This window comes from Aquimarina sp. I32.4, assembly GCF_002924285.1.
Lineage (GTDB): Bacteria > Bacteroidota > Bacteroidia > Flavobacteriales > Flavobacteriaceae > Aquimarina.
This window is the reverse complement of record NZ_PGUB01000038.1, coordinates 1-43,321: the sequence shown is the minus strand read 5'-3', so window position 1 is coordinate 43,321 and position 43,321 is coordinate 1. Positions and strand designations below refer to the sequence as shown.

Annotated in this window: 43 protein-coding genes, 1 tRNA gene and 2 pseudogenes; 16 read left to right on the top strand and 30 right to left on the bottom strand. The window is 32.3% G+C overall.

What is annotated here, in order from left to right; genetic code table 11:
• Positions 1-177: 177 nt before the first annotated feature.
• On the top strand, positions 178-378 hold the full coding sequence (locus CVD18_RS10580) for a hypothetical protein (RefSeq protein WP_103865414.1): 201 nt from the start codon (positions 178-180) through the stop codon (positions 376-378).
• 89 nt (positions 379-467) lie between these two features.
• On the opposite strand, the gene CVD18_RS10575 is transcribed toward CVD18_RS10580, so the two are convergent.
• The 11 genes from CVD18_RS10575 to CVD18_RS10525 all read right to left on the bottom strand — a co-directional run bounded on the left by CVD18_RS10575 (position 468) and on the right by CVD18_RS10525 (position 9,021).
• Entirely contained in the window at positions 468-806 is a 339-nt protein-coding gene (locus CVD18_RS10575; RefSeq protein ID WP_103865413.1) for a hypothetical protein, read from the bottom strand.
• Positions 807-1,236: 430 nt separating this feature from the next.
• Positions 1,237-3,006 carry a DNA mismatch repair protein MutS gene (locus tag CVD18_RS10570; RefSeq protein WP_103865412.1) on the bottom strand — a complete coding sequence of 590 codons (1,770 nt, stop codon included), beginning with the start codon at positions 3,004-3,006 and terminating at the stop codon, positions 1,237-1,239.
• A 140-nt stretch (positions 3,007-3,146) separates the two neighbouring features.
• A complete protein-coding gene (locus tag CVD18_RS10565; protein WP_103865411.1) occupies positions 3,147-3,503 on the bottom strand; it encodes an MmcQ/YjbR family DNA-binding protein in 357 nt (118 codons plus the stop codon).
• 40 nt (positions 3,504-3,543) lie between these two features.
• The gene (locus tag CVD18_RS10560) at positions 3,544-4,161 is read right to left on the bottom strand and encodes a DUF4230 domain-containing protein (RefSeq protein WP_103865410.1); all 618 of its coding nucleotides are present in this window, start codon (positions 4,159-4,161) and stop codon (positions 3,544-3,546) included.
• A 90-nt stretch (positions 4,162-4,251) separates the two neighbouring features.
• Positions 4,252-4,623: a hypothetical protein gene (locus tag CVD18_RS10555; protein ID WP_103865409.1), complete on the bottom strand. Its 372-nt coding sequence runs from the start codon at positions 4,621-4,623 to the stop codon at positions 4,252-4,254.
• 136 nt (positions 4,624-4,759) lie between these two features.
• Positions 4,760-5,506 carry a cyclase family protein gene (locus tag CVD18_RS10550; RefSeq protein ID WP_103865408.1) on the bottom strand — a complete coding sequence of 249 codons (747 nt, stop codon included), beginning with the start codon at positions 5,504-5,506 and terminating at the stop codon, positions 4,760-4,762.
• Positions 5,507-5,536: 30 nt separating this feature from the next.
• A complete protein-coding gene (gene hemW, locus CVD18_RS10545) occupies positions 5,537-6,673 on the bottom strand; it encodes a radical SAM family heme chaperone HemW (protein WP_103865407.1) in 1,137 nt (378 codons plus the stop codon).
• A 58-nt stretch (positions 6,674-6,731) separates the two neighbouring features.
• Positions 6,732-7,289, bottom strand: coding sequence for a crossover junction endodeoxyribonuclease RuvC (gene ruvC / locus CVD18_RS10540; protein WP_103865406.1), 558 nt, complete (start codon positions 7,287-7,289; stop codon positions 6,732-6,734).
• A 56-nt stretch (positions 7,290-7,345) separates the two neighbouring features.
• On the bottom strand, positions 7,346-7,825 hold the full coding sequence (locus tag CVD18_RS10535) for a hypothetical protein (protein WP_103865405.1): 480 nt from the start codon (positions 7,823-7,825) through the stop codon (positions 7,346-7,348).
• A gap of 159 nt (positions 7,826-7,984) precedes the next feature.
• Positions 7,985-8,488, bottom strand: coding sequence for a hypothetical protein (locus CVD18_RS10530; protein WP_103865404.1), 504 nt, complete (start codon positions 8,486-8,488; stop codon positions 7,985-7,987).
• Positions 8,489-8,544: 56 nt separating this feature from the next.
• Positions 8,545-9,021, bottom strand: a complete 477-nt coding sequence (locus CVD18_RS10525; RefSeq protein WP_103865403.1) for a hypothetical protein — start codon at positions 9,019-9,021, stop codon at positions 8,545-8,547.
• Positions 9,022-9,171: 150 nt separating this feature from the next.
• Between CVD18_RS10525 and CVD18_RS10520 the strand changes: the two genes are divergently transcribed.
• Positions 9,172-9,672, top strand: coding sequence for a DUF456 domain-containing protein (locus CVD18_RS10520; protein ID WP_103865402.1), 501 nt, complete (start codon positions 9,172-9,174; stop codon positions 9,670-9,672).
• A gap of 4 nt (positions 9,673-9,676) precedes the next feature.
• Here CVD18_RS10520 and CVD18_RS10515 read toward each other — a convergent pair whose 3' ends face one another.
• The 6 genes from CVD18_RS10515 to CVD18_RS10490 all read right to left on the bottom strand — a co-directional run bounded on the left by CVD18_RS10515 (position 9,677) and on the right by CVD18_RS10490 (position 17,982).
• Complete coding sequence (locus CVD18_RS10515; protein WP_103865401.1) at positions 9,677-10,408, bottom strand: SIMPL domain-containing protein; 732 nt, start codon at positions 10,406-10,408, stop codon at positions 9,677-9,679.
• A 333-nt stretch (positions 10,409-10,741) separates the two neighbouring features.
• Positions 10,742-10,815, bottom strand: a tRNA-Asp gene (locus CVD18_RS10510).
• A gap of 85 nt (positions 10,816-10,900) precedes the next feature.
• Positions 10,901-11,830 carry a DUF58 domain-containing protein gene (locus CVD18_RS10505; RefSeq protein ID WP_103865400.1) on the bottom strand — a complete coding sequence of 310 codons (930 nt, stop codon included), beginning with the start codon at positions 11,828-11,830 and terminating at the stop codon, positions 10,901-10,903.
• 134 nt (positions 11,831-11,964) lie between these two features.
• Complete coding sequence (gene trxA, locus CVD18_RS10500; protein WP_103865399.1) at positions 11,965-12,282, bottom strand: thioredoxin; 318 nt, start codon at positions 12,280-12,282, stop codon at positions 11,965-11,967.
• A gap of 221 nt (positions 12,283-12,503) precedes the next feature.
• Entirely contained in the window at positions 12,504-16,886 is a 4,383-nt protein-coding gene (gene dnaE, locus CVD18_RS10495) for a DNA polymerase III subunit alpha (RefSeq protein WP_103865398.1), read from the bottom strand.
• Positions 16,887-17,142: 256 nt separating this feature from the next.
• Positions 17,143-17,982 (bottom strand): DUF6252 family protein, encoded by an 840-nt coding sequence (locus CVD18_RS10490; RefSeq protein ID WP_103865397.1) that lies wholly within the window; start codon positions 17,980-17,982, stop codon positions 17,143-17,145.
• Between the two features lie 344 nt (positions 17,983-18,326).
• Here CVD18_RS10490 and CVD18_RS10485 point away from each other — a divergent pair, with 344 nt between their 5' ends.
• The 3 genes from CVD18_RS10485 (at position 18,327) to CVD18_RS10475 (ending at position 20,197) form a co-directional block, all read left to right on the top strand.
• On the top strand, positions 18,327-18,839 hold the full coding sequence (locus tag CVD18_RS10485) for a 30S ribosomal protein S16 (protein WP_103865396.1): 513 nt from the start codon (positions 18,327-18,329) through the stop codon (positions 18,837-18,839).
• Positions 18,840-18,853: 14 nt separating this feature from the next.
• The gene (rimM, locus tag CVD18_RS10480; RefSeq protein WP_103865395.1) at positions 18,854-19,378 is read left to right on the top strand and encodes a ribosome maturation factor RimM; all 525 of its coding nucleotides are present in this window, start codon (positions 18,854-18,856) and stop codon (positions 19,376-19,378) included.
• A 105-nt stretch (positions 19,379-19,483) separates the two neighbouring features.
• Positions 19,484-20,197 (top strand): tRNA1(Val) (adenine(37)-N6)-methyltransferase, encoded by a 714-nt coding sequence (locus CVD18_RS10475; RefSeq protein WP_103865394.1) that lies wholly within the window; start codon positions 19,484-19,486, stop codon positions 20,195-20,197.
• Between the two features lie 112 nt (positions 20,198-20,309).
• Here CVD18_RS10475 and CVD18_RS10470 read toward each other — a convergent pair whose 3' ends face one another.
• Complete coding sequence (locus CVD18_RS10470) at positions 20,310-20,624, bottom strand: hypothetical protein (RefSeq protein WP_103865393.1); 315 nt, start codon at positions 20,622-20,624, stop codon at positions 20,310-20,312.
• A 390-nt stretch (positions 20,625-21,014) separates the two neighbouring features.
• On the opposite strand from CVD18_RS10470, the gene CVD18_RS10465 reads away from it, so the two are divergent.
• Positions 21,015-22,193: an acyl-CoA dehydrogenase family protein gene (locus tag CVD18_RS10465; RefSeq protein ID WP_103865392.1), complete on the top strand. Its 1,179-nt coding sequence runs from the start codon at positions 21,015-21,017 to the stop codon at positions 22,191-22,193.
• Positions 22,194-22,299: 106 nt separating this feature from the next.
• Here the strand turns inward: CVD18_RS10465 and CVD18_RS10460 are convergent, their stop codons facing one another.
• From CVD18_RS10460 to CVD18_RS10450, 3 genes are all read right to left on the bottom strand, one after another.
• On the bottom strand, positions 22,300-22,545 hold the full coding sequence (locus CVD18_RS10460) for a hypothetical protein (protein WP_158250428.1): 246 nt from the start codon (positions 22,543-22,545) through the stop codon (positions 22,300-22,302).
• A 496-nt stretch (positions 22,546-23,041) separates the two neighbouring features.
• Positions 23,042-23,782 carry a tol-pal system YbgF family protein gene (locus CVD18_RS10455; protein ID WP_103865390.1) on the bottom strand — a complete coding sequence of 247 codons (741 nt, stop codon included), beginning with the start codon at positions 23,780-23,782 and terminating at the stop codon, positions 23,042-23,044.
• Positions 23,783-23,788: 6 nt separating this feature from the next.
• Positions 23,789-24,370 (bottom strand): RNA polymerase sigma factor, encoded by a 582-nt coding sequence (locus tag CVD18_RS10450; protein WP_103865389.1) that lies wholly within the window; start codon positions 24,368-24,370, stop codon positions 23,789-23,791.
• Positions 24,371-24,770: 400 nt separating this feature from the next.
• Between CVD18_RS10450 and CVD18_RS10445 the strand changes: the two genes are divergently transcribed.
• The 4 genes from CVD18_RS10445 (at position 24,771) to CVD18_RS10430 (ending at position 28,555) form a co-directional block, all read left to right on the top strand.
• Positions 24,771-25,466 carry a glycerophosphodiester phosphodiesterase family protein gene (locus tag CVD18_RS10445; RefSeq protein ID WP_103865388.1) on the top strand — a complete coding sequence of 232 codons (696 nt, stop codon included), beginning with the start codon at positions 24,771-24,773 and terminating at the stop codon, positions 25,464-25,466.
• 270 nt (positions 25,467-25,736) lie between these two features.
• Entirely contained in the window at positions 25,737-26,951 is a 1,215-nt protein-coding gene (locus tag CVD18_RS10440) for an NAD(P)/FAD-dependent oxidoreductase (RefSeq protein WP_103865387.1), read from the top strand.
• Positions 26,952-27,137: 186 nt separating this feature from the next.
• Positions 27,138-27,689 (top strand): DUF1697 domain-containing protein, encoded by a 552-nt coding sequence (locus tag CVD18_RS10435; RefSeq protein WP_103865386.1) that lies wholly within the window; start codon positions 27,138-27,140, stop codon positions 27,687-27,689.
• A 77-nt stretch (positions 27,690-27,766) separates the two neighbouring features.
• Positions 27,767-28,555: a hypothetical protein gene (locus CVD18_RS10430; protein ID WP_103865385.1), complete on the top strand. Its 789-nt coding sequence runs from the start codon at positions 27,767-27,769 to the stop codon at positions 28,553-28,555.
• Positions 28,556-28,661: 106 nt separating this feature from the next.
• Here the strand turns inward: CVD18_RS10430 and CVD18_RS10425 are convergent, their stop codons facing one another.
• Positions 28,662-29,231 (bottom strand): TetR/AcrR family transcriptional regulator, encoded by a 570-nt coding sequence (locus CVD18_RS10425; RefSeq protein ID WP_103865384.1) that lies wholly within the window; start codon positions 29,229-29,231, stop codon positions 28,662-28,664.
• A 28-nt stretch (positions 29,232-29,259) separates the two neighbouring features.
• A complete protein-coding gene (locus tag CVD18_RS10420; RefSeq protein WP_103865383.1) occupies positions 29,260-29,733 on the bottom strand; it encodes a TspO/MBR family protein in 474 nt (157 codons plus the stop codon).
• 100 nt (positions 29,734-29,833) lie between these two features.
• Here CVD18_RS10420 and CVD18_RS10415 point away from each other — a divergent pair, with 100 nt between their 5' ends.
• From CVD18_RS10415 to CVD18_RS10405, 3 genes are read left to right on the top strand one after another with little or no spacing between them, the layout of a single operon-like run.
• Complete coding sequence (locus CVD18_RS10415) at positions 29,834-30,919, top strand: diphosphomevalonate/mevalonate 3,5-bisphosphate decarboxylase family protein (RefSeq protein WP_233194523.1); 1,086 nt, start codon at positions 29,834-29,836, stop codon at positions 30,917-30,919.
• A gap of 50 nt (positions 30,920-30,969) precedes the next feature.
• Complete coding sequence (locus CVD18_RS10410; RefSeq protein ID WP_103865382.1) at positions 30,970-31,905, top strand: mevalonate kinase; 936 nt, start codon at positions 30,970-30,972, stop codon at positions 31,903-31,905.
• A gap of 12 nt (positions 31,906-31,917) precedes the next feature.
• Entirely contained in the window at positions 31,918-32,823 is a 906-nt protein-coding gene (locus CVD18_RS10405; protein WP_103865381.1) for a geranylgeranylglycerol-phosphate geranylgeranyltransferase, read from the top strand.
• Positions 32,824-32,887: 64 nt separating this feature from the next.
• On the opposite strand, the gene CVD18_RS10400 is transcribed toward CVD18_RS10405, so the two are convergent.
• Positions 32,888-33,244 carry a hypothetical protein gene (locus tag CVD18_RS10400; RefSeq protein ID WP_103865380.1) on the bottom strand — a complete coding sequence of 119 codons (357 nt, stop codon included), beginning with the start codon at positions 33,242-33,244 and terminating at the stop codon, positions 32,888-32,890.
• Positions 33,245-33,701: 457 nt separating this feature from the next.
• Between CVD18_RS10400 and CVD18_RS10395 the strand changes: the two are divergent.
• Both CVD18_RS10395 and CVD18_RS10390 read left to right on the top strand, forming a co-directional pair.
• Positions 33,702-34,645: pseudogene (locus tag CVD18_RS10395) on the top strand (carbon-nitrogen hydrolase family protein).
• A 48-nt stretch (positions 34,646-34,693) separates the two neighbouring features.
• Positions 34,694-35,533 carry a pseudouridine synthase gene (locus CVD18_RS10390; protein WP_103865379.1) on the top strand — a complete coding sequence of 280 codons (840 nt, stop codon included), beginning with the start codon at positions 34,694-34,696 and terminating at the stop codon, positions 35,531-35,533.
• A gap of 73 nt (positions 35,534-35,606) precedes the next feature.
• Here CVD18_RS10390 and CVD18_RS10385 read toward each other — a convergent pair whose 3' ends face one another.
• From CVD18_RS10385 to CVD18_RS10360, 6 genes are all read right to left on the bottom strand, one after another.
• Positions 35,607-36,869 (bottom strand): S8 family serine peptidase, encoded by a 1,263-nt coding sequence (locus CVD18_RS10385; protein ID WP_158250427.1) that lies wholly within the window; start codon positions 36,867-36,869, stop codon positions 35,607-35,609.
• A 558-nt stretch (positions 36,870-37,427) separates the two neighbouring features.
• Entirely contained in the window at positions 37,428-38,255 is an 828-nt protein-coding gene (locus tag CVD18_RS10380) for an alpha/beta hydrolase (RefSeq protein ID WP_103865377.1), read from the bottom strand.
• On the bottom strand, positions 38,245-39,666 hold the full coding sequence (locus CVD18_RS10375; protein WP_233194522.1) for a mannosyltransferase: 1,422 nt from the start codon (positions 39,664-39,666) through the stop codon (positions 38,245-38,247). The genes CVD18_RS10380 and CVD18_RS10375 overlap by 11 nt, the downstream gene beginning before the upstream one ends.
• Entirely contained in the window at positions 39,666-41,138 is a 1,473-nt protein-coding gene (locus tag CVD18_RS10370; RefSeq protein WP_103865376.1) for a cellulose synthase family protein, read from the bottom strand. Before CVD18_RS10370 ends, CVD18_RS10375 begins: the two co-directional genes overlap by 1 nt.
• Positions 41,138-41,830 carry a glycosyltransferase family 2 protein gene (locus CVD18_RS10365; RefSeq protein ID WP_103865375.1) on the bottom strand — a complete coding sequence of 231 codons (693 nt, stop codon included), beginning with the start codon at positions 41,828-41,830 and terminating at the stop codon, positions 41,138-41,140. Before CVD18_RS10365 ends, CVD18_RS10370 begins: the two co-directional genes overlap by 1 nt.
• Entirely contained in the window at positions 41,831-42,313 is a 483-nt protein-coding gene (locus CVD18_RS10360; RefSeq protein ID WP_103865374.1) for a toxin-antitoxin system YwqK family antitoxin, read from the bottom strand.
• 510 nt (positions 42,314-42,823) lie between these two features.
• On the opposite strand from CVD18_RS10360, the pseudogene CVD18_RS10355 reads away from it, so the two are divergent.
• Positions 42,824-43,321, top strand: a pseudogene (locus CVD18_RS10355) (hypothetical protein); the annotation flags it as partial.

Here is a 43,321-nt window from a genome sequence, read left to right as displayed (position 1 = left end):
TGGTTTTTAGTGTTAGAAAAAGTAAAAAATGTAACCACGAAAATGGCAATGGTCACAGCAATTGCGTTCACTTCGAACCAAACTTGGATGAATTTTAAAAATATAGCACTAGATCATATGTATTTTAGAACTTAGCCAAAAAGAATAAAAGGAGAAGAGTTTGTAGAAAATTCGATTATGCATATTTGTTTTGGAGTAAAAGATGCACAAAAAGCTTTTGACTTTGCTATAAGTAGAGGTGGCAAAGCATTATCTCCAAAAACTACTTTAGCATTAAATAGTGGCAAAAAATCGATCACGGCAACCAATAGCTTGGTGTATAGTCCTAATGGAGAAGTGATCGAATTTTTAGAGGTAATGGATTTATGTTTTTTATAACTTTCTCTTTTGTACTATAACATTTTATTTAATTCTAATTGCATCTTTTGAAATACAATAGAAGTGTGATTGATGGATACCTATTAATACTATAATCCTTTGTAAAAATTAAACACTGTGGGGTTTAAAGCTTTTAATGCATTCATTAATTTAGATGTAGGTGAACCATAAATTTCTAGATTAAAAGTTGCTATTTTTGTAAGGTTAAGAGGAAGTTTACCAAGATTTTGCATATGAGAAAGCATTGCTTCTGAATCAGAAAACTCCTCATCTACAATACATAGATTATCACTAAAATACCAATCGTATTTTAATGTGCTTTTATCTTTTTGTTTAACACAGTTGATACATTGAGTGGCAATATCTTTAAAATTTTCTAATTTTCCTTTTTGAATAGTAAATATTGCTTTTGATTTTAAGGCGCTCATTTTTTATTGTTTTAAGAATGCAAGTTTATGATAAAATTTGGTTATGCCAATTGAGAATTGATAGTAATCTCAGTAGTATTACAATAAAATTATTCAGTGCAAATATTTTGAGTGATAATGCTGACTAACATTGATAAAAAGGATATAGTTTTTTGTAGAAAAAGAAACCCAAAAGATTAAATTTATAATCTTTTGGGTTCAAAAAGAATTCCCTGTCTTTTTTTGATGCTATCTTTTATAAAATTTGGATGTTTTAAATGTTGATAGCGATGATTTTTTTGTGTATTCTAATTGTATGTTTTTTGTTATACCAAATGTATGATATTTTAGGATTGGTTGTTCAGGGGATTAAACCCCTTTTTAGGCAGGGGAGTTTTATTAAATTCTCCTTAAAATATAGTTTTTTAGTTATTTAAGTGTTAAAATTTGATTATACGATTCCCATCTTTTGTAGCAAGAAAGAAGCGTTCATATTTTGGCAAATACCTTCTTTGAATTTATAATCAAAATAAAGTTCGTCGTTGATAATTTGAGCATCAAAAAATCGATTTTTCACTTGGGATAGTTCTGTTGCAATTTCACAAAGGCTCAAATCATGAGTTGCAATAATACCAGTAGCTCTAGCATCAACAAGTTTTTCTACAAATTTACGAGACCCTGCAGCTTTATCTTTACTATTAGTTCCTTTTAGAATTTCATCCAGGATAATAAAATAGGTATCTTTTTTGAGAGCATTTACTATTTTTTTAAGCTGAGTGAGTTCTGAAAAGAAATAAGAAGCATCATCACTAAGAGAGTCTGATGTTCTCATACTACTAATAAGTTTGATGGGGCGATATTCGCAGCTTTTTGCACATATAGGCAATCCTATATTTGACATAACAATTTGTAAGGCTATGGTGCGTAAAAATGTACTTTTTCCTGCCATATTAGCTCCTGTAATAATCAAAAATTGTTCTTTATCAATTGTGATATCATTGTCTATCCTTTTGTTTGGATTGAGCATAGGGTGTCCTATATTTTGAGCATTGATAATGATGTTGTTATTAGTTATTTTTGGATATATGTACTCAGGATGATTAAAGGAGAAATTACCTAAAGAGTTGTATGCATCAAAAAAGGCGATTACTTCAAACCATTGCGCTACTTTGTCGTGGTTTTTGGTAATCCACTGCTCTATGCGATAACTTTGTTTAATGTCCCATAACATTAGTCCATTGGCAATAACGCCAAACATCATATTGTTACGTTGATCAAAAGCATTAAGTATACTAGCAAATTGTTTTAGGGTATGAGAGGCTTTTTCTCGTTCATGAATTACTAATTGTTGTTTTTCTTGTAGTAAAGAAGACTCAAAAACGGTATTTTCAATTTTATAAACAAGTTTATAGTATTGTTCAAATGTGCTTTTTACTTTATTGGCATCACTATAGAGTTTGTTTATCTTTTTCAATTGTGTTCCTGTGATGGCAAGTCCTATAAAAAACCATATCAGAAATAGATTAAAAGTAATAATTTCTGTAAATAATAAGAATAACATTATAGCAGATATTACTGATATTATAATAGGTAGTACACGCATAATACGAGGTACAAAAGAGGTGTAATGTTGTAACCACTTTTGGATTGTGGGAATTGATACAGTAACATGAACCATTGAGGCGATAGCACTGAATTCCTGCCGCCATTGAGGGAGTTTGGCAATGTTTTGAATGGCATCTTGTTTTTTCTCGATATCATCAATAGTGTTAGCAGTAAGTATAGAGGCTAATTTGTTTTTTCCAGCAAGAGTAGTGGTACGATTAGCGAATTGAAAAAAAGATTGTTCTCCAAACAAGTCAATATCATGACTATAAAAATGACTAGCGTTTATAAATTCTTTTCCAGATGTAAGTTTGCTTGTGTCACCCTCAAACACATCGAGCTCTAGTTGGTTAGAATCAATTAGCTTTTGTAACTTGTTTTTGGTGTAGGTAAGGTCTGTATGTCTGTTTACTAAAAAAATAAAGGCGACGACTCCTACAACAATACTACCAATAATAATCTGGGTGTTGGGGTATCCAAAATAGATTCCGAGAACTATACTGATAAAAAGAAATAAACGAATAGTGCTAGAAAGCGCTAGCTGTTTTTTTGCTTTTTTTAATGATTGTGTGTATAGAGAGATTTGTTCTGTATAAAATTGCTGAGGTGTATTCATATTGTGTATAAAAAACAGAAATAGGATGTATCTTTTTTGATTATACATACCAAATTAACTTGTCTATGTATAAGATGATTATTTGCTACATACTTTTATGTATATCAAAAGAAGATATTAATAGTTTTGTTTTTTTGATGCTAAAGGTTATCTAATTCTTTTTTCACTTTTTTTGTCAATCCGCTTACAACAAGGTTATAAGAGTGATCAATAAGTTCGATTATTATATTAGTAGACAAACTACCAGAAAAGTTAACAGTATTCCAATGTTTTTTACTCATATGATATCCTGGAGTTATTTCTGGGTGATATTCTCGAAGTTCTATAGAGCGGTCTGGGTCACATTTTAGGTTCACACTAAAAGGGATGCGTTCTAGGCCAGTAAGGGCAAACATTTTGCCCATCACCTTAAAAACAAGTGTTTTTTCATCAAAAGGAAACTCTTCTGTCACTCCTTTTTTTGATAAGCAATAATCCCTAAAAGTTTCTATATTCATTTTTTGCCTTATTTTTCTTTATAATTCAGAAGAAGGTTTATTATTCTAACTGTTTTGTATCTTGATTATTGTTATTTAGTTTTAGAGCAGAATAGTCTAGTGTCCAGCCAATTGACTCAGCAAGGGTTTCCATAAGAGAAATAGCTGTTATTGCTTCCTTTTTTGCAGACTCCATAAGTCCACTTTGAGGAATTTTATCTTTTATAAATTGTTTGGCTTCTTTATTAAGATCTGTAAGGTCAGAAGAGGTAAATGGATTGAGCCAACCTTCTTTTTTATCATAGTACTTAAAATCGGTTTCTATAGTAAGTAGTTTAGGTTGCGGAAAATGGGTAAGAATGATTTTCTTTTTTTTAGTATCACTTTCTAGGGTTATTTGTGATAAATCAAAGCCTACGTGGGCTTTGGCTTCTATGATAATCAATGCTTTTTTTGTACCTGATAATAGTTTAAAAAACTTTTCTTTTACACTTTCATAATGATATATCTCTGCAAAATCCCCTTCTACTGTCACGAGTTTACAGACGCTTTTTATTTTTTCTTTAAGCACAACAGATTGTGTTTGTACCGATGATTTATTTTTTGCAGCACTGAATCTTGCAAAAATAAAATATGCCATAACCGAGCCTCCCAAAAGCCCTATAAACAATAACTCCATGGCGTAAAGATAGGAAGAATATCGTTTAAGAAACTACGTGTACTATATTTTTATAGATAGCATATTATATCGTTTTTAAGAAAGTAAAAATTATTTTTTGGATTCATCAGTGACTAATGAAAATCCTTTGTCTTGTAAAGATTTAATATGGTTTTTGTTTACTGTTATAATTATGGTAGGGCCTAAGCATACTTCACAAGCTTCACACATCATCATATCTTTAGGGGTAGCATCTTCAAAACTTATAAGATTGATATTTATGTGTTTTAGGTATTTAGAAACCTTGTTTTCGAGACTTCCACCTTCTATTCCAATCCATGGTTCTTTGCATTGTTTTGGAGTGATCGTAAGTTTTGCGATACTATCAGTTTCAGTTTTTGCAAATTTATCATTGCTTGCTGTGCAGGAAAAGAAAGCAATTGATATAAACAACAAGGATAATATTTTGAGTGAATGAGACATAATTGTTGATTTTAGAATATAACTTATACGTTAGATGTTAGGATGCTAAAAAGGTTGGTTTATACTTTGTTATTGTTTAGTTAAAAATATGATAGTGCTAAGAGCTAGGGTTTTATCGATAGTATAGGTTTTGTTATTATAAGATTGTGTAGAGGATAGGCTTACTGGGTGATGCATCATTTTCAAAAGGTGCAATCATAAGATTAAGGAGGTATTGACCATCAGGAATCTTATTTTTTACGTAGACCATTTCTGTAATTGTAGCGTGGTAGCGAGTGGCAGTTGGATAGTTCCAAAAAGCTTTATGAGCTACTAATTTACCATCATCTTTTTCTTTGTCAACAGAAGGTAGATCAATAAGTAAGTGATCAATAGATTGTTCTCTAATATAAATGGCTGCTTCTTCTGTGAGATATGGCCAATTGGTATTAGAATATTGCTTACTACATTTTTCTTTTGTATTTGGTAGGGTTCTTATTATCAGAGCTTCGGCGGCAGGTGAGGTAAGTGCTTGAGCAATTTGATCTTTGTCAATTATATAGTCTTCATTTTTCTTTTTAGGCTGTATAGTGATGACTTCGGTAATACAGAAAAAATGTTTTAATATTTGGTTAATGCTGTGTGATTCTGGTGTGATATGCCCTACACATTCAGTATGTGTACCATGACCATGAGGGTTGAAAAGAATGTTATTAAAGTTGGTAGATGCCCCTTCTGATACTTTTCCTACCCAACCCCCATTTGTTACAGGTTCTATCTTGGGAGACTTGATATACCATGCATTCACATTGTTTGTAGAGGCTCTTAGAGGAATTGATATATCTAGTGGCTTAGATAGGTCGACATGGTAAGATTTGCCTTGATGTGTTATTGTTGTAATCATAAATTATATCAACCGTTTTGAAACAGAAAGTCACTCTAAATTTAGGAAGAAAAGATCACTTGAGATACCATCACTCAAAAACTTTCCTTTTTTGGTTACCAAGAGATTCCCTTTTTCTAGAGACAACAGCCCTTTATCGATGAATTTTTGTATTTGTTTAAGTAGGTATTGTTTGTATTGATCTCCAAATTCTTTTTCTATTTTTTGTAGTGATACACCCCAGATAGTGCGTAGGCCTGTCATAATATATTCATTATAACGATCTGTGATGGTCAAATTTTCAATTTCTCTAGGTAGTTTATTTTGTTGTAGTGTATTGCTGTACTTTATGTTATTGCTTATGTTCCAACTTCGTTGTTGTCCATTAAAAGAATGGGCAGATGGGCCAATGCCTAAATACTGTTTTCCTTGCCAATATGCAGTATTATTTTTGCTAAAATACCCAGGTTTTCCAAAATTAGAAAGTTCGTAATGTACAAAACCTTCGTTTTCTAATGTATCAATCAGGGTTATAAAATGTTTTTGAGCAAGATGATCATCTATAGATGGGATTTTTCCTTTTTCAATTAATTTAGGTAAAGCTGTTTTGGGTTCTACAGTAAGGGCATAGCAAGAGATATGAGGGATTTTGAAATCTAGTGCAAGTTGAATATTTTGTTTCCAACGATCTATAGACATATTGGGGATACCATAGATCAGATCTATAGATATGTTGTTAAAGTATTGAGTTGCTATCGATAGTGATTTTTTGGCTTCCTTAGCATTGTGAGCTCTATTCATCATTTTGAGATCTTCTTCAAAAAAGGATTGAATACCAATACTCAAACGGTTTACATTGCTTTTTGCCAGAGATTTTATTTTTTCTTCGGTTAGATCATCTGGGTTAGCTTCAATGGTAATTTCTGCATCTTTTGCAATCTTATAATATGTGTAGATTGTATTGATAATGAGTTGTAACTCGTCTATTGATAATACTGTAGGGGTGCCTCCACCAAAATAAATGGTCTTTATAATAGTATCAGAAGGTATCTCTGATTTCCTTAATACAATTTCATTACATATAGCGGTGATTACGTCGTCTTTTCTTTTCATAGAAGTAGAAAAGTGAAAGTCACAATAATGGCAAGCTTGTTTGCAAAAAGGAATATGGATATAGATACCGCTGATAATGTTGTGTTTTTGGAATTATAATTTACAGATTTGATAGTATCAAAAAAAGACTGTTTTATTTTTTGACTCGTTTTTCGTTTTGTTTTACAAACGATGCCCATCCGCTATAGCTTTTACCTACAATATCTGCACGACCCATATTATAAAAATGACATACTGCTGCTGCTAGTCCATCTGTAGAATCTAGATTTTTAGGTAATGTTTTGATTTTTAATAAACTCTGTAACATTTTTGCTACTTGTTCCTTACTAGCATTACCGTTACCTGTAATGGCCATTTTTATTTTTTTTGGCGAGTATTCGGTAATAGGTACTTCTCTGCTTAATCCTGCAGCCATAGCTACTCCTTGAGCACGACCCAATTTGAGCATAGATTGTACATTCTTGCCAAAAAAAGGAGCCTCAATAGCTATCTCATCAGGATGATAGGTATCAATAAGTTCTACTGTGCGTTCAAAAATAAGTTTCAATTTTAGATAGTGATCATCATATTTACCAAGCTGTAATTCATTTAATTGTAAAAATGACATCTTTTTATTTACAATTTTAATAAGTCCAAACCCCATTATTATGGTTCCAGGATCAATACCTAATATGATTTTTTCGTTTTCCAAGAGATACAACTTTTTTACAAAACTACGCAATTAAGAATAAGGATGGATATAGTATATTAATTGATATGTATTACCAAAGGGAGTTTGTATCTACTCGTAACAGGTGTGCTGCGAGTATGTGCTGGTTTAACTTCTGGCAAAGAATTGATGCTTTTTTCTAAATTGATTTTTAGAGTAGGAATTTGTATTGCTATCTCATAAGGTGGAGCAAAATCTTCTAATATAATTTCTCCTTCTTTGGTAATAAGGAGCGGTACCCAAATAGTATCATTTATAGTTTTTTTGACTTTGAAGGTTTGTTTTGTGAGATAACTATTGATGTGTTGCGTAATAGTATTTTGAAAACATTGTTTTAGTAATTCTTCAGATTTTGATTTACAAGCATCAAAAAGAGGGGGTTGATCTACTTCATTCCAATTAAGTTTTTCTAACCCCTCTTTTACCATATCTTCTTTGTTTTCTTTTTTGAGCACAAAACTATCACAAGAAAATAAAGTAAAAATCAATAGACCAATATGCCAATTTCTTACACTCATTATCCATAAACTATTTGGATTGCCAAACTACATAAAATTTTTAAGAGAAAGAGACGTGTTGTGCTCTTTTGTTTTTTTTGGCTTTAGAGATATGATTTTTTGATTATTAGTTACCTTATTTTCTTATGTTATGGTGATAAAAGAAAATGTTATAATTTACTATCTCTCTTTTGTTATATCTAGATTGTAACTAGGTACATTTATACCTTTATCTGTTTTTATTGGGGGTAAATCAAGTATATTTTTGTTTGTTTCTGAAGCTTTTTCGTTTTTAAAATATACTGTACAAATACCATTATTAGTTTTTTCTGCATAGTGACTTCCATAGGTGAGATGAACTTTATATTTACCTTTAGGTATATTCTTGATAGAACCTGTACTATTCTTTTTAAGATATGCTGTTCTTATATTTTTTGAAGTTTCGGTAGAAATTATATGTATGATTATTTCAGAACCTTCTTTATTAGTAAGTCTTAGGTAGTTGTCCAGATGAAGGTCGTATGCTGCATTTTTATTAGGGCATTTTGGTTCTAAAATTTTGTTTTCAAGAGGTGTTGTAGGTTTGTTTCCTGAATTACCTATTATATCATCCAATAATTTTTTTGATGAATCTGTATCCTTAGAATCAAGTGATAAATTATAAGAAGGAACCTTTAATTTCAAAGTAAGCCTTGGAGTGTTAAAATCTCACTTAGTGAGTAAAAACTGTTGAGGGAGTATTAATCGTTGTCGGTTATTTTTCCTTGAGGAGAAAGGTTTATTTCTGTCATTTTTACATCAAAGGTTATGAGTAGAGTGAATACATTATCAAACACTTCTTTTTTGTTTGTAGAAGCTGTTTTTGAAGTAGGAATAAGGTAAGGGAAGGATTGCAGTGTCTTTATGGCTTCTAGTTCTAGTGCTGTAGATGATGATTTGGCTTTAATACTAATGATTTTTCCAGTTTGATCAATTTTAAACCTAGTATATATTTTATTATTTCCTGGTTTGGCATAGGGAGTGATAGCAGTAATGTCATAATTTGAGTCTACAAATTCTTGAATGGTATTGATTATACAATTTTTTCTTACCCGTTCATTCGTTACGTTTTTACATTTTATTGAAGGGTTCTCCTGAGCATTAGAGGTTGAGTATATTGTAAATAGTATGAATGATATAAAGAGAGATCGTATGGCTAAAGGGTAGTTTGTAGTCAAAATAATGGTTTGTCAATATTTATATAGACAAAAAAAGTAAATAAAAGTATACCGATGAGAGAATAACTTTTTTAATAATCCAGAGGGAAAGTTAATTGATCTTGACGTAACGAATCAGAAACATTACCGTCATATAAGTAAAAATAGAGTATGGATATAGCTTTGCTCATCATAGGTTTCTTATTTTGTGTTTTGGGAGTTGTAGGAAGTTTTCTTCCCGTATTACCAGGACCGTTTACTTCTTGGATTGGATTATTGATTCTTCATTTTACAGATGCAATTACAGAAAATTGGACTTTTCTAGGTGTTACTCTGGGGATATCAATAATAGTTTGGGCGCTTGATTATATTGTTCCAGTAATGGGAACAAAACAATTTGGTGGAACCAAATATGGAATGATTGGTAGTTCTCTAGGGCTTATTGTTGGAATTATGTACATGGGGCCTTTTGGGATTATAATAGGACCTTTTGCTGGAGCTTTTATTGGAGAGTTAATAAAAGATAGCAGTGAGTCTTCAAAAGCATTAAAAGCAGCCTTTGGCTCTTTTGTTGGTTTTTTGGCAGGGACTTTTCTGAAATTTATTGTGTCTATAGGTTTTTTGATATTCTACTTTATTAAAATATCAGAAAATTGGGAAGGGTTGTTTTAAATTTTTATTCTAACGTATACGTTAATTTTGTAGTGATAGCAGCTGTTTTTTCTCTCGAAGAAGTATTTAGAGCACCGCCCCAAGAGTGATCTTCTCCAGAGTGTCTTCCTGTGATTTGAAAAATCCCCATTTTAGCAAGAGTTAACTCATCCAAGGTTGATCCAGAATTTTTAGCTATTTTCTCTGCTCTCAATTGTGCATTTTCTGTAGCTTTTGAAATCATCTCAATCTTTAATTCTGCAAGTTTAGTGTAGTAATACCTAGGTTGCTTAGAATAAAATTGAACACCCTTATTTAATAACTCTGTAATTTCACGAGATATTTTTTCTACTTTATCGACCTCATTAGAGTTTATTTTTATGATTTGCGATAATTGATACCCTGTAAAGCTTTCGCCAAGATAATTTCCCTTTTCAGAATAATTTGGCTTAGTTGTTCGATTAGTAGTTACTGCATTAAAAACTACAGATTTTATATTGATTCCTTGAGTTGTTAAGTAATCAATAACGATTTTTTTATCTTCTTTAAGATCTGTATATGCTTGTTGTAGATCAATACTTGATTTTGTAAACTCTCCCTCCCAGACAATCAAATCAGAGCTGAAATTTGTTGTGCCATGACCAGTAACTGTAATTGTTCTTTCTGGCTTATTTCTGTTCATGTATGCGTTTCCTAAAACGATGGATGCAATGATAATTGCTAATGAAAAAATAGCAGAACTAATATTAGATTTCATTACTTGATGATTTTGATAGGTCTAAAGTATTGATAAAAAAAGAAGTTTACCTCACGGGATTCAGGGATTTTTGTGAAATATGTACTTGATCTGTAACTTTTGATAATAAGCTGTCAGAAAAAAACAGAAATCATCTTGTTTAGATTAACCAGAATATTTGCATAAACACAACTTTTGGTCTTGATCCCTTAATCCATTAAAAAAAGCCTCTCCAAATTTATGGAAAAGCTTCTCATCGGTTTACTACTAAACCACTCACGCTAGGCGTGAGACAACACAACATTTTTGCGCTAAAAAAAGCTTCAATAAACATTGAAGCTTTTAGCAATTTTGCGGTCTGGACGGGACTCGAACCCGCGACCCCCTGCGTGACAGGCAGGTATTCTAACCAACTGAACTACCAGACCAGGCCGTATTGCGGATGCAAATATACACCTCATTTTCATACTCACAAATGTTTTTTTCGTTTTTTTTCATTTTTTTTAGTGGGGGTTAGGCAAATTTCTGTCTTTCAGTAAAGTATGTGGTCATAATTTTATTGAAATCTTTTGTGGTATCTGATGCTACATACTTTATACCGTATTGACCACACTTCATTTTTAGATCATAAAAGTAAGAAGAGACCTCTTTTTGATAATTTTCTCTAATGGTATCTGCATATAAGTTGATGAAATCTCCAGTTTCTACATCAACAAATCGAGTAGGTTGATTGTTAAAATCAAACTGTAGTTCCTTACTACTGTCAAAAGTATGAAAAAGAATTACTTCGTGTTTGTTGTGTTTGAGGTGTCTAAGGGCTTCAAATAATTTTTCGGGATTAGATGTTGCTTGTAGCATATCGGTAAACAAAAAGATCAATGAACGGCGATGAATTTTTTCAGCAATAAGATGTAAAAACTTAAATGTATCAGTGTTTTTACTTTCAGAACGGGTCGTTATTGTTTTGTTGAGTTGATTAAGGAGCATTTGATGATGTCTTTCACTACCTTTTTCTGGAGCATAATAATCATATTGATCACTATAGATGCTTAAACCTATGGCATCACGTTGCTTTTTTAGGATATTCATTAAACAAGCAGTAGCTAGCACAGAAAAGCTAATTTTGTTTAATGACCCAATGTGATGCTCTTTTACTTCAGGATAGTGCATAGAAGAAGAATTGTCTATAATAATATGACATCTTAAATTGGTCTCTTCTTCATAACGTTTGGTAAAAAGTTTATCGGTTTTAGCAAACAGTTTCCAATCTATATGTTTGGTACTCTCTCCGTTGTTGTATACCTTATGTTCAGCAAATTCTGCAGAGAAACCGTGAAAAGGACTTTTATGCATACCAGATATGAAGCCCTCTACAACTTGTTTTGCTAGTAATTCTAGGTTGGTAAAACCACCTGTTTTATTTATCTCTTTTTGAATATCCATGGATTATTCTTTGGTAAAAAGTGAAGACATGTATTATTAGTTTGACACCAATATACGTATTGCAAAATAGTATTCATAAAAAAAGGTTTGACTTTTAGGTCAAACCTTTTTTTATTTTTATGATACTTTTTCTGTTACAAAAGAGAATCTAATGCTTCAGCGTACACATTTTTTGGCGATACACCTACTTGACGACCTACAACTTCACCATTTTGAAAAACTAATACTGTAGGGATATTTCTTACACCGTATTTTGCTGCAAACTCTTGGTTGGCGTCAACATCTACTTTACCAACAACGGCTTTTCCATCATATTCATCACTAATTTGTTCGATGATAGGACCTACCATTCTACATGGACCACACCACGCTGCCCAAAAATCTACTAATACGGGTTTGTCGCTTTTAAGTACTACCTCGTCAAAAGTAGCGTCTGTTATTTCTAGTGCCATAGTTATTTATTATTTAAAAAATTCTTGTTTGTTTTTATTATTCACAAAATTAGTCAATAATTCTGCCAAAGCTTACAGCTGTAATATTTGTTTTGACTATAGAGGTATTGAAAAACTTGATATCAAATATACTATTAAATTATTCTGATACAGAATAATTTAATATTCTTTGTGTACTCTACGTTTATACAGAGGTCTAATATAGGTACTGAAAGAGGGTGTTAATTTAGTTTATAATAAATAGATTCTTCTTCTAATGCAATGAGTAACTCTTGAGAAATATTTACTTTTTGTTTTCGACTAGGCATATGTAATTTTAATTTTTCTGCCATTTCATAAATCACAAAATTCAAAGTGTGATTTCCAGAATGACTGTCTAGTAGCTCTTTTAAATGATCAATTCCTGAGTTTGAGAGTTTATTTATATCTAATTGTATCGTCAGCTTTCGTGCATAGGTTTCCATAACATCATGTAAAAGTTGAAAACTGTTAAACTGGATTCTTGGATCTCCTTTTTTTCCAGTATCACGATTTACCCATCCTTCTTTGATATAAGCTTTGGTGTATACAAATGTGCTCTTCACCAAAAAGGGTCGATGTTTAAGGTATTCTTCACCAAAAACTCTAAATTCATATGCCGTATTGTAGTCTTCTATTGTAAATGTAGCCCATCCTTTACCATTTTTTGAGGTCCTATGTTCAACATTGGAGATTACTCCACCAAAAGAAATTTCTCTATTGACATTCTTTTCGAGATCTATAAAATTAAGTAAGGAGCCGTTGCAGAAATATTTCATTTCATATTTAAAATCATCTAGAGGATGACCAGAAATATAAATTCCTACCACTTCTTTTTCTCGTGCTAATTTTTCCATAGTTCCCCACTCTTCGCAAGGAGGTACTATAGGTTCTGGGATTTGTACATCACTAGCTTCTCCAAATAAGCTTACTTGAGAAGAATTTTCGCTCTCCTGAAATTTAGAACCATAACGTACTGCTTTTTCTAAAAAAGTTATCCCATCTCCTTCTTCATGAAAATATTGACCTCTATGAGTGTCAGAAAAAGAGTCAAGCCCTCCTGCTAGTACTAAGCTTTCAAAAGCCTTCTTATTGGCGGCACGAAGATCAATGCGTTTGGCAAGGTCAAAAATAGACCTGTATGGTGCTTCCTCTCTGTTTTCAACAATTGTGGCTACAGCGCCTGTTCCTACTCCCTTTATGGCTCCCATCCCGAAACGTACTGCACCGTCTTTATTTACTGAAAATTTGCGATATGATTCGTTAACATCAGGTCCAAGTACATCTAGTTTCATTCGTTTGCACTCTTCCATAAAGAAAGTAACCTGTTTGATGTCATTCATGTTATTAGATAGTACAGCGGCCATGTATTCAGCGGGATAGTGTGCTTTGAGGTATGCTGTTTGGTATGCAATCCAAGCGTAACAGGTAGAGTGGGATTTATTAAAAGCATAGGCTGCAAAAGCTTCCCAGTCTTTCCATATTTTTTCTAAACTCTCCTCAGCATGCCCTTTTTCTGAAGCTTGTTTAATAAACTTAGGCTTCATTTTGTCAAGAACTGCTTTTTGTTTTTTACCCATAGCCTTACGTAATACATCGGCTTCACCTTTGGTAAAGTTTGCTAGCTTTTGAGATAATAACATTACTTGCTCTTGGTAGACAGTAATACCATAAGTTTCTTTTAAGTATTCTTCGCAAGCCTCGAGATCATAGATAATTTCTTCTGTACCATGTTTCCTGTTGATAAAACTAGGAATGTATTCTAGTGGCCCAGGGCGATATAGAGCATTCATTGCAATAAGATCGGCAAAAACAGTAGGTTTAAGTTCCTTCATATATTTTTGCATTCCAGGAGATTCGTATTGAAACACACCTACAGTTTCTCCTCTCTGGAAAAGCGCATAGGTTTCTTCGTCATCTAATGGGAAATTTTCGGGGTCTAATTCTACACCATGTTTCGCTTTTACAATTTTTACGGTATCCTTGATTAAAGTTAATGTTTTTAACCCCAGGAAATCCATTTTTAGTAGCCCAGCATCTTCAACTACAGAGTTGTCAAACTGTGTGCAGTACATGTCGGAGTCTTTGGCTAATGCTACAGGGACGAATTTGGTAATATCATCTGGTGTGATAATAACTCCACAGGCATGAATCCCTGTATTTCTTACAGAACCTTCTAATATCCTTGCCTGATTAAGTGTTTCTGCTTCGAGATCACTACCTTCAGCAATATTAAGTAGTTCGTTGACCTTCTCTAGTTCATCACTTCTAAATTTTTTCTTAAGTGTGGCTTCATCAACGCCAAATATCTTTCCAAGCTTTGACATGTTGGGAATGAGCTTAGAAATACGATCAGCATCACCTAATGGAAGATCTAGTACACGTGCGGTATCTCGTATAGATGATTTTGCAGCCATTGTACCATATGTAATAATTTGTGCTACTTGATTAGAACCATATTTTTCAATTACATAATCCATAACACGACCTCTTCCTTCGTCATCAAAATCAATATCAATATCGGGCATACTTACACGATCAGGATTTAAGAAACGCTCAAAAAGAAGATCGTATTTAATAGGATCTAGGTTGGTGATCCAGAGGCAATATGCAACGGCTGATCCTGCGGCCGATCCACGACCTGGACCTACAGAAACATTCATGTCTCGTGCAGCTCGGATAAAATCTTCTACAATAAGGAAATATCCAGGGTATCCTGTTTTTTCAATTACCTGTAATTCAAAATCAAGACGCTCATCGATAGAAGGAGTTATTTCTTTGTATCGCTTCTTTGCTCCTTCATAAGTAATGTGTCTTAAATATTTATTCTCACCTCGTTTGCCTCCATCAATTTCATCTTCTTTAGATTGAAACTCTTCGGGGATATCAAAAGCTGGCAATAAAACATCACGAGCAAGTACAAAAGGCTCGATTTTATCTACAATTTCTTGGATGTTGATAATTGCTTCTGGTAAGTCTTTGAAGAGGTTTTTCATCTCTTCTTGAGGCTTGAAATAATATTCTTGGTTTGGTAGACCATATCGATATCCTCTACCTCTACCAATAGGAGTAGCTTGTTTTTCACCGTCTTTTACGCATAACAAAATATCATGGGCATTGGCATCTTCCTTTTCACAATAATAGGTGTTATTGGTGGCTATAGTTTTTATATTGTGTTTCTCAGCAAACTGTATTAGTACTTGATTTACTCTGTTTTCATCCTCTTGATTATGACGCATAATCTCAATGTAGAGGTCATCTCCAAATTCTTGATGCCACCAAAGAAGTGCTTCTTCAGCTTGTTTTTCTCCGATATTGAGAACCTTGCTAGGGACTTCACCATATAAATTTCCAGTGAGAACAATGATGTCATCTTTATATTGCTTGATAATTTCTTTATCAATTCTGGGTACATAGTAAAAGCCGTTGACAAATGCTGTAGAAGACATTTTTGCCAAATTGTGATATCCGTTTTTGTTTTTGGCGAGTAATACAATTTGATATCCGTTATCTTTTCTGGATTTGTCTGTATGGTTTTCACAGACAAAAAACTCACAACCAACTATGGGCTTTATTTCTACACCTTCGGGTTCTTGTCCGTTTTCTATTGCTTCTGCATTTGCGGCTTTTACACTTTTATTGTGATTAGCAACTCCTTCAACAAAATGAAAAGCCCCCATCATATTAGCGTGATCTGTCATGGCAACAGCATTCATTTTATGCTGTGAGGCAACTTTTATTAGATCAGGAATACTTGTGGTAGATTGTAAGACCGAAAATTGAGTGTGATTGTGTAAGTGCGCAAAATCAACTTTATCAAGTGTGGCTATATTTTTATCGATCTCTTGTTGAGATAGATCAGATCCTCCTTTTTTAGAAAGAGCTTCTTGTATTTTTTGAGAAGCTTTTTTGAGGTTAATGTGCTTTAACCCTATTAATTGAATTGTTTCTGGGTTCGCGGTTGTGAAATTCTGAAAAAAACCTGGTTCTACATCTAGCTCTTCTAGAGTAAAGATTTGTTTACGAATCAATTCAAGAAAACAACGAGTAGTAGCCTCTACATCTGCAGTAGCATTATGAGCTTCGCCAAAAGCTACCCCAAATAGGTGCTGATGTAGTTCGGTAAGGGTAGGTAGTTTGAATTTACCACCACGTCCTCCTGGGATTTGACATAGTTCAGCCGTAGTTTCTGTACAGGTATCTAGAACTGGAAGTTCTTGTAAATTGTTTTCTACTCCCAGACGATGAAACTCGGCTCCCATGATATTGACATCAAAGCCAACATTTTGCCCTACAACAAATTTGGTTTTGGATAGCGCAATGTTAAATTTCTCTAATACTTCTTCTAGGGTGATTCCATCTTGTTCAGCCAGTTCTGTAGAAATTCCGTGAATTTTTTCGGCATCATAAGGGATGTTAAACCCTTCTGGTTTTACTAAATAGTCCTGGTGTTCTATGCAATTACCCATATCATCGTGTAATTGCCATGCAATTTGGATACATCTAGGCCAGTTGTCTGTATCGCTAATTGGAGCATCCCATCGTTTGGGTAATCCCGTGGTTTCAGTATCAAAAACTAAGTACATAAAAAAAGAGGTGTTTCTAGAAAATCATACCAAGTAAATACCTGTATATTTATTTGGTAGAATCCTTATATAAGGACCTTCAAAAATAAACAAAATGAGATGTTTGTTTTTTAAAAAGTTATTCAGAATTATTAACTATGTTTTAGAAGGAGGAATATAAGTGCGATGTATTCATAAAAAAAAGCGATCATTTGGTTGACAAATGATCGCTTTTAGTAAGTAAAGTTGAGTGGGGTAATTTTTAGGGGTAATTTAATTAATAACCAAAATCAAAAGATCCGTTTGATATTTGAGCGCCAGATCTGGTTTCAAATTCAAAATTTCCACTAATACATTTGGTTTCGATATCATGTTCTGTAATGATAAGTGTTCCTGATAATGCAGAAGATTTATCATTGTTTAGCGCATATGATGCACTATAGCCTCCTGATCCAGTAAAAGAATATTCACCAGGAATTGTGTTTGCTAGAAAAACAATTTCTATTTTTTGTGTTTCATTGGTTGCTGTGATAAGTATAGAAGCATCGTCTGCACCAAATAACATTGCGTCATGGTTATCTGTGATCATCTCTGATCCATCTGCCATAGCTGTCAATGATGCGTTTAATAAGCAAGGATTTATTTCTTCAGGAATCACTTCTTCTATGATCCCAGCTTCTATTGGTAAGCGATAAAACCATCCGTTTCTAAAGTTTGTAGCATTACCGTCGTTATCTTTAAGGTTTTTGAAATGAAAGTTACCAGAGATTTCATTATTGTAGATTTCTGTTATGGTTACTTCTCCCTCAGTCTCTCCATCTTTAGAAATGAATTTTGCGTTGTTTTTCTGAAAACTTGCTTTGCTAACAGTTTTTTGAGCTGTTTTGTATGTGCCAAGGTCTGTAGATATAGTTGTGAAGCTGATTGATTTATCCCCTGAACTTCCAGAGATTACTAGGGTGCCATCATCATAAATAACTGCTTTTTTGATAGATGATCTGAAAACTTCGTTTTCTATTTTTGCTTGAAGTGCAGGTGTGTTAATTTCAATATCTGTAGAACAAGAAGTTAAAAATAAACAGATAACTGCAAATGTAGGGGTAATTTTTTCAATCATAGGCTTGGGGCTTTAGAGTGATTTTTTTACGGAAAAACCGTAATTTTTGTTTTGTGAGAACAAACATATAATGAAAATTCTAGGAATACAATTTTTTTATCGAAAAAAAGCATATTTTATCGATGAAATACACAAATCTGTAGTCCGTTGGTGTAAAAAGTAAGTTAAAAGGTAGTTTTTGGGTTTAAAAAAAGTGTTTTTTAAAGATTTTTTATGTTTTAAAAAGTAAAGGAGAATATAGTATTGGTAATAAACTTTTATTTGTTGATTTTTAATTAATTAAAAATAGTTACCTTTGCGCCCTTAATTATAAATAGGGTCGCGTACCCAAAAATTAATTTTTTATGCCTGTTAAAATCAGATTACAGAGACACGGTAAAAAAGGAAAACCTTTTTACTGGATCGTAGCAGCAGATGCTAGAGCAAAAAGAGATGGTAAATTTCTTGAAAAGTTAGGTACTTATAACCCTAATGTAAACCCAGCAAGTATTGACTTAGATGTTGATGGAGCAGTAAAGTGGTTACAGAATGGAGCACAACCTACTGATACAGCAAGAGCTATTTTATCTTATAAAGGAGCAATGCTAAAAAATCACCTAGCTGGTGGTGTGCAAAAAGGAGCATTGACTGAAGAGCAAGCTGAAGAGAAATTTAAAGCTTGGGTATCAGAAAAAGATGGAACTGTTGATGCTAAGAAAGAAGAATTAGCAAAAGCTGAAGAAGCAGAAAAAGCAAAGGCTCTTGAAGCTGAAAAAGAAGTAAATGCTAAGCGTGAAGCTGCAGCAAAAGCTGAAGCTGCTACAGAAGAAACAGCAGAAGCTGAAGGAACCCAAGAAGCTAGCAACGAGGAAGAATAGTTGCATTATAAACGATGAAGAAAGAAGAATGCTTCTATCTAGGTAAAATCGTAAGTAAATTTAGTTTTAAAGGCGAGGTGTTGATAAAATTAGACACTGATGAGCCTGAAAGTTATGCAAAGATGGAATCAGTATTTGTTGATTATAACAACAATCTGGTTCCGTTTTTTATTGAAAAAAGTTCTTTGCATAAAAGTGATTTACTACGTGTTAAATTTGAAGATGTTGACTCTGAAGAGGGTGCAGATGATCTTATGAAGGCAGAATTATACCTTCCGCTTTCATTGCTACCTCAATTAGAGGGCGATCAGTTTTACTATCATGAAATTATCGGATTTAAGATAGTTGATGTAGCTTTTGGAGAAGTTGGAGTTATCAAAGCTATTAATGACTCAACTGCTCAGGCTCTATTTGAAGTAGATCGTGAAGGGGTAGAGATTCTTATCCCAATGAATGACGAATTTGTTGAGAAAATTGACAGAAAATCAAAAGAGGTAATTGTACATACTCCAGAAGGATTGATCGATCTATATTTATAAGGAATTGGTGGTTTTTTGATTATGAAAAATAGTTTTTGAATTTCTTTGCCAGAGGATACCAAATGTGTTATCTCTATGATCTTAAGTAACAAAAATAAAAGCTAGTTGAGCAAACCTTTTACATTCAAAGATTTTACAGTTCATCAAGATAAATGTGCTATGAAAATTGGCACAGATGGGGTGTTGTTGGGGGCTTGGGTTCCTATTGATGATTCAGTTACTTCAATTTTGGATATTGGAGCTGGTACAGGTTTGATAGCTTTGATGATGGCACAACGTTCTCAGGCAGAAGTTATAGATGCTTTAGAGATTGATGGAGATGCCTATGAGCAAGCAGTAGATAATTTTGAAGCTTCTCTGTGGGGGGATCGTTTATTTTGTTATCACGCTTCTTTTCAAGAGTTTTTTGAAGAGATAGATGATAAATATGATCTATTGATCAGTAATCCTCCTTTCTACGTGGAGAATTATAAAACACCAGATGCAAAGAGAGATGTTGCTAGGTTTGAAGATGCCTTACCTTTTGAGCATTTATTAGTGGGAGCTTCTCGATTGTTGTCAAAACATGGTCGTTTTGCTGTAATCATACCATATAAAGAAGAAGATCGTTTTTTTGATATTGCAGGTCAGGTAGGGTTATTTCCGCAAAAAATTACTAGAGTAAAAGGAACGCCTTTTTCTGAAATAAAAAGAAGTCTATTGTTCTTGAGTTTTAAGCAAATGAAATCTGAGATCAATGAGTTAATTATAGAAACTTCAAGACATCAATATACAAAAGAGTATATTAATCTTACAAAAGATTTCTACTTAAAGATGTAAGTTTAATGTCAAAAAAAGGAAGATGTTTGCACACCTCCCTTTTAGAAATTCAATCACTCTACGAATTTTAATCTATATCACCATAAATTAAAACTTTTTTTCATCAAAGAAATTATCCTTTGGTGATCCATTTTCCGTTTGCATCACAGAAAACTTCTTTTTCTTTTTCTCCTTGCTTTATTAGTAGTTTGAATTCTGATGCATCTTCTTTGGCAGCAGCTTTTTCTATAGTTGCTCCTGCGTAGTCTTTTGCTACAGCATCAAGAACTGGTTGAGGTAAGTTTTCTACAGCAAGATCGATGTATTTCTCTTGAATAGGAGTAGCTACTTCTGTGTTATCGGTAGAGGCTACCTCCTGAGCGTTTATGTTTTGAGTTCCAATTAATAATCCAAAAGCAAATACTGGTAATACAAATAAATTTTTCATCGTTTAATACATTTTTAATATTATTATGTTTTAATACATAGAATAATTATGCCATAAGAAATTAAAAATCAGGTATTGTTGTTAAATACTTGCATGTCAGTTAATTATAATTAAGCGTGTGATTATTGCTATCTTGTTAATTGTGGTTATAGTGTGGAAAAATTATGTGATCTGCGGAATTTATACACGAATTTTTGATTCTTATTATTGTTTTTATGATAGATTTGATATGATTTATTGTCATATTTTTATTTTAATCAAAAACTTAATAAATATACTGTTGTAATGGTCAATTGTTTTAAAAATGTCAAAATAATTGCTTCCCTTTTTATCATTACCTACATTTGTTTAGTAGGCTATATACAGTAATTTAGAAAATATAATAAAACAATGAAACCAGACTTATTTCAGGCACCAGATTATTATCAGATCGATGAATTGTTGAATGATGAGCATAAAATGGTTCGCGATGCAGCTCGTAGTTGGGTAAAACGTGAAGTATCTCCTATTATAGAGGAATTTGCGCAGAAAGCTGAGTTTCCAACACAGATTATTAATGGGTTGGCAGAGATTGGTGCATTTGGACCGTATATACCAGAAGAGTATGGTGGTGCAGGACTAGATCAGATTAGTTATGGTTTGATTATGCAAGAGATTGAACGTGGAGATTCTGGAGTGAGGTCTACTTCTTCTGTACAATCTTCACTTGTAATGTATCCTATCTGGAAATATGGTTCTGAAGAGCAGCGAAAAAAATATTTACCCAAATTAGCGTCTGGTGAGTTTATGGGGTGTTTTGGATTGACTGAACCTGATCATGGATCAAACCCTAGTGGAATGACAACCCATTTCAAAGATGCAGGAGATCATTATATTCTTAATGGGGCTAAACTTTGGATTTCTAATGCTCCTTTTGCTGATATTGCTGTAGTGTGGGCTAAAAATGAAGAAGGAAGAATCCATGGGCTTATTGTTGAAAGGGGAATGGAAGGGTTTACTACGCCAGAAACTCATAATAAATGGTCACTTCGTGCATCTGCTACAGGAGAATTGATCTTTGATAATGTAAAAATACCTAAAGAAAATTTATTACCTGAAAAAAGTGGATTAGGAGCGCCATTAGGATGTTTAGATTCTGCTAGATATGGGATTGCTTGGGGAGCAATTGGTGCAGCGATGGATTGTTATGATACTGCTTTGCGATATGCAAAAGAACGTATACAGTTTGATAAACCTATAGGAGCAACGCAATTACAGCAAAAGAAATTAGCAGAAATGATTACAGAAATCACCAAAGCTCAATTGCTAGCGTGGAGATTGGGAGTGTTGCGTAATGATGGTAAAGCTACAAGTGCTCAAATATCTATGGCAAAACGTAATAATGTGGATATGGCTATTAAAATAGCTAGAGAAGCAAGACAAATTCTTGGCGGAATGGGAATAACTGGAGAATATAGTATTATGCGGCATATGATGAATCTAGAAAGTGTGATTACTTATGAAGGAACACACGATATTCATTTACTTATTACAGGAATGGATATTACTGGCATGTCTGCATTTAAGTAATTTTAAACATAATAAGCATTAAGCCTATCATAAATGAACGACTGTTGATTTGTGTGATAGGTTGACTTTAATACAATAGTTGTTTTATTTTCTGCCAGTATTGGTGTTATCTTGCAAACGGTTGTAACTCGTTTGTAATTGTATCTCTAGAATGAAAACCAAATTTAAAACCTACAGCTTTTACATACACATAACTCTGTAATGTTACATCGTATTCCATAGGAGCGTTTAGTGCTTTCATAGTGCGTATTACTCTATATAGCTTTGTTTTTGAAACCCCTAGCTTTGAAGCTAATTCTAAAGGAGTTCCAGTAGCTTTAAGGCGAATAAGCTGATCTATTCGATCCATCATCTCAATGTGTTTGATAATTGCATTCATAATATTAACTGAATTATTAGACTAATCAATATGTATTAATGGGTGAGTATGTTTATGTCTTTATTTATTACTTTGTTACCCTCTATTTTCTTTTTTTATAAGAAATATTATAATATTGATTTTGAAAAAGGTGAATGCCTTATGTGTAGAAGGGAGAGTGTTACCTTATTTTGTGAAGAAAAAAAGAAGATGATGATATTTGTGTAAGATTTCTAGTGGAGTTCATAATAAATAAAACTCTCAAGAAAAATAACTAGGCAAATGGGAGTAAGGAAAATAGAATAAAAATTACGTTCGTATATCCATTGGATAGATGATAAATGTATTTTATTTTTTGCATGAATCAAAAATCATTGAATTCTGGACATGATCATTCTAGATAAAAAAACATTATAAATAAGGATACAATACTAGTTTGGTAGAGGTAAAAAGAAGAGGGAGATTCGTCTATTCAATAAAAAATCACTAATTATTTTTCTATGGCTGTAAGTAAATGTTTCGCCTTGTTTTTATAAGCACCATTGTATCTAATAATTTCATTGAGTAATGGAATTGCTTTTTTAGGTTTGTTTACTTTTAAATATGAGAGTGATAAGTACCATTTAGCAACTTCGTAGTATTTACTTTTATTTTTTATTTTTATAAATAAGGGAATTGCTTTTTCTTCACAATTTGTATTAAGATAGCTATTACCTAAATATAATTGTAATTGATGTTGATTTTCGATATCTGGGTATTTTTCTAAAGCAACTATTACACTATCATAAGAATGGCTGGTATAATTTTTAATAATATGTTGAATCTCTTTATTTGTATTTCCTCGAACAATATCTTCAACGGGAAAAGGCTCATAATACGCTTTGTATAAATCTTGTATTTGATTTTTTGCATTTGTCAAATACCAAAATGTCCCTATGCCTATTAGAATAGCGATCGAGGCTGCAATTTTTAGGTAATAAGAATATGTTTTAGTAGAAGGGACTTTTTGTTTCTCCTCATGTATGTTAGCACTGATACGCATTAATTTTTCTTTAAAATCCAGAGTATCCTGATCCCCTAAGATTTTATGCATTTCTCGATGCTTTTGAGTCTCTTGTTGTAGCTCGCTATTAATAGCCAATTCTTTTTCAAAGGCAGTTAATTCATCCTGAGTCAAAGTATTGTTGATATACCCTTCTATTCGGTCAAATATTTCCGGAGTTCTCTTCATAGGGTATTAGTCGTTTTCAGGGTGAAGCTGTAATTCTTGATATGTAGGGTCTTTTTCTATCATTTCCATAAGATGTCTCTTGCATTCAAATTTTTTCTTTCGTGAATATCCCTCAGAATACCCTGTGACATGTGCAATTTCTTTCATACTTTTTCCTTCAAAAAGTAAACTTAGTACCTTACGACAGCTACAGCTTAATTTTAGAAAGTGTTTACGATATACATGTTCACGATCTTTAAATTCAATATCTTCTATAATTGTAGTGTCTATAATTTCTAAATCTTCAGATAAATTGTCCGTAATAATTAATCTTTTATTTTTCCGTAATCTATTTCTCCATATATTTTTGCAAACTCCATAAAAATAGGTCCGTAATGAGGACTGTAATTCTAAAGAATCTGTTTTTAACTTTTCATATATTAAAACCAAAGCATCCTGAAATACATCTTCTACATCTTCTTTATTTCCAGAATTACTTAGAATATATTGTTGTATATACGGCAGGTTTTTTTTATAAAACTCTGTGAGAATAATCTCATTCCCCGTAACGATACCTTCCAAAATTTTTTGATCTTCGGTAGTATTCATAGGTTTATGTACTAAAATGACAAATCGTTACCTTTTATGGGGTTAAAATAAATCTAGATTTACTTTTAAAGGTTAAGTTAAATTATAAAGTAAAAATAACGATTTTAGTTTTTTTGTCATTACTATTGTACTAAAACTAGTAGTAATACTGTGAATTAATGATTGTTGAGATGTGTTTTTCTTTAGTCTTTAAATAGTTACCTGTTCATAATAGTTTTTAAAATTAGAAAAAAAGAAATAAATTCAAAGTATAATATAGATAGAATTAGTTTGCTGGAAGAGCAAAAAAAGTGAGTTATATTATAAGAATTAGCTGTTATAGTGTATGAAATACGCTGAAGGAAGTGTTATGTCGGTTAAATATTGATCTTTTTTTTAAATTTAGATTAAATAAAAATTCATGAAAATATTTGGACATCGGGGTGCAGCAGGTTTGATAGCAGAGAATACCTTAGAGTCTGTAAAAATAGCATTATTACATAATGTAGATGGCATAGAGATCGATATACATTGTTGTAAAACAGGCGAGTTGGTGGTTATTCATGATGAAACTTTGGATAGAACGACTAATGGAAAGGGAAACGTGAGAGAATATTCATTAGAAGAACTTAAGCAATACAGTACACAAGAAGGGTATGCAATTCCTACTTTGGATCAAGTGTTAGATATTATAGATGCACAATGTTTGCTTAATATAGAATTGAAAGGTAAGGATACGGTGATACCTACTATCAAAGTACTAGAAAAATATATTAATAATTCTAGATGGGAGTATAAGGATTTTATTATATCTAGTTTTGATCATGACCAATTATTTGATTTAAAAGAACATACTTCTCGTTTTAAGATAGGAGTATTGACAGAAGAAAGTGTGGTAGAAGCTTTGCCAATAGCAAAGAAGTTAAGTGCTTTTTCTATACACCCACCAATAGAGACATTAACTAGAGATCATGTAAATCATGCAAAAGAAGTAGGGTTTCACGTGTATGTATGGACAGTAAATGAAAAAGAGTTAATAAAAAAATCAAAGTTTTGGAAAGTTGAGGGAATCATCACGGATTTTCCGAATTTTGTAACAGAAAAACGCAATATTTGATTGGAGCAGAATAAAGAATATGCAAGAATGAAAAAAAAGAGTTTATTAGGCTATTATTAAATCTTGTGTTTTTGTTTTGCGGTGGTAATGAATACTATTGTAGTTTTTTTAAGTTTTAATATGAACTAGTGCCTACATTTTTTTAGCCTACGTAAAAAATAAAAGCTTTGTACTCATATATTTTTGAGTTAACTAGCAAACCCATGTAATAAAAGGGCGATTAAGCGATAGGTATAGTAATAGTTAAACTAGTTCTATAATTATATTAGTGTGCAATACGATTTAATTATTGTTGGTGGTGGTGCTGCTGGCTTTTTTACGGCTATTAATGTAGCAGAGAACAATCCAGAGTTAAAAATAGCTATTCTTGAGCGTGGTAAAGAAGTTTTGTCTAAAGTGCGTATATCTGGAGGGGGAAGATGTAATGTTACTCATGCAGAATTTATTCCAAATGAGTTAAGTAAAAACTATCCCCGAGGAGAAAAAGAACTCAAAGGGCCTTTTCACACCTTTATGACTGGTGATGTTATGGAGTGGTTTGACCGTAGAGGAGTAGCGCTTAAAATAGAAGAAGATGGTAGAGTATTTCCTGTTTCTGATTCTTCTGAAACGATTATCAACTGCTTTTTGTCGACCGTAAAACAATTAGGAGTAGAAATTTTGAAAAATCATATTGTTAAAGATTTCTATCAAAAAGATAGAGGGTGGATTATACAGACTAATCAGGCAAATTTTGTTACCAAAAAGTTGATGATCGCAACAGGTAGTAATCCAAAAATATGGAAGCAATTACAAAAACTAGAGCATCAAACGATAGAAGCAGTACCTTCTTTATTTACTTTTAACATCAAAGATTCCAGAATTACGAACTTATCAGGAGTGGTAACTAATGCTACCGTAAGGGTAAAACAATCCAAATTATCCAGTGAAGGAGCTTTATTAATTACACATTGGGGAATGAGTGGTCCCGCAATTCTTAAATTATCTGCATGGGGAGCAGTAGAACTGAATGCGAAACAGTATGATTTTGAGATTGTAATCAATTGGCTTTATGAATATTCACAACATGAAGTTTTTGAAGAACTAAAAGCGCTCAAAGAACAATATGCAAAGCAACAAATGTATAAGTATGCTCAATTTGGGTTACCAAAAAGATTGTGGCAAAGTTTGGTTTTGGCCTCAGGAATAAAAAATGATATGCGTTGGGCAGACACAAATAAAACACAGTTAAAACTCTTATCTGATCAGCTTACTCAAGGAGTGTTTGCAGTAAAAGGAAAAAGTACATTTAAAGAAGAATTTGTAACAGCAGGAGGGGTTGATCTTAAAGAAATTGACTTTAAAACTTTTCAAAGTAAAAAACACAAAAACCTATATTTTGCTGGAGAAGTATTGAATATTGATGCTATAACAGGAGGATTTAATTTTCAGAATGCTTGGACAGGAGCATATATTGCTGCACAAGCAATAGTTTCTGATTTTTAACCCACTTTATGCAATAGAACTTTGTTACAAGGTGGTGTTGAAGTGAAATAAATACGAGAGCTTTATTCATTTTTCATATAGCACCGATATGGAGAAATCAAAAAAACACAGTAAAGTGATTGTATTTGCAGTAGTTTTAATGTGTAATAGACTTAATTTGCAAAGTATATCTAAAATTATTGACCTATGACAACCTATATCGCTCTGCTTAGAGGAGTTAATGTAAGTGGCCAGAAAACGATAAAAATGGCAGACCTTAGAGTAAAGCTAGAAAAATTAGGGTTTACATCGGTTAAAACATATATCCAAAGTGGAAATATCATTTTCCAATATAAAATCAATGATATAATTGCCTTGCAAGATTTGATTAAAAAAGAAATCATAGACCAATTTGGGTATGATGTGCCAGTATTAGTACTTACTGCTGAAATGTTATTGTCTATTTATAAAAACAACCCCTTTATAGAACGGCTTAAGAGCGGAGAAATAGAAGAAAAAAAGATGTTTTTCACAGTATTACAAGAGACCCCAGATATTGTAGTTGTAAAAGAATTGATGTCAAATTCTTATGAAGAAGAGTACGTGATTATTGATAGAACAGTGTATTTATTTGCAGTGAATGGATATGGAAAAAGTAAGCTAAATAATAACTTTTTTGAAAGAAAACTACAATCTATTGCTACTACTAGGAATTTAAGAACAGTAAATAAACTTCTGAAATTAAGTAATTTAGTGTAGAGAATGAAACGGTTTTAATAGTGATTGTGCGTGATTTTTTGTATCTTAATAAGGTATAACCAATACCCCCCGTTACTATGAAGAAAATTACATGTATTATTACTTTGATGTTTTTATTGAGTAATGTCTTCTTGGCAAAGGCATTTAATGAAAGCGATCCTGTAAAAAAATTACTGGTGGATTATATTAATAAAATGAACGCATTAACTCAAGGAACTCAAAAGGAAGATGTTATGAGTTTGTTTGATGATAAATATAGTGGAAACACTGTTTATGTTAATCTATCAGGTGCTTTAGTAAGGAAAACTTATGTGAAAAAAGATATTTCTTCTCAATTAGATGATATTATCGATGACAATAATTATAGGTTTAAATTAACCTTAGATAAAATTGTTTTTCAAAGTCAAAAGGAAAGAGCAGGAACTATTTCTGCCGTAATTAATTTTGAATCTTTTGTGGATAAGAAATTGGCTGAAAAAGGAACCATGCTTATGGATCTTGTTGCTATTAGAGTTAATGGAGGATGGAAAATTGTGCAAAATAATATGGTTCGGGTTTCTGAGGCTAAAGATATAGGTGAGTGTGTCTGTTATGTTTATGAGAAAGGAATTACAAAATTTGTTGCCGAAGTATATTTTCCTTCAGGATTGGAATATAGTCAGGAACTAAATGCTTTTCAGGTTATAACCAAAGATAAAAAACGTATTATTAAATCTGATAATAAAGAATATTATTGGAATGATGATACTGGAAAAATTAGTTTTAAAGGAGGAGTTATTGGGCAAACGAGTAGTTCGCGAAAAGCTATAGAATATGTGTTAAAGCATTTATATAAAGATTCTTGTGTGAATATTGTATTTAATTAGATATATGCAAGTTGAATAAATCTTGTTTCATATAATTTTTATTCAACTTGCTATTTCTTAATTAAGATAGAAATAAGGTATACGTTTAAGGAGTTTTTTTATGAGATCAGATGATGGTTTGATCTTTTAAGAAACCTCTCCATGAAATTTCAATTGCTTGATTAATATGTTTTTCTTGTAGTTTAACCTGTTCATTTTCATGAATCTTTACCAAGGATACCACATTTCCAAAAAATAATTCCTCCATAACAAGGGTGTTGTATGATTTGAACACCTTTTGTTTTATACCTGTTTTAAAATAGTTTTCTATTTCTTGATAATAAAGGCGTGCTCTATCTTTTAGATTTTGTGGGATCTCTGGAGAACGAGCAATTTGTTCAGAAAATATAAATGCAAGAGGGTTGTTGACGAAGTAATAAAAAAGATTAAGCCACATTACAGTAAATTGTTTCTTGATATCGTTCTCAGGGATATTACGCATAACTACAGTTCCAAAATCCTGAGTAAGCATCAAATAAAGTTCTGTGATAATCTCTTCTTTGTTCTTAAAATGGTGATAAACAGTTCCATTTGCTACACCCGATTCTTTTATGATTTGAGAAAGAGAAGTAGCATTGATTCCTTGTTTAGTTATTAGTTCTAGAGTAGTCTGTAAGACTATTGCTTTTTTACTCATAAAAAAATCATATTCCTTATTCCTGTGTTTAATTTAGTTGCCATATACCAAAGTTTAATGCAGCCGCAAAAGCGACCCATAGAATATAAGGGATAAGTAGGTAAGCAGCGGTTGAGTTTACTACGGTAAACCATTTTATAGTAAACAATAACAAGATAAATAGGGCTATTATATCTAGTAATGCTATTAATGGGCTTTGTAATCCAAAGAAAAAAATGGACCACGCAGCATTGAGTAACAATTGAAACCCAAAATGATATAACGCAGTTTTTACCCATTTATGATAAAAGCCTTTGCTCCAGACAATACCAGCCGCAATACCCATCATAATATAGAGTATAATCCATGTAGGGCCAAAAATCCAATCAGGGGGAGAAAAAGAAGGTTTTTCTAATGAAGCATACCACGTATCAACAGAACTTCGTGTAGCAATACTACTTAAAAACCCAATCAACCCACATACCAATACCGAAATGCCAATACGAAATAATCTTTTTTTCATTGAAATAAGTTAGTATAGCACTAAAATAGCAATTTATTTTTACTACCAATGTGCTTAAAAGACACTATACACTTATCTTTGTCAAAAATCATTACATATTATGATAGATTACCCAGAGTTTGCTTCTATGGTGCAATCAAAATTACCAGATGAAGGAATAATAAGTTGTACCTCTCCCAGTAATATTGCTTTGGTAAAATATTGGGGTAAACGACCTGTGCAATTACCAGAAAATGCATCTGTTAGTTTTACGTTGGATCAATGTAAAACTGAAACTAGTATATCATATAAAAAAAGAGATACAGTAGGAGAAGATTTTGACTTTGAGTTGTTTTTTGAAGGAAAATCTAAGCCAGATTTTAAGCCCAAAATTCAAATTTTTTTTCAGAGAGTAGAAAAATACCTTCCCTTCTTAAAACATTATAGATTTGTTATAAAAACAAGCAATACATTTCCACATAGTAGTGGGATTGCATCTTCTGCCAGTGGTATGAGTGCATTAGCATATTGTTTGATGCAATTAGAAAGAAAGATACATTCAGAAATTACAGACTCAGAACTTCTTCAGAAAACTTCATTTTTGGCACGTCTGGGCTCTGGTAGTGCATGTAGAAGTATAGAAGGACCTGTAACTGTTTGGGGAGCACATGCAGATATTAATGGTAGTAGTGATGCTTATGCAATACCTTTTCCGTTTGAGATTCATCAAAATTTTAAAAATTATCAAGACACAATACTGTTAATAGATAAAGGAGAAAAACAAGTAAGTAGCACTGTAGGACATGATCTAATGCATGGCCATCCTTTTGCAAAAGAACGTTTTGAGCAAGCCTCAAAACATATATCTAAACTCAAAGAAATATTAATTTCTGGAGATATGGATGCATTTATTCAAATAGTAGAAAGTGAAGCATTGACATTGCATGCAATGATGATGACTTCTCTACCTTATTTTATTCTGATGAAACCTAATACATTATCTGCAATTCATAAAATATGGAAATATCGTGGAACTGCAGGATCCAAAATTTGTTTTACGTTGGATGCAGGAGCAAATGTTCATGTTTTATACCCTGAATCAGAAAAAAAACAAGTTTTAGAATTCATTACTAATGAGTTAGTTGTGTATTGTCAGAATGGGCAGTATATTTGTGACAAAATAGGATTGGGAGCAAAAATAGTGTAACTTTATCCTAAGTAAGGAGACAAATTGAGATATAATTTATTGAAAATATAATGAAAGGACCGTTATTTTATTCTAAAATACTGTTGTTTGGGGAATATGGTATTATTAAAGATTCTAAAGGGCTTTCTATACCCTATAACTTTTTTAAAGGAGCGTTAAAGGTATCAGAAAACCCAACTGCCAGTGCAATAGAATCCAATAAGAATCTTAAGAATTTTGCAACATATCTTGAAGAAATTCAAGGTAAAGGTATCGTAGATTTTGATTTCAAAAAACTGCATCAGGATATTGATTCAGGGATGTATTTTGATAGTAGTATCCCGCAAGGATATGGTGTAGGTAGTAGCGGAGCACTAGTAGCAGCTATTTACGATAAATATGCAGCAGATAAAATAACTGTGCTAGAAAACCTTACTAGAGACAAGTTACTCAGGCTTAAAGAAATATTTGGGTTGATGGAGTCTTTTTTTCATGGTAAAAGTTCTGGTCTGGATCCATTAAACAGTTATCTTAGTTTACCTATTCTCATTCATTCTAAAGATGATATTGAACCAGCAGGAATCCCGTCACAAAGTGTAGAAAATAAAAAAGGAGCAGTCTTCTTGTTAGATAGCGGTATTGTAGGAGAAACAGCACCTATGGTTAATATTTTTATGGAAAGTATGAAGCAAGAAGGTTTTCGCAGTATGCTCAAAAACCAATTTGTAAAATATACAGACGCTTGTGTAGATGATTTCTTAAAAGGAGATGTTAAATCGTTATTTTCTAATATAAAAGAGCTTTCTCATGTAGTATTAGATAATTTTAAGCCTATGATTCCTAGACAATTTCATGATTTATGGAAACATGGGATAGAAACCAATGATTATTATCTTAAGCTATGTGGCTCTGGAGGCGGAGGTTATATATTAGGATTTACACAAGATTTTGATAAAGCGCAAGCTTCACTTAAGGATTATAAGCTAGAAGTAGTTTACAATTTTTAAAAGCATTGTTCTATGCTTAGCAGAAAAAACAAACTCATTCTTCTCAAGTTATTGAGCTTATTTTCTGTAGTAAGAGGATATAATATACTTATTATAGTTCTCGCGCAATATCTTACCTCGATATTTATATTAGCACCTCACATCAAGTTAAGAAATGTTATTCTTGATCCCAATCTGTTTGTTATCGTTTTGGCAACATCGGGAGTGATTGCAGCAGGGTATATCATTAATAACTTTTATGATAGAGAAAAAGATTTAATCAATAGGCCTCAAAAAACAATGTTGGATCGTTTGGTAAGTCAACGTACCAAATTAACAGTCTATTTTGTTCTTAATTTTCTTTCGGTAGTATGTGCTAGTTATGTGTCGTTTAGAGCAGTAGTCTTTTTTTCGTTATACATCTTTGGGATTTGGTTCTATTCTCATAAACTTAAAAAATTTCCAATTATTGGTAATATTGTAGCTTCATTATTAGCGATAACCCCATTTTTTGCTGTTTTCATATATTACAAAAATTTTGATGAGGTTATTTTTGTACATGCTACATTTCTTTTTTTAATACTTGTAGTGAGAGAAATGGTCAAAGACCTAGGAAATTTAAGAGGAGATATTGCTCAGGATTATAAGACACTTCCCGTTGTTTATGGAGAATTAATCTCTAAAAGAATAGTAAGTATATTGCTTTTGATCTCTTGTTTTCCTGTTTATTTATTACTTACCCGATATGAGATAGGATATATGTATCTGTATTTCTATATATGTATCTTTTTATTTTTTGCTTTTTTGTTTGGCTTATGGAGGTCCAAGGGAAGAATACACTACGTATGGCTGCATAACATTCTTAAAACTATAATTGTATTAGGAACATTAAGTATTATTTTGATAGATATTACGCTAGTTCTAGATAGGGTTATGTAATAAAAAAAGCAGCTGTATGATGATGCATACAACTGCCTTGTCTGATTATAAAAAAGAATGAACTTTATAAAGATTTATAGGTTTTTAGGATTTTTAAAGAAATTTTAAAAATTCTGTTTTCTATGTCACTTACATTTGAGTTGATCTTTTTGTAGTTTAATCGGGATTTTATATAGCTTTCTACAGTATCATCTTCGGATCCAGATTCAACAGAGAGCACTACGATTTCACTCTTGTCATTCAAAATGAATTCAATATTAGCCTTAATCTCTTCTTGTTCTAAGCTAATTTCAGGGTTTTTCAGAAGAGTTTCAATTTGATTTCTCAATAACTTTTCTGAGTTTACTGAGGTGGTATCTGAAGCAAAGAGCTGCGTTGACCCTAGTAATAGCGCTACGAATAAAACGGTTAACTTTCTCATTTTTGTGGTTTTAAATTACGTTAATAAATATTTAGTTTTAGTTGTGATACTATTTTGTAACAAATGTAGAGTTGAATACTCTATATTTTGTTAGTATTTGTTTTATTAGAATGTATTAAAATGATTATGAATAAGTTAAAAAGGAATGTTTTAACATAAATTAAACTTTACAGAATAAATACTTTTTATATGTTTATTTTTTATAAAATGATAAGTAATTAGTCACTGAATGTATATTCCTTAATATTTGTATCATAATACTATCGATTTCTCAATTTTTAATACTATTTAAAATTAATTAAAGGTTAAATACAGTCTTTGTTTTTAGTTTGTTTAGAAGACTGCAAGGTACTGTAAATCAATACATTAAATGTTAATTATTTATTAATCATATGTTGTAGATATCTTAAAGTTATGCATCGTAAAAAATAAAATTACCTACCAATACATTATTGTTATGAAACACGATTTTCTTACCGTTGCTTTGGCACAAATTTTATCTGTTTGGCTTGATAAATTGGCAACAATCACCAAGATTGAAAAAGCTATTATTGAAGCAGGTTCAAAAAAAGCAGAATTAATTGTTTTTGGAGAAACTCTTTTGCCAGGATATCCTTTTTGGATATCACTTACCGATGGAGCCCAATTTGATAATAAAGTACAAAAAGAAATTCATGCTCATTATGCTCAAAATGCAATTGCTATAGAAAGAGGAGATTTAGAAAGTATCTGTAGATTGGCTGCCAAATATAATATAGCGGTTTATTTGGGAATTATTGAACGACCATTGGATAGAGGAGGGCATAGTCTATATGCATCTTTGGTGTATATTGATCAGATGGGAAAAATAAAATCTGTACACCGCAAATTACAACCTACTTATGAGGAACGATTAACGTGGTCACCAAGAGATGGGAATGGGCTGGTAGTTCATACTCTAAAAGCATTTTAAATTGCTGGGGAAATTGGATGCCATTACCAAGGGCAGCACTATATGGTCAGGGAGAAAATTTGCATATAGCCGTTTGGCCAGGGAGTGATTATAATACAAAAGATATAACTCGATTTATTGCCAGAGAATCTAGATCTTATGTGATTTCGGTTTCTAGTTTGATGAAAAAAGAAGATTTTCCTGAAGGAACTCCACATTTAGATAAAATTTTAGAAAAAACTCCTGATATTTTGAGTAATGGAGGTTCTTGTATAGCAGGGCCAGATGGAGAATGGATATTAGAACCAGTAGTACATAAAGAAGGATTACTTATCCAAACACTAGATTTTAATAGAGTTTTGCAGGAGTGTCAGAATTTTGATCCAGTAGGGCATTATTCAAGACCAGATGTAACTCAATTACATGTGGATAGAGAAAGACAAAGTACTGTTAGGTTTACTGAAGAATAGTTGTTGTATCTATACATTAAACGATTATCTTTGCACAAAATTTAAGATATGAGTCGTGGAGATAATTCCTCAAAAGGAAAAAGTAGAGGAAAGCAAGATGGAAAATCAAAAGGGAAACCATATGGGCGTACTAATACCTCTAAAAAAAAGAGTAGTACATCTCCTATGAAAATTTCTAATTCTGATGAGATAAGACTTAATAAGTTTGTGGCTAATTCTGGTGTTTGCTCTAGAAGAGAAGCCGATTTATACATACAAACAGGTAGTGTTTGGGTAAATGGAAAACCCATTACAGAAATGGGATATAAGGTAAAACTTACTGATGAAGTTAAATTTGACGGTCGGGTGATTACTCCTCATAAAAAAGAATATGTTCTTCTTAATAAACCCAAAGGATTTGTAACCACAACAAGTCCAGAAAAAACCAGAACTGTTATGGATTTGGTAGCAAATGCTTCTAAGTCTGTATTAAAACCAATAGGAAGACTGGAACGTAATACTACAGGATTATTATTGTTTACAAATGATGTAGATTTAGAAAAAAAATTAACTCATCATAAAAGTGGAGTTCGTAAAATATTTCATGTTGAGCTAGAACGAAATTTAAAATTTGAAGACTTTCAGAAAATAGAGAAAGGGATCAAATTAGAAGAAGGTTTTATTAATGTAGATGAAATTTCTTATATAGAAGGAGCTTCAAAAAATGAGATAGGGATTCAGTTACAATCCTCAAAGAATGGAATTATTCATAAGCTTTTTGATCACCTTAATTATAGCGTAGTCAAACTAGACAGAGTGATTTTTGCAGGATTAACCAAAAAAGATTTACCCCGTGGACATTGGAGGATACTTACAGAACAGGAAGTTATTAATTTGAAGAATTTATAAAACAATAAAAGCTAATAAAAAAGAGTTCAAAATTATTAATAATTTTGAACTCTTTTTTATTAAATATTCTATTTTACAATGGAGTTATAGTTTCAACCCTAGGAATTGGCCTTATATGTCCATTTCTATCAGTGGCTGTCTCTGAATCGATAATAAGGTTACCGTTTGAAATTAGATACATTGCTGCAACCGTTGGAGAGGCAAGTGATGTACCGCTGTCATGAGAGACAGTTCCATCCGCTCGTAAAGAAGGCAAATTAACACCTGGAGACCAATAGTCAATTACTCTTCCATACATAGATGAATTCCATACGTTATTATTATTATCAATGGCACCAACAATATATAATTGATCATTAGGACCACTAAAATGAGACTCTGAATATGGGGTTGCGTCAAGGTCAACACCAGTATTACCAGCCGCTACAAATCCAGGAGCAATATTAGATAATGCTCTTAACGCATTTTCAAAAAGTGCTACTTGATCTCTGAATACAGAATTAAGTAATGCTTGCCTACTTGCAGTAGGTCCTGCACTCATATTCCAAACTTCTCCTGGTTGTATTCTACCTCCTACATAATCTAAAGCACCTGCAAGACCAGCAAGATCCTGACCACCTCCAACAGTACGGATAGAAACTACAGTTGCTCCCGCAGCGATACCTAAAATACCTGTTGCGTTGTTTTTTGCAGCGGCAATAGATGCTACTTGAGTTCCGTGGTTTGAGCCATTGGCTTGCCATGCATCAGGACCTAAGTCGGGACTGAAATTTCTACTGTTTATCCTGTCTATGTTGAACTCTTCTCTGTTATCTGCGATACCTGTATCAAGAATCCAAATCTTTTTTCCTGTTCCATCACCATAACCTACTCTGCTTGCTCCCCAAGGAATAATTTGTCCATTAGGGGCAATACTATCATTTATCATTTTTTGTGAATGACCTACAATTGGGGTTGCTTCAAGTTCAAATTTTGAATTTTGGACAACACTTTTTACAATAGGATCTTTCTTTAACGTATTGATGGTTTCTTGAGATACCCCACTTATGAGAATACCTTTAAAAATAGTAGTGTATTCTCTAGAGATTTGCGCTTCGGTAATGCCATATTTTTCTAGAATAGAGATAGACTCTTGAGCAACAGCCTTACTTTTAATAGTAGCATCTTTAAAAACAACAATATACTCTTTTGGAATAAGGTTTTGCTCATGATCTATTTGTTGAAAATCTTCAACAGATTCATCTTCATCTTTATTACATGAAGTTGTTACTACTAAAGCGACAGTGAGAAGCGATCCAAAAATCAAACTTCTTTTTTTAAATTTTAAATGATTCATTAATCGTGTAATTTGAGTTAATAATATTGCAAAGCTATAGAGTTGCATTAATAAAATTGATGTCAGAAAACAAGATTAACGATTAATTGTGTCTTTGTTAATTATGTAATACAATGGTAATTTGGCTATAAAGTATTGAGAAAGAGGTGTTTTTTGTTGGTTTTTTTGTGAACTTGACAAAAAAAATGAAAATTTTAACTGGTTAGCTTTTAACTGTATTTTATGTTAAGGCTATGATAAAAATAGCAGTTATTATTTAATGATTGATTTAGTTATGACATTTTTAAAAATGGATAAAACGAAAGAAGCCCATTTTCTAAATATGAAAATAGGCTTCATAAAATATTTTAAGCAATGTATTATTAAGGGTTAGGCACAATAATCTGAGGTATCAACATCATAATGATGATATATTTTTTATGTCAGTGTTTTTTACGGACCTCCAAGATTGGAATGGGATTACCGAGAAAGATAAAGCAATAATAAGAAAACAATTTCCATAATTACATACCACTTAAAAACCACAAAAACCACTTGTAGATCGCTATAAGTGGTTTTTTAATATTCTTCAAGTAGCAGTTTTAACTCATCATAATACTGTTTGGTGATATAGATGCCATTATGCCCAGCACCTTTGATCATAATGCGTTTAATTTTATCAGGATATAAAGTTAGTAGCCGTTTTGAGTTTTCCTCAGGCTTAATCAAAAAGTCGTGAGTACCATGAAAAATACGGATTGGGCATGTGGTTTCTTCTAGAAACTTATAAGAAGGAATTTTGTAATTGATAAGCATTTTGGGTATCGGTATGATACTGCAAATAAGTTCGTCCCAGGCATAATATGGGGCTTCAAGAATTAATAGTTTAGGTTTGTTTTTTGAAGCCGTATATGAGGCGATTCCACTACCTATAGAAAATCCTAAAACAATAATACTTTTTTCATCATATCTAGTTTTTAGATAATTGTATACTTTTTGTGCATCATTGTATAGTTCAGATTCCTTTTTATAAAAACTATCACTTTTTCCATACCCTCTGTAGTCTACAAATAAAATATCATATTTATTATTAGTATACAGTGAAGCTCGCTTACCCCACTCATGGATTGCACCAGCATTACCATGAAAATATAAAATAACACCTTTACTGGGGGTAGTGGCTTTAAAAAGTAATGCGTTTAAAGAAACTTCTTTTTCTACAACAATATTGATTTCTTCAAAAGGTTGATCAAAAGAATAGATGTAGTTTTTATCCAGAATTTTGGGATTAAAGAAAAAACGTTCTTGTTGTATGTATAGAAAAATATATCCTGTGACAATCAAGATGCCAATAAATATGGCAAACCGAAGTAACCTACGTCCTATTTTTTTATAATTAATTATCAAAATGTGCGCTATCTCTTGAACTGTTTTGATGAACAGTTGGGCGGGTACTCTGAAATTTTTTGAAAATCTCTATACTCAATACACCAAATACAAAAAGGTACTCCAGTGCTACCATCCATAAATTCTCTTTAAAGTCAGGATGAAGGTAAGCTGTATAACTAAAAATAACAACAAAAGACCAAACAATAGGGAACTTGTATCGTGTAAAGATGCAAAGAGATAGTGGAACTGAAATATACCAAGGGTGTACGGTTGTTGATAGAAAATAATAAGAACATATACCTAATAGCATACCAGTAATCAATTGTGGAGTATTTTGATTATTTCTTAAAAAGGTTAAGGTTAGAAGCAATAAGATAACTATCAAAGGTAAAATCTTACCTGCAGTTTCAATAATATTCCACCCTACAATTTGATACCCGATCCAGCGAATGATAAAATAAATACTAGCATTAAACTCAAAAGACTGAAACCAAAGAGCAATAGTCTTACTATAATTGGCTAAAAATTCTGTGGAGAGAAAAGGTAGGAATACAATAAAAAAAGTACTAATAACAATACTGTAAAACCCGATCAATTTAAGTAACCCCAAAACTTTATCAGAGATCTTACTACTATTCTGTGTAGCCAAAACAAATTTTTGAAAAAATAAGGGCAAAAATAATAGCGGAATTAATTTTACTGAGACAGAAAGAGCTAGTATTACCGCAGCCCAATACCAATATCCTTTTTGTAAAAGATATAAGGACCAAATAATAAAGAATATCATGACCGTTTCAAAATGAAGGTTACCTGTGAGTTCTATAATAATAAAGGGATTCAGAATGTACCAGAAGATTCTTTTTTCAGGAAGGTTAAAAGATTGTAGTAATTTTCTTCCGAAGAAAAATATACCAATATCAGCTAGAATAATAAGAATTCTTAATATGATAACCGAACCAAGAATACTTTTGCCAGCAAATAAAGCGGCAATAAGATAACAGAGTTGACTTATAGGGGGATAATTGGTGTAATGACTCCCATTAAGTTCTCCCATGCCATTATATAATTCTTGAGCTTGCGCAATAGGAGTGTTGCCTTGAGTGATCCAAGTTTCGGGTAAGGATAAATAAGGGTTAAATCCTTCTAGAAACATACGGCCATCCCATATAAACCGATAAAAATCTTGAGATAAGTTGGGGATAGCAAACAAAAATACAACTCGAAACAATAGACTAGTAGTGATAAGTAATTTCCAATCACTAGAATTGAGCTGGATAATCTTATACGAAATAAAAAACAATGCAGACCACAGCCCTATCATTTTTATAAAATCGGTATGCTCTAATTGATACGCAAAACTCCCGTAAAAAAGTAGACTGGTAACAATAAGAAAAATAGAAAATCTCTTATGTTTCCATTGCGAGAACATTATAGTTTAGAGGTTACAGATTTAAAGAAAACAAAACCAAATCCTAGAAATAACATAATATGAAATAAAAACAATCCAAAATCTTGCAACTTAAAAGCACTGTATAAGGCAAAACCAAAATACCCCATTAGTAAGGCTTCAATGATAGTATTTCCAGATATATTTTTATTTACATACTTATTTCCTTTCCATGAATCTTTAAGGGTGTTAATATTAAATTTTGGAGTTCTTACAAATTCACTTTTCTTTCCGAAATGTCCTTCTAGAACTGCCATAGAATTATGTACAGAGAACCCCATTGCAATAGAGAAAAAAGTAAAAAATAGTTTTATATATTCCATAAAATTCCAAAACCCTTTTCCATGAATCTTTTTAAATGTAAACCAATAGCAGCAGAAGAATATCACTGTACTCGATGCAAAAAATGCAATTACATTAAAATACCAACTAAATAATGGGTTATTATTCTTGATATACATAACAGGAACACTCAAGATAGCTACTAGTAGTACCAATAAAAACATGCTACTATTGAGTAGGTGAAAAAAACTATGAAACTTAGTCTTAAGAGGCACTGTCTTATCTCTAAGTAATTTCCAATATAATTTCTGAAAATTTTCTGCGGCTCCTTTATTCCATCTAAATTGTTGAGATCTCGCAGCACTAATGACCACAGGTAATTCTGCGGGAGTTTCTACTTCCTCAAGGTATTTAAATTTCCATTTTTTTAGCTGTGCTCTATAGCTCAAGTCTAGATCCTCGGTTAGTGTATCACCTTGCCAGTTTCCTGCATCTTCAATACACGTTTTTCTCCAAACACCAGCAGTACCATTAAAATTAATAAAATGGTTTTTATAATTTCGTCCTACCTGTTCCATAGTAAAATGAAAATCCAATGCAAAAGCCTGAATTTTGGTGAGCATTGAGTAGTCTCTATTGATATGACCCCATCTTGTTTGTACGACTCCAATATTTTGCTCTTTAAAATATGGGATCGTTTGTAATAACCAATTTTTACCAGGTAAGAAATCAGCATCAAAAATGGCTATAAATTCACCTTTGGCAATTTTGAGTCCTTCTTTTAGGGCGCCTGCCTTAAAACCAGTACGATCATCGCGGCAGATATGCTTTATATCTAACCCTTCCTGTTGTAATCGCTCAATATGGGCTTTTGTAGTCACAACAGATTCATCTGTAGAATCATCGAGGACTTGTATTTCTAGTTTATCTTTAGGATACTCAAGTTCTGCAATATTATCCAATAAGCGATCCATTACATATAATTCATTAAATACAGGTAGTTGTATTGTAACGTATGGGATTTCTTCTGAGATAGAAAAATCAAATGTAGGAGAATCATCTGATTGCTTTCTAGACTTCAAATAGTTTAAAAGCAAATTCAGTTGTGCCAAGCTGTACATAAATATGATCAGTAGGGCAAGTGTGTAGGTTATGATGATAGCAATATCCATTACGTAAAGCTATATTTAAAAATCCAACTTAAAATCTTAACGCCAGCAAATATAGCACCTTTTATGGTTCCTGAAACTTTTGAGACACCAATTCTCTTTTTGTAATGCACAGGTACTTCAGTATAACTATAGTGTTTCTTTAATGCTTTTAATTGCATTTCTACGGTCCAACCGTAGGTTTTATCCACCATTTTTAGTGCTAGTAGCTTATCGTATTTTATAGCCCTAAAAGGGCCAAGGTCTGTGAAATTTGCATTAAAAAAAAGTTTCATTAAGCTTGTAGCAAGCCAGTTTCCAAAAATTTGAGGAAATGTCATAGAGCCTGATTCTCGTAATCGTTTTACTCTTGAACCTATTACCAAATCGATATCTCGCTCTAAAATAGGAGCAACAAGATGTGTGAGTTCGGCAGGATAGTCGCTATAGTCACCATCTAGAAATACGACAATATCAGGTTTGATATCTTTTGAAGCAATATATTCCATACCTTTTAAACAGGCATATCCATATCCTCTGCGTTCTTCTTTTAGTACTGTAGCACCTGCTTGATTAGCAACATTTTCTGTTTGATCGGTAGAATTATTACTTACAACAATAATCTCAGAAACCAGATTTGGGATTTCTTTGATTACATGAGCAATAGAACCCTCTTCATTATAGGCGGGTATAATAACGTTTATGATGGGAGGCATTTATAAGGAAGCATTAGGGTTGTCTCTTTTAAAACTAAAAATATCGGTCCATTCACCAGTTTTTTTATCATTGATATACCGTTCAGCTTTAAAAAGAGTATTGTTTTTATATAATAGAGAATATCCTTCTCTTTTGTTGTTTTTGTATTGATATTTTTGAATTATTTGGGTTGCAATATCGTAAATAATCCACCATTTTTCGGCTTTATCATTTACAAAATGTCCTTCTTTCAGTAATTTACTGTTTTCAGAATAAAAATGCCAGTATCCATTTTTTTTATTTTGATTGAAATGTCCTTGCTTAGAAACTTTTCCGTTTGGATAATAAAAATGCCAAAAATCTACTTTTACATTTCCTGACTTCCATCCCTCTGCTTTAATAGTACCATTAGCATAGTATTCATAGTGATATTCTTTTTTAGAAATGGTTTGGTTTTTTCCAAAAGAAAACAATAAAAGTAAGATGCATATTTTTTGAATCATAATGGTAGTATCGTTTGCGGTTCATTAGACGAAAACTATTTTAGAAACTAACAGCTTTTTTACTTTTGAGAGTGACCAAATTACTACAGAAGGATAATAGATTAGGTATAAGAATAGAATTTAAAACAGTTACAGCCTACTTTAAAAATTAAAAATAATTCTGTGCAAAAATACTTGTTTTTAGTTTTTGTTAAAGCACAGTAAAACAGTTTGTTATAGTGTAAAAAAGCTGTGTGAATCCTAGTTTTTATGGGGTAATTGTAGATATATTAAGTGGTTAACGTAACCAATATTTAGATGGGTTTTGTACCTTTAATTATATAATACCCAGTGCAATATCTATAACCAAAAATAAATATTAAATTGGACTATAGGCTTCTGAAAAGCCTATAAAAATTAAATAAAAACTCTTATAAACCTTAAATTTAGAATTATGAAAAACTTTGTTTTTTATTAGCTATATTCTATAATACGACTTAACTAGTTATCTTTGTTTTAAAACAAGTGCAAATGGTACCAGAATCTTTCACAGAATTTTTCAAAAGCCTAGATGAATTGGGTCGTGAGACCGTAATTAGGGAGCTATTATCTATGGTCGATCCTTCAGAGCCTGACTTGTATACTGTTCATTCCGAGGTGCAACAAAGCCAGTCACTACATTGCCCTAATTGTCAAGACATCAATATCCGTGCAAATGGCAAGGCTAATGGTGTGCAACGTTATTTTTGTAAATCGTGCAAGAAGTATTTTAGGGAAACTACAGGTAAAGTTACTTTTGGTTTAAAAAAGGGGAACTTGCTTAGTGTTTATTTGTACCATATGCTATTAGGCAATTCGATAAAGAAATGTGCTGAACAGACAGGTATCTGTCTCCAAACTTCATTTGACTGGCGGCATAAGATATTAAGTGCCTTTGAAGGGGCTGTTCCTAATGGTTTTGAAGGTATTGTAGAGAGTGATGATATTTTCTTTCTTGAATCTGGCAAAGGAAACAGGGAATTACCTAGA

What these genes read in the sequence shown, in the direction of transcription:
- CVD18_RS10580 (WP_103865414.1), top strand. Translation starts at nt 178, where the DNA reads ATGCATATTTGTTTTGGAGTAAAAGATGCACAAAAAGCTTTTGACTTT.
- CVD18_RS10575 (WP_103865413.1), bottom strand. Translation starts at nt 806, where the DNA reads ATGAGCGCCTTAAAATCAAAAGCAATATTTACTATTCAAAAAGGAAAA.
- CVD18_RS10570 (WP_103865412.1), bottom strand. Translation starts at nt 3,006, where the DNA reads ATGAATACACCTCAGCAATTTTATACAGAACAAATCTCTCTATACACA.
- CVD18_RS10565 (WP_103865411.1), bottom strand. Translation starts at nt 3,503, where the DNA reads ATGAATATAGAAACTTTTAGGGATTATTGCTTATCAAAAAAAGGAGTG.
- CVD18_RS10560 (WP_103865410.1), bottom strand. Translation starts at nt 4,161, where the DNA reads ATGGAGTTATTGTTTATAGGGCTTTTGGGAGGCTCGGTTATGGCATAT.
- CVD18_RS10555 (WP_103865409.1), bottom strand. Translation starts at nt 4,623, where the DNA reads ATGTCTCATTCACTCAAAATATTATCCTTGTTGTTTATATCAATTGCT.
- CVD18_RS10550 (WP_103865408.1), bottom strand. Translation starts at nt 5,506, where the DNA reads ATGATTACAACAATAACACATCAAGGCAAATCTTACCATGTCGACCTA.
- CVD18_RS10535 (WP_103865405.1), bottom strand. Translation starts at nt 7,825, where the DNA reads ATGAGTGTAAGAAATTGGCATATTGGTCTATTGATTTTTACTTTATTT.
- CVD18_RS10520 (WP_103865402.1), top strand. Translation starts at nt 9,172, where the DNA reads ATGGATATAGCTTTGCTCATCATAGGTTTCTTATTTTGTGTTTTGGGA.
- CVD18_RS10515 (WP_103865401.1), bottom strand. Translation starts at nt 10,408, where the DNA reads ATGAAATCTAATATTAGTTCTGCTATTTTTTCATTAGCAATTATCATT.
- CVD18_RS10505 (WP_103865400.1), bottom strand. Translation starts at nt 11,830, where the DNA reads ATGGATATTCAAAAAGAGATAAATAAAACAGGTGGTTTTACCAACCTA.
- trxA (WP_103865399.1), bottom strand. Translation starts at nt 12,282, where the DNA reads ATGGCACTAGAAATAACAGACGCTACTTTTGACGAGGTAGTACTTAAA.
- dnaE (WP_103865398.1), bottom strand. Translation starts at nt 16,886, where the DNA reads ATGTACTTAGTTTTTGATACTGAAACCACGGGATTACCCAAACGATGG.
- CVD18_RS10490 (WP_103865397.1), bottom strand. Translation starts at nt 17,982, where the DNA reads ATGATTGAAAAAATTACCCCTACATTTGCAGTTATCTGTTTATTTTTA.
- CVD18_RS10485 (WP_103865396.1), top strand. Translation starts at nt 18,327, where the DNA reads ATGCCTGTTAAAATCAGATTACAGAGACACGGTAAAAAAGGAAAACCT.
- rimM (WP_103865395.1), top strand. Translation starts at nt 18,854, where the DNA reads ATGAAGAAAGAAGAATGCTTCTATCTAGGTAAAATCGTAAGTAAATTT.
- CVD18_RS10470 (WP_103865393.1), bottom strand. Translation starts at nt 20,624, where the DNA reads ATGAAAAATTTATTTGTATTACCAGTATTTGCTTTTGGATTATTAATT.
- CVD18_RS10465 (WP_103865392.1), top strand. Translation starts at nt 21,015, where the DNA reads ATGAAACCAGACTTATTTCAGGCACCAGATTATTATCAGATCGATGAA.
- CVD18_RS10460 (WP_158250428.1), bottom strand. Translation starts at nt 22,545, where the DNA reads ATGATGGATCGAATAGATCAGCTTATTCGCCTTAAAGCTACTGGAACT.
- CVD18_RS10455 (WP_103865390.1), bottom strand. Translation starts at nt 23,782, where the DNA reads ATGAAGAGAACTCCGGAAATATTTGACCGAATAGAAGGGTATATCAAC.
- CVD18_RS10450 (WP_103865389.1), bottom strand. Translation starts at nt 24,370, where the DNA reads ATGAATACTACCGAAGATCAAAAAATTTTGGAAGGTATCGTTACGGGG.
- CVD18_RS10445 (WP_103865388.1), top strand. Translation starts at nt 24,771, where the DNA reads ATGAAAATATTTGGACATCGGGGTGCAGCAGGTTTGATAGCAGAGAAT.
- CVD18_RS10435 (WP_103865386.1), top strand. Translation starts at nt 27,138, where the DNA reads ATGACAACCTATATCGCTCTGCTTAGAGGAGTTAATGTAAGTGGCCAG.
- CVD18_RS10430 (WP_103865385.1), top strand. Translation starts at nt 27,767, where the DNA reads ATGAAGAAAATTACATGTATTATTACTTTGATGTTTTTATTGAGTAAT.
- CVD18_RS10425 (WP_103865384.1), bottom strand. Translation starts at nt 29,231, where the DNA reads ATGAGTAAAAAAGCAATAGTCTTACAGACTACTCTAGAACTAATAACT.
- CVD18_RS10420 (WP_103865383.1), bottom strand. Translation starts at nt 29,733, where the DNA reads ATGAAAAAAAGATTATTTCGTATTGGCATTTCGGTATTGGTATGTGGG.
- CVD18_RS10415 (WP_233194523.1), top strand. Translation starts at nt 29,834, where the DNA reads ATGATAGATTACCCAGAGTTTGCTTCTATGGTGCAATCAAAATTACCA.
- CVD18_RS10410 (WP_103865382.1), top strand. Translation starts at nt 30,970, where the DNA reads ATGAAAGGACCGTTATTTTATTCTAAAATACTGTTGTTTGGGGAATAT.
- CVD18_RS10405 (WP_103865381.1), top strand. Translation starts at nt 31,918, where the DNA reads ATGCTTAGCAGAAAAAACAAACTCATTCTTCTCAAGTTATTGAGCTTA.
- CVD18_RS10400 (WP_103865380.1), bottom strand. Translation starts at nt 33,244, where the DNA reads ATGAGAAAGTTAACCGTTTTATTCGTAGCGCTATTACTAGGGTCAACG.
- CVD18_RS10390 (WP_103865379.1), top strand. Translation starts at nt 34,694, where the DNA reads ATGAGTCGTGGAGATAATTCCTCAAAAGGAAAAAGTAGAGGAAAGCAA.
- CVD18_RS10385 (WP_158250427.1), bottom strand. Translation starts at nt 36,869, where the DNA reads ATGAATCATTTAAAATTTAAAAAAAGAAGTTTGATTTTTGGATCGCTT.
- CVD18_RS10375 (WP_233194522.1), bottom strand. Translation starts at nt 39,666, where the DNA reads ATGTTCTCGCAATGGAAACATAAGAGATTTTCTATTTTTCTTATTGTT.
- CVD18_RS10370 (WP_103865376.1), bottom strand. Translation starts at nt 41,138, where the DNA reads ATGGATATTGCTATCATCATAACCTACACACTTGCCCTACTGATCATA.
- CVD18_RS10365 (WP_103865375.1), bottom strand. Translation starts at nt 41,830, where the DNA reads ATGCCTCCCATCATAAACGTTATTATACCCGCCTATAATGAAGAGGGT.
- CVD18_RS10360 (WP_103865374.1), bottom strand. Translation starts at nt 42,313, where the DNA reads ATGATTCAAAAAATATGCATCTTACTTTTATTGTTTTCTTTTGGAAAA.